This window comes from Kitasatospora sp. NPDC001660, assembly GCF_053596725.1.
Genome location: NZ_JBSFGU010000043.1, coordinates 1 through 57,044, shown reverse-complemented (window position 1 = coordinate 57,044; position 57,044 = coordinate 1). Strand labels below are relative to the sequence as shown.

Here is a 57,044-nt window from a genome sequence, read left to right as displayed (position 1 = left end):
GCGCCGGATCATCAAGGTCCGCGTCCTGCGACGCTGGGGGCCCGCCCGCATCGCCTACCTGCTGAAGCTCAACCCCGCCACCGTGCACCGCGTGCCGACCCGCTACCGACTCGCCCGCCTGACCCACCTCGACCGCGCGACCGGCCGTGTCGTGCGCCGCTACGAGCAAGACTGCAAGCCAGTTCGAGCAGGCCCTGGTGTGCGCCCTCCGCCCCGTCCAATGCTGACGTTTTGCTGACGGCAGATGGTCCACCACGCCCCTGATCTGGGAAGATCGCCGAGGCCCGCGAGGAGTGGCAGCGCGCGTCCGACCGCTTCGGCAGCGTCACGGGCTGCCCCGACGAGCGCCTCCCCACCCCCGTCCTGCCCGGGACGACCCTCACCCCGCGCGGGAATCCGCCCGTGCCGCAGTCCGACTGACGGCAGTCACCCCCGAAACGATCCGCCACATCCCCCAGGAGGAACCCATGGCACAGCTCGTCACCGACAACCCCGGAAAGTCCCGCTTCGAGATCCACGACGACGGCGAACTCGCGGGCTTCGCCGAGTACCACCGCTCCGGCGACGAGATCGCCTTCATCCACACCGAGATCGACCCCCGGTTCGAGGGCCGCGGACTGGGCAGCCGACTGGCGCGCGCCGCGCTGGACGCGGCACGCGAGCAGGCGCTCTCCGTCCTGCCCTACTGCCCGTTCATCCGCGGCTGGATCACCAAGCACCCCGAGTACGCCGACCTGGTCCCGGCCTCCCACCGCGCCCGCTTCGGCCTCTGAACCGCGCCGTCCGGCACAACGGGCTCCCGGACGGCGGGCGTTGCCGTCGCCCGGGAGCCCGTCGCAGCACCCGGTACGGTAGGCGGATGACCGCCGAGTTCGAGACCTTCTTCCGGACCGCGACCGGCCACACCCCCTACCCCTACCAGACGAGGCTGGCCGCCGAGGGACTGCCCGCCCTCCTCCAGGCCCCCACCGGCGCCGGCAAGACCACCGCCGCCGTCCTGCCCTGGCTGCACCGGCGCCTGGTCGGCGCGCCCGGAGACACCCCGCGCCGGCTGGTCCTCGTCCTGCCCCGGCACAGCCTGGCCGACCAGACCCTCGTCCGTGTCCGGGGCTGGCTCGACCGGCTCGGGCTGCTCGGCGAGGTCGGGCTGCACCTGCTCGCGGGCGGTGCGGCGCAGGACGGCGGGTGGCGGCGGAACCCGGAGCGGACCGCTGTCCTGATCGGCACCCACGACCTGGTCCTCAGCCGGGCACTGATGCGCGGCCACGCGGACTGGCGGCCGATGGCGCCGGTCTCGTACGGGCTGCTGCACAACGACGCGCAGTGGGTCTTCGACGAGCTGCTCCTGCTCGGGCCCGCTCTCCGCACGAGCGTCCGACTCCAAATGCTGCGCGACCAGTTGGGGACGACAGCCGCAACCCGGACGATGTGGATGTCGTCGGCCGGGGCCCCGGCCGGACTCGGTGAACCGCTGCTCGGGTCGGGCGCGCCCGCCACGTTGCGACGGATCTCCCGCCTCCACGTGGACGCCGCGCCCGGACGCCACCTCGCCGCCCTCACCGAGGCCGTCACCGCGGCCCACCTTCCCGGCACCCGGACCCTGGTGGTGCTCAACACCCTGGAACGGGCCCGGGCCGTGCACACCGCGGTGGCCGCCACGGGCCGCGAAGTGCTGTTCCTGCACCCGTACTTCCGCGCCGCCGACCGCAGCCGGCTGCTCGCCGCCGCCGAGGACGCCCGCGACGCCGTCATCGTCGCCACCCCCGCCGTGGAGGCCGGACTCGACCTCTCCGCTCGCACCGTGCTCACCGAACTCGCGCCCTGGGCCTCGCTCGTGCAGCGCGCCGGCCGCTGCAACCGGTACGGCGAGCACCCCGAGGGCGGCGACCTGCTCTGGTGGACGCCCCCGGAGGGCGGCGACCCCGCCACCGAGCGCCGGCTCACCGCCCACGAGGGCCGGGCCGTCACCCCCGCCCACCTGCAGGCGGCCGGACCCGACGAGCCGCTCCCGCCCCCCGGTCTGCCACGCGAGGACCTCCTGGCCCTCTTCGACTCCGCCCCGGACGTCGGCAGCCCGGCTGCCACCGCCGACCGCTGGATCTGCGAACCGACCGAACGGGCCACGCTGACCGCCCTGGTCGCCTGGCGCGACTGGGAGTCCGCCGGGCCCGCCGCGCCCGCCGAGGACGAGCCCGATCCGGCGAGCGCGGAGCTGTGCCCGGTGCCGCTCGGCGAACTGGAACAGCTGCCCGCCGGCCGGGCCTGGCTCCGTGACCCGCTGGACGGCCAGTGGCGCCCCGCCCTGCCCGCGGACCTGCACCCCGGCGCCCGCCTGCTGCTGGACGCCCGCTCCGGCGGCTACCTCCCGGACCGGGGCTGGACCCCGCGGAGCACGTCGCCCGTACCGGCCGAGCCGTCTCCCCCCGTGCGACCGGCGTACGGCTGCACAGCCTGGATCGGCCTCGACCAGCACCTCCAGGAGACCGAGGACGAGGCCCGTCTGCTGCTGGCGGCGCTGCCCGAACTCCCGGCCGAGCTGAGCGAAGCCGTCACCCGGGCGGCCCGCTACCACGACCTCGGCAAGTGCCACGACGCCTTCCAGGAGAAACTGCGCGCAGGCCGCGCCAACCCGCCGGACGGCCTGCTCGCCAAGTCGAAGAACGGCGCCGAACCACTGCCGTCCTTCCGCCCGACCCGCCCCTACTTCCGGCACGAGCTGGTCAGCGCGCTGCTCCTCTGGCACGGCGGCCACCACCCGCTCGTGACCTACCTGGCCGCCGCCCACCACGGCCACGTCCGCATCACCGTGCGCCCACGCGGCGACGAGGCACCACTGCTGCTCGGCGTGGCCGACGGCGACCGCACCCCGCCCATCGACCTGTCCAGCGGCGAGCGCTTCCCCGCCCGGACCCTGAGCACCGCGATCTTCACGCACACCTGGACCGAACAGGCCCTGTCCCTGCGCGACCGCCCCGACCTCGGCCCGTTCCGGCTCGCCTTCCTGGAAACCCTGGTCCGCGTCGCCGACTGGCGCGCCAGCGCCCGCCACGACGGCCCCCTCGCCCCACCGCCCCCGGCGGGTGCACAAGCGAATTGATCCTCCACCGGATGGTCCGACTGCCGGCTAGTGGGGGAAGCGGCTGCGGATGGCCCTGGCGGCGTCCGTGCCGTCGAGGAGGGTGTGCAGCAGGGCGGTGAGGGTCTCGACGTCCTCCGCCGTGAGGCGTGCGCCCATCTCGCCGGTGAGCCGGGACGTCGCCTCGCCCAGCCGGGCGGCCAGGGCGCGGCCGGCGTCGGTGAGGTGGATCAGGACGGCGCGCTTGTCCTGCTCGTGCGGGACCCGGCTGACCAGGTCGCGCTGGACCAGGGAGTCGACGAGCCGGCTCGGGCTGCCCTGTTCGCAGACCAGCAGGCGGCCGAGGGCGGCCAGGGTGACCGGCTGGTGGGCGGCCAGAACGTCGAGCACCTCGGCCTGGGCGGGCGTGAGGCCCAGGTGGCGCAGGGCGCCGCCGAGCCTGCGGCTGCCCTCGCGCTGGGCGGCCAGGAGCAGGTAGCGCAGTTCGTCGTGGGTGGCCACGGCCGTCCCTCGTTTCGCTCGTCGGTGGATCGGGGGAGTACGGGCGACAGCATATCAATGACACGACATGGATGACATGACATCGATGTTGTGTCATTGTTGTTCCGTCACCGACGGAAGCCCACCCGGGCGGAAGGAGCATGGTCATGCGCACTGACTTCGTCGTCCTCGGCGCCACCGGCGTCACCGGCGGCCTGATCGCCGAACACCTCGTCCGGCGGGGCGGGACGGTCACCCTGGCCGGCCGGGACGCGGCCCGGCTGGCCGGGACCGCGGCGCGCCTCGACGGCGGGGCGGCCTCCGTCCTGGCCGTCGACCTCGCGGACCCGGACTCCGTCGCCGAGGCGGCGCGGGCGGGAAAGGTGCTGGTCAACACCATCGGACCGTTCACCCGGCTCGCCCCGCCCGTCGTGGCGGCCTGCCTCGACGCGGGCACGGCGTACGTCGACCTCGCCAACGAGCGGGCCGCCGTGCGCGCCCTCCTCGACCGGGACACCGAGGCGCGCGACCGGGGCGTCGCGCTGGTCACCGGGGCCGGCTTCGGGCCCGCCGCCACCGAGGCACTGGTGCTGGCCCTGCTGGGCCGCGTGCCGCGCCCGGCGAGCGTGACCGTCGCCTCCGCCGCCACCAGCGCGTACGACACGGAGGGCGTGCGCAACACCGTCGCCGAGGCCGTCGCCGACGGCGCCACCACCTACCGGGCCGGGGAGCTGGTCCGCTCGCCGCTCGGCGAGGGCGCCACCGCGCTCGCCTTCGGCGGCGCCACCCGGACGGTGATCCCCGTGCCGGTCGGCGATCTGGAGGCGGCCCGGGACGCCAGCGGCGCACCCGACGTCACCGCGTACGCCGTACCGCGCGGCGGTGCGGCGGACGGCCGCTCGTACGGCTACGCGGAGCTCACCGGTGCGGACGGGCGACGGCACGCGGCCGAGCTGAGCACGGGGGAAGGGTTCGCCTTCACCGCGGCCATCGCCGCCGAGGCCGCGGCCACGCTGCTCGACGGCCCGCACGCGGGCGCCTGGACGGCGGCCCGGCTGCTCGGCGCCGAGCGCGTCGCGGCCCTGCCCGGCACCGCCATCGCGCTGGGCCGGTGATCCCGATGAGCTCCGTCCCGTCCTCGACGCCCACCGTGCACCGACTGGGCGACCCCCTGGTCAACTTCTACCTCGTCGACACCGGCCCGGCGCTGGTTCTCGTCGACGCCGGCCTGCCCGCGCACTGGGACGGACTGCTCGACGCGCTCCGCCGCCTCGGCAGGCCGATCACCGACATCGCGGCGGTCCTGGTCACCCACGGCCATCCCGACCACGTGGGCATCGCCGAGCGGGTCCGGGTGGAGGCCTCGGCCGAGGTGTGGGTGCACGAGTCCGACGCACCGATCCTGGCCGAACCGCGGCGGCTCAACAAGGTCTGGCAGCCCGAGCGTTCGATCCTCGGCTACGCGGTCCGCCGTCCGAGCGGCCTGCGGGCACCGCTCCACCTGGCCCGCGGCGGCGCGCTCCGCACGCCGGCGGTCCGGGAGTTGCGCACGTTCACGGAGGACACCCGACTCGACCTCCCCGGCGCCCCGTTGGCGGTGCACACCCCGGGCCACACGCACGGCAGCACCAGCTACCTCTTCCCGGAGGCCTCCCTCGCCTTCACCGGCGACGCCCTGGTCACCAAGGACACCGTCGCCGGCCACGTCGGGCCGTGCGTCATCTGCCGGGCCTTCACCCAGGACAGCGGAGCGGCGCTGGCCTCCCTGGAGAAGCTGGAGAAGCTCGCCGAGCGCGAGATCGCCACCGTCCTGCCGGGCCACGGCGAGCCGTGGCGCGACGGCCTGCCGGAGGCGGCGCGGCAGGCAGCGGCGAGCGGTATCCGGTAGCGCCGCTGCCGGCGGGACGAAGCGTTTCGGTGCCGGGGCCCGCGGCGGGGAGGGTCACCAGGCCCAGGGGCGGCGCCACAGGTGGGTGGCGGGGCGGGGGATGCGGCTGATCACCGAGCCGATCAGGGTGCCGACGGAGACGCCGAAGACGGCCGACACGGCGGCGAGGACGGCGTGTGCGCCGTTGCCGACCTCGATCTGCGCGGTGTTGAGGAGACCGAAGGAGCCGGGCACCACGATCCAGAACGCGGGGAGGTACAGCACCTGCCAGGACGGGCCCCGCGGTAGCCAGTGGGCGACGGTGGCGGCGGCCGCCGCGGTGACCGCGCCGGCCAGGCCGCCGACCGCCGCGCCGTTGGCGCAGGCCACCGTCACCTGGACGGCGACCGTCACCGCGATCACGGCGACGATCCACGGGATGGCCGCCGGCGGAGTGTGGACGTTGATCACGACCCCGGCCACGGCGAGCGCCAGCCCCAGCCAGATCACCCACCAACTCGGAGCCGCCACCTGCGTGTTGGCCAGCGCGGAGGCGGGCACCCCGGTGGCGGTGGCCGCGGCCACCACGCCCGTGAGGAAGAGCGCGAGCTGCACCGTCCCGGACACCAGCCGGGCCGTCCCCGCACTCGCCGCGCCCGCCGCGATCTCCGACAGCCCGGTCACCAGGAGACCACCCGGCAGCAGGATCGCCAGGGTCGCGACGATCGTGCGCAGCGGCCCGTCCAGCAATCCGGCCCGGGTGGCCGCCAGCACGAGCAGGGCGACGAGGAATCCGGCCGTGACCGGCAGCAGCGGCCGCAGCAGCGGCAGCCGGCGGGCCAGCACCGTGAGCCCCACCACGAGCAGCGAGCCGATCCCGGCGGCGAGGACGTTCGCCGCCACCGGCTGCAGGTAGAGGCAGATCCCCACGCCGACCGGCAGCGCCCCGAGGTCCGCGGCCCAGGCGGGCCAGCGGGCCGGCGCGCGGCGGATCGCGTCGAGGTCGCGCAGCGCCTGGTGGCCGTCGAGGGAGCCCGCGCGCAGCCGGTGCACCACGTCGAGGACGTCGGCCGTCTGCTCGAACCGCAGCGCGGGGCCGACGGGCTCGAAGACGGCTCCGTCGTCCGCGCCCAGCGCGACGAACAGCCCGGTGGTCAGGGCGGCCACCCGGACGCCGGGTGCGCCCAGCGCCCGCCCGAGCGCGCGGAGTTCCTCCTCCACGTCGTGGACGGGCAGGCCACCGCTCAACAGGCCCGCGCCCAGTTCGAGAAGGAGGCGGCGGCGCGGGTCGACCGGGGCGTCGGGTGCCCGGTCCGGCGGAAACGTGCTGGTCATGGCACGTATCGTCGCATCCCGCCCGGTTCCGCCCGATTCGCGGTCGGGTCGGGGTCGGGTCGGGGTCGAGTCGCGCGCTGTGGGCGGGTGCCCGCGGCGCTGGTCAGACTCCCCCGACCCCGCCGTGGTCGTGGATCTCCGCGACTGCGCGGCCCGGGCCGCGCAGGTGGGTCACCAGGGCCGACAGGAGGGTGCCCGCGGACAGCCGACACCAGGGCGCAGACCAGGCGCGCGGCCCGTGTGGGCAGGCGGGATCTTCGGGACCGCAAGGCTTGTCCACCACCTCGTGATTCCAAGGGAGTTGACACCACTCTGAGGCCGGGGGCCACCGAAGGGAAGCCACCCGCACGCGGGAGACCGTACGCGCCCGGGGTTCGACCACCACACGTCGGACCCCGGGCCGGGGCCGGCGCGCGGTGACGGCTCCGGGCCCGGGGCGGGAGTGGTGAAACCATGCCGTGAAGCCGTCGGGTGACGCCGAGTCACCTCGTTCCCGTTCAGGCCACGAGGCGGCGGACGGCGAGTTCGGCGTAGAGTGCGGCGCCGTCGGGGAGCACCGCGTCGTCGAACTCCGCGTACGGGGAGTGGTTCGGGGCCAGGTCCTCGGGATCGCTCCCCTTCGGGGCGGCGCCGAGCATCACGAACGAGCCGGGAACGGCGTTCAGCACCCGGGAGAAGTCCTCCGACGCGGTCAGCGGGTTCGCCAGCGGCCGGTAGCGCTCCTCGCCGAACACCTCCCGGACGGTGTCCGCGAGGAAGTCGGTCTCGGCCGCGTCGGTCTCGGTCACCGGGTACTCGGCGCGGTACTCGACCTCCGCCCTCAGTCCGTGGGCGGCCGCGACGGATCGGACCAGTTCCACCGCCGCATCGGCGACCCGGGACTGCACCGCGGCCGAGAACGTCCGCACGGTCGCCTCGAAGCAGGCGGTCTCGGGGATCACGTTGCGCCGGGTGCCGGCCCGGAAGAGCCCGACGGTGATCACCACCGGATCGAACACGTCGAAGCGGCGGGTCACCATGGTCTGCAGGGCGGTGACCATCTCGCAGGCCGCCGGGACGGGGTCCTTGGCCCGGTGCGGTGCCGAGCCGTGGCCGCCCGCACCGTGGACGGTGACGTGCAGCGCGCCCGAGGCGGCCATCATCGGGCCGCGCCGGGCGCCGAACTCCCCGTGCGGCATCGTCGACACCACGTGCACGCCGTAGGCGGAGACCGGGCGCCGGCCGGTCGCGTCCAGCACGCCCTCGGCGAGCATGGCGCCGGCGCCGTCCCAACCCTCCTCTCCGGGCTGGAACATGAAGACCACGTCGCCCCGGAGCCGCTCGCGCCGCGCGGCCAGCAGGTGCGCGGCCCCGGCGAGCATGGCGGTGTGCAGGTCGTGCCCGCACGCGTGCATGGCACCGTTGCCGGCGGCGAACGGCACGGACGCCTTCTCGGCGACCGGCAGAGCGTCCATGTCACCGCGCAGCAGTACCGTCGGCCCCGGTCGGCCGCCGCGCAGCACCGCGGTGACCGAGCTCAGCGCGGAGCCCCGGCCCACCTCCAGCGGCAGCCCGTCGAGCGCCGCCAGGACACGCTCCTGGGTGCGCGGCAGGTCGAGGCCCACCTCGGGGAAGCGGTGCAGGTCGTGGCGGAGCCGGACCAGGTCCGGGGCCAGCGCCAACGCGTCTTCGTGCAGGGACACGGTTACCTCCGATCGAATCCAAGGCCGGTCGTGCGGCGAGGAGCATACCCACCGCACGACCGGCGTACGGGCCCCGCAGCGATCCACGATCCGCGCGCCCGCTCCGGCACCGTCCTGTCCGATCACCCCGGCGTCCCGGCTCGGGCTGGTGCGCATCACCAGTCGTCCACACACGTGCGCACCCGCTTGACTTCCCCGTGGCGGGGGAACCGCACGCCCGATCCGAACCTCCTCAAGCGGCCCGGTCGTGCGGCCTCCCGCCCCGCTGCTGAACGCCGTGCGGGCGATGAACGCCGTGCGGGCGACCGACCCGGCGGAACGACCGGCGGAGCGGGGCCGCCGTAGCGAGGACGAGGAGCCCGAAGAACGTCATCGGCAGCAGCCCGACCGGCTGGAGGTAGTCGAGCGGGTGGCGCATGAGGCCGTCCCAGTTCTCCCACCAGTTCGCGGTCAGGTCGGCCGCCATGACGGCCGCGCCCAGAACGGGACCCGCCGGGCGCGCCCGGGCGACCCACACGGCGGCGAGCGGATCGAGCACGAGCAGGGCGTGGAACAGGAGTTGACTCGGCAGGGGCCAGTCGCGGTACGCGTGGAGCCCGCCGACGATCACGTCGTAGGCGTGCACGGCCGATCCTTCGACGAACCCGATCACGTACACCGCTGCCACCCACCGCACCCACCGCGGCCGCGTCCCCCATCGCATGCCGCCCACTCTATGCGCACGCCCCTCCGCGCCTCGGCACCACTACGCGCAGCGCCGCCGCGCGAGGTGGAGGGTGATGTCGGCGGTCAGCTCGACCTGCTCGGGCAGGGCCCGCAGGATCCGGCCGAACACCAGGTCCCGGTCCGGGACCGGCAGCACGAGATAGGCCGAGACGGTCGAGAGATGACCGACGTAGTCGTGCGCACTGACCGTCAACGTCCGCTCGATCACGGTCTGTTGGACGTCGGTGAACCACTCGGACCGCTGGAGCTCCGTGCCCGGCCACTGCATCTCGTGCCCCGGCGGCGTCCCGTCCGGGGACGGGATCTCGTCGCTCTCCAGGAACGGCGCCCGGGCCGCGCGAACGGCCTCCTCCACGGCCGGGTCGGCCGGCCGGACCGGACCGCCGAACGAGGCGAACACGCCGCCCGGTTCCAGCAGGGCGGCCACGCGCGACCACCGCCCGTCCGGGTCCGTCCAGTGCAGCGCCGCGGCCGCGTAGACCAGACCGAACGTCCCGCCCGGGCGCACGTCCTCGAACGCGGCCCGCACCGTCGTGACGTTCGCCGGCACGTGCCTGCGCAGCTCGGCGAGCATGGCCGCGTCCGGCTCGCTCGCGGTGACCGCGATCCCCCGCCGGGCGAACAGGCGCGTCGCCTTCCCCGTCCCCGCGCCGATTTCGAGGGCGGTCCGCACCGGCCGGCCCGCGTACGCCAGCACCATGGCGAGGAGCTCCGCGGGGTACCCGGGGCGGCACCGCTCGTACGCTTCGGCGACCGCCCCGAAGCTCAGTGCACGGTCGGACATGCCGAGCATCCTGGCACGAACCGGCCGCCGGCTCCCGGTATTTGCGGGCACGAGCGGCGGAGGCGAGAGCTCCTCGGCGACGAGGCCGGTGTCCTTGCGCTCGACCGCCCACAGCCCGAAGCGCGGGTCGCCGGTGCAGGTGCGGAAGCGCTCGATCCGGGCGTCCGCCCGAGGCGCATGAGTATCCGCACTCAGACGGCGGCTCTCTGCTGCTTCACGAGGGTCTCAAGGGTGCGGAGGTGCGGCGTCTCGCGGAGCGGTGCGGTCGCGCAGCCGCGTCCGGTGAGGTTCCACCCCGAAAAGAGCAGGACCCTGGCGTCGTCCTCGGTCGCGGAGAGCCACCGGCCTCCCGCCACGGATGCGCCTCACCGTCGACGGTCAGTGCCGCGCTGACGGAAAATCCTCGCCGCGCAGCGATGAGTTTCGGCGGCGCACTCGGTCCAACCCCATGAGACACCCGACACCGAGCTCGCAGGGAGCACCTCATGAGGAAGATCACCGCCGGACTGTTCATCGCCGCCGACGGCGTGGTGGAGGCGCCGGACCAGTGGCACTTCCCGTACTACAACGACGAGATGGGAGCGGCCGTCAACGCCCAGCTCGGCTCGGCGGACACCCTCCTGTTCGGCCGCGTCACCTACGAGAACTTCGCGGCCGCGTGGCCGGCCCGGGAGACCGGCCCCGTCGGCGAGGGCGACTGCGCGGCGGCGGTCGCCGAGACGGCCCAGCTGTCCAGGATGGCCAAGGCGCTCGGCGACGCCCGCAAGCTCGTGGTGTCGCACTCGCCGCTGACGTTCGCCTGGCGCAACTCCGAGCAGCTCCACGGCGATCCGGTCGAGGCCGTCACCAAGCTGAAGGAGGAGCCCGGCGGCACCATCGGGATGTCCGGCTCGGTCTCCGTGGTCCGCCAGCTCCTGGCCGCCGGGCTCATCGACGAGCTGCACCTGTTCGTCCACCCGATCGCGGTCGGCCACGGGCAGCGCCTGTTCGCCGACTCCGCCGGCCCGCTCCCGCTGAGGCTGATCAGCTGCGAGGCCTTCCGGACCGGCGTCCTGCACGTCGTCTACGGCCCCGGCGACGAGGCGTAGCCCCACCGCGTCAAGGACCCGTCAGCGGCACGTCAGTGCTTCGTCAGGGAGGGTGAACGGGCTTGCCCCGGGCGGTCCCCGGGGCTTTGATGGTGGGCATGCACCGCTCGACACGCCACCACGACCGCCCGCCGCATAGTCGGCCGCGGATCGTCGCTGTCGCGGTCGCCACCACCGTCCGGTAACGCCGAGCCTTTCCGTTCGGCACCGGCCGCGTGCGCACGGGCCTGTGCCGCTTCGTCCTGCCCGTGCGCCGATCCCCGCCGTCCGTCCCCCGTCCCGCCGGCTCCGAGGCCGGGGGACGGACGCGCGACCTCATCGCACATCACCGTTCGTTTCTCCGCGCCGACGGCACCGGGGAGGGGCGGCGCCGCGCCGCGCCTCCTTCGCACCCCGTCGGCGCCCTCCACCCTGGATGGGTCATGTCCGACTCTGTTCTGTCCGCCCGCACCGCCCTCGTCACCGGCGCGTCCTCCGGCATCGGCTGGGAGACCGCCCGGCTGCTCGCCGGGCTCGGCGCCACCGTGCTGGTGCACGCCCGGACCACCGCCGAGGCGGAGGCGGCCGTCGCCCGGCTGGTCGGCGCCGGCGCCCGCCGCGACCAACTCGTCGAGCTCGCAGCCGACTTCACCCGCCTGTCCGAGGTCGCGGTGCTCGCCGGCACGGTCGTCAAGCACTACCCGGCGCTCGACCTGCTGGTCAACAACGCGGCCGTGATGGCCCCCGAGCGCTGCACCCTCACCGACGACGGCAACGAGGTCTCACTCCAGGTGAACTTCCTGGCCGGCCACCTGCTCGCCAAGCTCCTGCGCGCCCCGCTCTCCGCGGCCGGCGACGCCCGGATCGTCAACGTCTCCTCCGCCCTGCACCGCACCGCCTCGATGAACTGGTCGGACCCGCACCGCGTGAAGAAGTACTCGCGCGTCGCCGCGTACGCGCAGTCGCAGCTCGCGCTCACCATGGACACCGCCGAGATGGCCCCGGCCGGCTCCGGCATCACCGCCGTCAGCGTCAACCCGGGCCAGTGCGACACCGCCCTGCTCCCGCTGTACGGGCGGGTCGGTGCCCCGGCGGCCGAGGGCGCGGCAGCCGTCGTCCGCATCTGCCTGCCCGACTTCGAGGTCGTCAACGGCGCCTACTACGAAGGCGGTTCGCTCGCTCCCACGGCCCAGGCGGCACAGGAGGAGCGCTCGAAGAAGCGGCTCGCCAAGCTCGCCGACCAGCTGGTCGGCCAGGCCTCCTGAAACCCACCCACCCCAGGAACGGAAGAACGGACCCGATGTCCAAGCGCGCCCGCAAGAAGAAGGCCCGACGGAAGAAGAAGGCGAACCACGGCCGCAAGGCCAGCCAGGGCTGAACTCCCGCCATCATCCGGCGCCGCGTGCCACCGGCGCCGGGCAAGGCCTCCGGCCCCGGGCCTGACGTCCGCCACAGAGGACGTCGGGCCCGGGGCCCAGGTGTGCCCAGGCTGCGCCTCGGCCCTGCTGGGGCGGCCCCGACAGGCCCGCGATTCCAGCGTTCGAAATATCTGACGATCAGTCTGTTTCTTTTTCCTGCAAGCCTGTTGATTTCATTCGCTGTGCCGTTCTTCCACGGAGGATCTGGCATGATTGATCCACTTCAGCGGAAGGCGAGGAAGACCGTGACAGCTACCGGCAGCCCATCGACCGAGGCTCCCGCCTATCCGATCGCGCGCACCTGTCCGTACCGCATGCCCGACGGCTACGACCGGCTGCGCGCGGACGGGCCGCTGTCGCGGGTGACCCTCTACGACGGCCGGACGGCCTGGCTGGTCTCGGGGAACGAGGAGGGCAGGGCGCTGCTGCTCGACCCGCGGCTGTCCGTCAGCGTCCGGCGCCCGGGCTTCCCCGCGCTGTCCCCGCAGCTCGCGGCGCAGTCGGAGGGGGAAGGGTTCGAGCCGCCGCTGAGCGGCGTCGACGACCCCGAACACGCCCGCCAGCGGCGGATGGTGATCCCCGGCTTCGGCATCCGGCGGATCGCCGCGCTGCGCCCGGAGATCGAGCGGATCGCCGAGGACCTCGTCGACGCGATGCTCGCCCGGGGCGAGCGGGCCGACCTGGTCACCGCCTATTCGCTGCCGCTGGCCTGCGCCGCCAACTTCGCGCTGCTGGGCGTGCCGCCGCAGGACGGCCGGTACATCGGGGAGCGCACCCGGCGGGTGTTCGCCGCCGGCGGGGAGGAGGGGCCGGCCGGGGCCCAGCGGGCCTTCGCCGAGATCCTCGACCGCCTTCACGACGTGGTCGCGCGCAAGGAGCGGGAGCCCGACCCCGGGGCCGGGCTGATCGACGAGCTCATCGCGGCCCGACCGGCCGAGGGTGGCCTGGACCGCGGCCAACTGGTCGCCCTCTGCGCGGTGTTGATGACCGGGGGTGACGACACCACGTCCAGCACGATCGCCTCCTCCGTGCTCGCGCTGCTGGCCCACCCGGACCAGCTCGAACGGCTGCGCTCGGACCCGGGGCTGATCGTCGGCGCGGTCGACGAACTGACCCGCTACACCTCGGTCGCCGACGTGCTGCCCCGGGTGGCCACGGCGGACATCGAGATCGCCGGGCACACCATCCGCGGGGGCGACGGCGTGCTCGTCTCGACCATGCTGATGAACCGGGACGTCGACGTCTGGCAGGACCCCGACGCCCTGGACATCGACCGCCGGGCCGGCCGGCACGTCGCCTTCGGCTACGGCGTCCACCAGTGCGTCGGCCAGAACCTGGCCCGCGCCGTCATGGAGACCGGCCTGACCGTCCTCCTCCGCCGGATCCCGACACTCCGCCCGGCCGTCCCCGCCGACCAGGTGCGGGTCAATCCCCCGCACGTGCTCCAGGGCAGCGTGCCCGAGCTGCCGGTCACCTGGTAGGCCGGGAGAACGCCGTGGACATCGACCTCGACACCGACCGGTGCATCGGCGCGGCCGTGTGCACCCGCCACGCGCCCGCCGTCTTCACCCAGGACGAGGACGGCATCGTCGGCCTCCTCCCGGGCGACGCGGCCCGCACGGACGACCCCCTGGTCCGCGAGGCGGCCCTGGCCTGCCCCGCCCAGGCCATCACCCTGCGCGGCCTGCCCGCGCCCTGACCGCCACGGTGTGCGGGCCGCGGCGCCACCGGCCGGGTGGCCGGTTGCCACGCGGGTACCGGCGGCGCAGGCTGGAAGTACCCCAGGGGCCCGGTGGCCGGGCCAGGAGGTGTTCACGATGAGCAGGCTTGAGGAGCAGATCAACATCGACGCCCCCGCGCAGCAGGTCTGGGAACGGCTGCACGACGTGGCGTCCTATTCGGCGTTCATGGACGGCGTCCAAGGCGCTCATGCGCCCAGCAGCAACCGCGCCCATCTCGACGTCCGGACGGGCGGGGTTCAGCGGGAGTTCGAGGCCGTTCTCTCCGACCGCACGGCCGACCAGGTCCTCGCCTGGGAGACGCAGGGCAGCCCCGAGCTGAAGGGCACCCTCTCGGTGCGGTCGCTGGACAAGGGCCACAGCCAGGTGCAGGTCCGGATGGAATACGAGCCGGAGGCCATCCAGGACGCCTTCGGCGGCCCGCGGGGCATGGCCCAGATCCACCGGATCGAGAACACCGTCCGGGGCGACCTGGAGCAGCTCAAGAGCCTGGTGGAGGGAGGACGCTGAAGCCGCTCCGAACGCCCTTGTCGACCAGGCGAGTTGACGGCGAGTCGGCAAGCGGGCGCGGGCGCCGGAAGCCGGCGCCCGACACCGGCGGCCCCCCGGCCCGGCACACGGCGGGCCGGGGGCAGCACGTCCGGCCGGACTACAGCGTGGCGTAGAGCTTGAAGACGTCGCGGTCGAAGAGCGAGGCGTAGGAGTAGAAGACCTCGCGGCCGCCCTCCGCGTAACCCCCGAGGGTGCCGATCACCTCCTTCGTCCCCTCCGGGATCCACGGACTGCCGCTGGTGCCGCCGAAGAAGCCGTCGCAGGCGAAGCCGAGCTGGTACTTCATCGGGTGGCCGGGGGCGTTGCGGCAGGTGATCGGGTGGCCCACGTTCGGCCCCTTGGCCGGATAGCCGGTGACCGTGACGCCCGCGGACAGCGGGAGGGAGGCGTGCAGGGTGAGGGCGCCGGTACGGCTCTCGACGTCGCCGTCGACCAGCAGGAGGGCGAAGTCCAGGTCGGGGTCGTGCGACGTGACCCAGCCGGCCGGGACGGCGACCTTCGTACCGGTGTAGGTGCCGAAGGGCAGCTTGCCGCCGTCGTACTGCGGGGCGAAAACGATCTTGGCGTACGTCGTGGCGCCGTACACGCAGTGCGCGGCCGTCAGGATCGCGTTGCCGCCCCCGGGGCGGTGCACGACACTCGCGGTGCAGTAGTGGTGCTCGTCGGTGCCGGGGGTGACGGAGAACAGCCGGCCCACCATCGGCAGTCCGGCGGACCGGGCGGCCTGCGGGGTGCCCGGCGGCGGGGTGGGCGCGGCGGCGCCGGGCGTGCTGCCGGGAGCGGCGCCCTCCGGAGCCGGGCCGGTGGGGCGGTCGTCGGCCTCGCCCGCCTCGGCCATCCGCTGCGCGGTCCAGTAGGCGGCGGCACCGTCGGTGTCGGCCGGGGCGAGGTCGGTCGCGACGGCCGTCGCGCCGTCCGCGGGGGCGGCGGAGCCGGACGAGTCCGTGGCGAGCGCCGTGCCCGTCACGGTGGCGGCGAGCGCGGTGGCGACCGCGGCGGAGACGAGCACCCGGCGCAGCCGGCGGCCTTGGGTGGGTATGCGGTGCCTGCGGCGCTGCATCGGTTCTGACGCTCCATCGACTCGACGAATCGCACGGTTGTGCGAATCGCCGCAGCATACTGGAGGGCCGGCACTGAATGATCATCAGGTCCCATCGGATCGCCGGGCCGGCCGGCTCCTCGCGCAAGCGGCACTCCTGACGAGGAGAGACGAGGAGAGCCGATTCAGCCGTGGCGTCCAGCTGCGTGCTTGACCAGTTCGAGGAGTGTTTCGAGGTCGTGTGCGGCTTCCGTCGCACAGAGGATGGTCGCTGCGACGAGGCCGGCGAGTCCGACGGCAGACCAGGCGTGGCCGCGCGGGGCGGGGGCGAGCAGGGCGGTCACCCGACGAGGAACGGGCCCGAGGCCGCTCGGCCGCAGCCGGCCGAGCAGGCCGAGGGCGGTGGCGGGGATGCGGCTGCGGGCACGGGTGCGGCGGGCGGCGAGGGCGGCCTTGCCGACGGTGCGGGCGACCTGCTCGCGGTCGCCGATGGTGGCTGCGGCGCTTTCGTCGGCCCAGCGTTCGACGGTGAAGGTGACGGTGTCGGCCAGCGGGCGCAGGAGTGGGTTCGCGGCGGCGGCGAGTTGGGCGAGGGCCACGAACAGGTAGTGGTGGTGGGTGAGGTGGGCGCGCTCGTGGGCGAGCAGGATCTGGTGCTCGGCCGGGTCGAGCGCGTCCAGCATGCCGGTGGAGACGACGATGCGGCCGGGGCGTCCGGGGATCGCGTAGGCCTCGGCGGCCGGGTCGTCGACGACGACGAGCTGGTCGGGCCCGGGCAGGCAGGCCGCCTCGCGCGCGGCCTGGGCGAGGGTGCGGGCCCGACGCCAGAGCATGCGGCCGGCCATCGCGGCGATGACGGCCAGCAGTGCGCCGGCGAGGACGGCCACGGAGAAGGACGCGGGGTCGTAGTGCTGGGCCGCGGACGGCGACCAGTGGTCCTGGGCGAGGTGGGCGATGAAGGGGAGGCGGATCAGGCCGGTGGTCGCGAGCATGCCGAGCGCCGCAGCGCTCCCGACGGCCAGCACCAGGGCGCCGACGGTCAGCAGCCAGGTCGCCTGGCGGGGCGGCAGCTTCTCTCCGGCCGGCCGCGAGACCAGGGCGGCCAGGAGCGGGAAGAGCAGCGGCAGGTAGACGGCGACACGCACCCGGGCGAACCTACCTTCCGCCGTCCAGGAGCCGCCGGAGGAAGTCCTCGTCGGCGTCGGAGAGCTCGTCGACGAAGCGGGTCAGGACGGCTTCGCGATCGCTGCCGCCGTCCAGGACCCGGCGCATCTTGCGTGCGGCCAGGCCGGAGTCGTCGGCGACGGCGGTGTAGGCGAACGCCCGGCCGCGCTTGGCCCGGTTCAGCTGGCCCTTGTCGTACATACGGGTCAGGGCGGTGACGACGGTCGTGTAGGCGAGCCGGGCGTCGACGCGTTCGAGGACCTCGCCCGGGGTCAGCGCGTCGGGGGCCGCCTGCCACAGTGCCGCGAGGATCTCGGCCTCCAGCTCGCCCCGGCCCCGACCCGTGGTTGCGGTGGGTTCGTGTACGCCCACGGACTTGGTCGCCTCCCGCGCCGTCTTCTACATTCCACGTCGAAGTTCTACGTTCTCGTAGAAGCTACTGCCTGCCCAGAGTCTGCCATGCCCGCCGCCCTCGGCGCGTGGCGGGGCAGCGAACCCAGGAGGACGTGCGCATGAGCGAGCGCAGCGAGCGAGTCATCAGAAGGTGCGCACGGGTGAATGCCCCTGCCGAGCGCAGCGAGGCGGGCGCATGACCACCGCGACAGCGGCCGGCGCCCCGCCCCGGACCGTCGCGGCCCGTGCCGAGGCCCTGACCAAGGCCTACGGTTCCGGCGAGACCCGCGTCGTGGCGTTGGACTCCGTCCACGTCAGCGTGTCGCGCGGGGAGTTCGTCGCGATCATGGGCCCGTCCGGCTCCGGCAAGTCCACCCTGATGCACTGCCTGGCCGGCCTCGACACCGCCACCGGCGGGCAGATGTTCATCGGCGACACCGAGATCACCGGGCTCAAGGACAAGAAGCTCACCCAGCTGCGCCGGGACAAGATCGGCTTCATCTTCCAGGCGTTCAACCTGCTCCCCACGCTGACCGCGCTGGAGAACATCACGCTGCCGATGGACATCGCGGGCCGCAAGCCCGAGCAGGCCTGGGTGGACCGGGTCATCGACACCCTCGGCCTGTCCGGGCGGCTCGGGCACCGGCCCTCCGAGCTGTCCGGCGGCCAGCAGCAGCGCGTCGCGTGCGCCCGTGCGCTGGCGAGCAGGCCGGAGATCGTCTTCGCCGACGAGCCCACCGGCAACCTCGACTCCCGCGCCGGCGCCGAGGTGCTCGGGTTCCTGCGCGGCTCGGTGGACGACCTCGGGCAGACCATCGTCATGGTCACCCACGACCCGGTCGCCGCCTCCCACGCCGACCGCGTCCTGTTCCTCGCCGACGGCCGGATCGTCGACGAGCTGCTCGACCCGACGGCGGACTCGGTGCTCGACCGGATGCGCAGGTTCGACGGCGCCGGACGGACCAGCTGACGATGATCAAGGCAAGCATCCGCAACTTCCTCGCCCACAAGGGCCGCACGGCGCTGTCCACCCTCGCCGTCCTGCTCGGCGTGGCGTTCGTCTCCGGCACCCTGGTGTTCTCCGACACCATCAACGTCGCCTTCACGAACATCTCCAGTTCGACCGCCGCCGACGTGACGATCAAGCCCAGGCAGGCCTTCACCCCCGAGGTCGAGGACCGCGGGCTGTCCGGCGAGACCCCGACCCTGCCCGCCTCCGCCGTGGCCAAGGTCGCCGCCGTCCAGGGCGTGCGGGCCGCGCACGGCCAGGTGGGTCTGCAGAACCTCACCGTCGTCGACAAGGACGACAAGCCCGTCGGCCCGACCACCGGCGCCCCGACGCTCGGCCAGAACTGGTACGACGACCCCCAGGTGCACCTCGTCCAGGGCCACGCCCCGGCCAGGGCCGGCGAGATCGTCCTCGACCAGGCCAGCGCCCGGCACAAGAACATCCACCTCGGCGACCCGCTGCACATCCTCACCCCGACCGGCTCGGCCCCGGGCACGCTGGTCGGCATCGTCACCTTCTCCGGCGGCAACCCCGGCGTGACCATGGCCTACGTCGACACCGCCACCGCCCAGAAGCAACTGCTCGGCAAGCCCGACCAGTTCACCGGCATCACCGTCGACACCGCCCCCGGCACCAGCCACACCGCCGCCCAGACGGCGATCAAGGCCGCCCTCGGCGACGGCTACTCGGTGGCCACCAAGGAACAGCAGGCCGCCACCGCCGCCCAGCAGATCAGCTCGTTCCTCGGCGTCGTCACCACGGCCCTGCTCGGCTTCGCCGGACTCGCCGTCCTGGTCGGCGTCTTCCTGATCCTCAACACCTTCTCCATGCTCGTCGCCCAGCGCACCCGCGAACTCGGCCTCCTGCGCGCCCTCGGCGCCGGACGCGGACAGGTGATGCGCTCGGTCCTCACCGAGGCGCTGCTGCTCGGCGTCATCGGCTCCACCCTCGGTCTCGGCGCCGGCATCGGCCTGGCCACCGGGCTCAAGTCGCTGATCTCCGGCTTCGGCGTGGACCTCTCCGGCACCGCCCTGGTCGTCAGCCCGGTGACCCCGGTGGCGGCGTACGCCGTGGGCGTACTGGTGACGCTCGTCGCCGCGTACCTCCCGGCCCGCCGAGCGGCCCGGGTATCCCCGATGGCCGCGCTGCGCGAGGCCGCGACCCCGTCCGCGCCGAAGCTCGGCCGGCGCACCGCGCTCGGTGCCGGGCTGCTCGTGGCGGGCCTGGGGCTGCTGTACGGCGCCGCGACCCACCACGCCACAATCGTCACGGCCGGCGCCCTGCTCGGCAGCGGCATCGTCACCTCCCTCCTCGCCCTGGTCGTCCTCGGCCCGGCGCTCTCCCGCGTGATCGTCCACGGGCTCGGCGCGCCGTACCCGGCACTCTTCGGTGCGGTCGGGCGGATGAGCCGACTGAACGCGGTGCGCAACCCGCGGCGCACCGGGGCCACGGCGGGCGCGCTGATGATCAGCCTCTCCCTGGTCGGGGCGGTCGCCGTCCTCGCCGCCTCGCTCACCACCTCGGTGGACAAGGACGTCGACAACACCTTCGGCGCCGACTACGTGCTCTCCGGCAACGGCGCCACCCCGATCGGCCACGAGGTCACCGACCGCGTCAAGGCCGTCCCCGGCATCCGGGCCGTCACCCGCCAGCGGTACGCGGTCGCCCACCTGAACGGATTCCAGCTCGCGGTCTCCGGTGTGGACGTCGCCGGCGTCGACCAGGCCGTCAAGCCGCAGTACGTCGCCGGCTCCACCGCCGACGTCGCGGCCGGAAAGCTCATGGTGGACCAGACCACCGCCAACGCCGACCACCTTTCGGTCGGCTCGCAGGTCGAACTCCACTTCCTCAACGGCAACGTGGGCACCCTGACCGTCGGCGCGATCTCCAAGCCCCCGGCCGGCGCGGGCAAGGACGGCGGCAGCTGGGAGGTCTCCCTCGACACCCTGAACACGTACGCCCCCGAGGCCCAGGACTTCACCCTCTACCTCAACACCGCGCCCGGCACCGACCGTTCGAAGGTCCAGGCCGCACTGGACGGCGCGCTCGCGGGCTACCCCCAGGTGACGGTGCAGAGCCAGGCCGACTACAAGAAGTCGATCACCGGCCAGGTCGACACCGTCCTCTACCTGGTCTACGCCCTGCTCGCCCTCGCGATCGTCATCGCCGTCCTCGGCGTCATCAACACCCTCGCCCTGTCCGTGATCGAACGCACCCGCGAGATCGGCCTCCTGCGCGCGGTCGGCGCCTCCCGGAGCCAGGTCGGCCGGATGGTCCGCCTGGAGTCGGTCCTCATCGCGGTGCACGGCGCCCTGCTCGGGCTCGGCATGGGCCTGGCCTGGGGCGTCGCCGGGCAGAAGGTCCTGACCCTGTACGGGATCACCGCGCTCAGCATCCCCTGGGCCACCATCCTGGCAGTCCTCACCGGAGCGGCCCTGGCCGGACTCGCCGCCGCCGTCCTGCCCGCGGCAAAGGCCGCCCGCACCCGGGTCCTGACCGCCATCGCCGCCCCCTGACACCGCCGGTCGGCTCCCCACCTCCCCTGGAGAGGCCGGCCGGCACAGCCACCGCCCGTCGCCGGGCACGCCCCCGGGCGTCCCGGCGCGGCCGTCGGGCTTCGACCTGCGGCGCGACGAGCCCTACCTCGCGTACGGCTCCGACGAGCCCGTGACGTTGAAGGCGGCAGGCGGCTGTGCGTGACTGGGAGGAGCAACATCGGCCCGGTCGGACGGCGAGGTGCTCCGGATGGGATTCATCGGCACGGTGGGGCTGGTGCTCCACCCCGAGCGCACGTGCGCGCCCACGGTGGACGCCGTCGTCCGGTGGAGCCGGAGGCGGGGCGCGAAGGTCCTGGGGCTGGCGGCGGAGGTGGCCCGGATCGGCTGCGAGGCCGTCCCGGTCGAGGCCGAGGAGATGGCCACCGGCGCCGATCTGCTGATCAGCCTGGGCGGGGACGGCACCATGCTGCGCGCCATGCGGATGGTGGCCGGCGGCCACGCGCCCGTGCTCGGCGTCAACGTCGGACGCCTCGGCTTCCTCGCCGAGGTCGACGTGCCGGATCTCCCGGCCGCGCTCGACGCCATCGACGAGCACCGCTTCACCGTGGAGGCGCGCTCCGGACTCCTCGCCCGCTGCGGGGCCACCCGGCACACGGCGCTCAACGACATCGTGCTCCTGCGCAGCCCCGGGCACCGGACCGCCGCCGTCGCCGTGCACGTCCAGGGCCAGCCGTTCGTGTCCTACACCGCCGACGCGGTCGTCGTCGCCACGCCGACCGGGTCGACCGCCTACAGCTTCTCCGCCGGCGGCCCGATCGTCTCGCCCAACGCCGAGGGACTGCTGATCACCCCGGTGGCGCCGCACGCCGCGTTCAACCGGTCCGTGTTCCTCTCCAGCGGCGAACAGCTGGAACTGGAGGTGCTGCCGCACAGCGGCGGCCTCGCCATCGAGGCCGACGGCCTCCTGGTCGGCCACGTCTCCCCCGGCGACATCATCGAGGTGGCCATGGTGCCCGGCGCGGCCCGCGTCGTCCGGCTCGGCCGCACCACCTTCTACCAGCGCGCCCAGCGCAAACTCCGCCTCACCGGTTCGGCGGAACCCGCCTGACCCGCGTCACGGATTCGAGGGCGGGGTCCTTGTCCGGTCGGCCGGCAGGTGCCGCTCGGCGAAGAGCCCCCGCGGACCGTTCGCGGGCCGCTCACAGGCCGGTCACGATCCGCCACGCGACCCGCTTGCGGGCGGCGCTCCCGGACTCCAGGTGGAGGGCGTCCTCGACCAGCTTGACCTGCTCGCGCACGGCCCTGGCCCAGGCCTGCTCCCGGACGTAGGCGTCGATGGTCTCGGCGGCGTCGTCGGCGGCGCGCTGCGGCGCGCCGAGCAGGGCGGTCCGCAGGGCCTTCAGGCCCGCCTGCATGGCGAGGACCTCGGCGTCGAGGTGGAGGCGGAGCATGGACGCGAGTTCCAGCGGCTTGCGGTGGAACACCTGCTCGCCGCGCCAGCGCGCGGGTGCCAGGTCGAACAGCCAGTCCTTGGCCGACTGCTCGAACCCCGGGGAGCCGGGCCGGCGGACGGCACCGGGCCAGCGCACGGAGGACGGGCGAGGGAGCCTCGGCTGCGGACATCCGTCGGTCGTCGTGATGAGGGTCACGGTTCACCAACCTGGTTCGATGGACACGACCCCGCGATTCCCGTCCACCCGGCGCCTGTCGGCCGGACGGCGGGCCCGTGGGCGGCCGACGACCGCACGACGTGCGGGTCCCCGCGGAGGAATCGGCCGGGCCACAGGAGGATGATTCGGGTGCGATGAGTGTCGGGCTCGCGATTGCGCCTGTCAAGCGGGTACCGCGGCCCTCTCGCCGACGGCAGCGCCGCCGCCCGCCTGCACCGCGCGGTGGCCGGGCACACGGGCGGCAGGCACTCAGGTCTCCTGGGCGCCGGCACCCGCACGGCCGCCGCGGGCGGCCGGGCCGTGGAACCGGACGGACTAGCCGGGCTCGCGCAGCCCCGCGGTGCTGCGAAAACTGGCCAGCGTGTCCTCCACCACGCTCTCCCGCCACGAGCGGGACCTCATCGTCGCGCTGCGGGCCCGGGCGTCGCGCCACCGGCTGACGGCCGAGGCCGTGGTCCTGGCCCAGGGGCGCCTCCAGGACCCGTTCGGCTGGCCGCCGGGCATGCCCCGGCGCAGTGACGGCGGCGACTGCTTCCGCAACGCGTGGCGGATCGCGCTGAAGCCGGTCGGGCTGGCGTACGTCGAGGGGTTCGTCCTCGGCGAGGACGGGGCGGTGACGCACCGCGCCTGGTGCGCGGACGAGGGCGGGCGTGCGCTGGATCCGACCTGGCGGGACGGGCGGGCGCTCGCCTACCTGGGCGTCGGGATGGCCGCGGCCTGGGTCGCGGCCGTCCAGCAGCGCACCTGCACGCGGACCCGGTTCCCGGGTGTGCTGGACGCGGCCGTCCAGCACACCCGGGACGCCGACCGCGTGCTGACGTACGGGGTCCCCGCCTCGGCGCTCATACCGCTCGGGCGGGAACTTCCGCCGAGCCCCGCCGGCGCTTGACGGCCCGGTCGGCGGTCGCGGGCTCCCGGGAGGGTTCGGGGTGCGGAAGGTCGAGAAGCCCGGTCACGGCCGGCAGTCGACCGGCATCGGTCCGTCCGGGACCTACTCCGCCGGCTCCACCGCGATGTCGCTGAACACCACCCGGGCGTCCTCCGTGTAGGCGCCGATGCTGCCGCCCAGGTACGGGTGCTCCTGGTCCTCGTAGGCCACCAAGTCCTTGCCGTCGACGCTCACTTCCAGGTGCGCGCCGCGCTGGGCCACCTTCACCCCGGACCACCGGCCGACGGGGAACCGCTCGGAATCCGTCGCCAGGAAGCGCTGGCCGCCGGGGTAGGCGGGATCGCGCTTGCCCAGCTCCCAGCCGTTGGGCTTGAGGATGATGTAGTAGAAGTGCTCCGGGTCGGAGTACGCCCACACCAGCCACGGCACCTCCCACGGGTTGGGCGTGGGCGTGCGCAGCTGGGCGACCGTGCGCATGCGGGCCTGGAGGTCCATGTCCTGGTACTGCTGCGTGGAGACGATCAGTCCGGCATGGGTCTCCTCCGCCGTCCGCGAGGGCTTCGGGAAGAGGGACAGGCCGTTGTGGAGACCGGCGTTCTCGCCGTGGCCGTTGAAGACCGACCGCCACGGGCCGTGGACCGAACCGTCGGCCCACGGCCCCACCGGCTCTCCGTCCCCGCCTCCCCGGACGGTGCTCACCGCGAAGGCGAGCCCCGCCACCGCGGCGGTGGCGAGGAGTACGAGGGCGAGGAGCCGGTGAACTCTCGTCATGCCGTCGAGTATGACGCCGGTCCGTCGGGCTGGGGGATGACGGGCGGGTTCAGCGCGGGCGCCGCAGGGGCGTCCACGCCGAAGTCCTCGGCCAGTTGCGCCACGATCCGTTCCGTGGCGTGCCCGTCGCCGAAGGGGTTTCCGGCCTTCGCCATGCTCTGGTACGCCTCGTCGTCGTCCAGCAGCCGCATGGCGGCGTCGAGGATGATCTGCGGTTCCGTGCCCACCAGTTGGGCCGCGCCGGCTTCCACGGCCTCCGGCCGCTCGGTGGTGGTGCGCAGCACCAGCGCCGGTTTGCCGAGCGTGGGGGCCTCCTCCTGGATGCCGCCGGAGTCGGTCAGGACGAGGTCGCAGCCGGCCAGGGTGGCGGAGAAGTCCACGTAGTCCAGCGGCTCGACGATCCGGACGGCCGGGTGGTCGGACAGCTCGGGCAGCAGGGCCTCGCGCACGGCGGGGCTCTTGTGGAGCGGCAGCACGATCTCCACGTCGCCGCGGTCGGCCAGCCGGCGCAGGGCCTTGCCCATGGCGCGCATCTTGTCGCCCTGGTTCTCGCGGCGGTGCAGGGTGACCAGGACGCGCCGCAGGTCGCTCTGGAAGTGGTCGCGGCCGGCGCCCTGTCCGAGCACCCACAGCAGGTTGTCGATGACGGTGTTGCCGGTGACGAACACCTCGGCCGCCGGTACGCCTTCGGCGGTGAGGTGTCCGGCGGCGCGCGGTGTGGGCGCGAAGTGCCAGCGCGCGATGCGGCCGATGAGACGGCGGTTGAGCTCCTCGGGGAAGGGGTTGTCCAGCACTCCGGTCCGCAGCCCGGCCTCCACGTGCGCGACGGGGACGTGCTCGTAGAACGCGGCGAGGGCGCCGGTCAGCGCGGAGGTGGTGTCGCCCTGGACGACGACGAGGTCGGGGCGCTCGGCGTGGACGACCTCGCCGAGCCCGTCCACCAGCCGGGCCGTCAGCTTGGACAGTTCCTGCCGCTCTCTCATCACGTCGAGCTCGAACTTGGCCTCGACCTGAAGGAGTTCGAGCATCTGCTGCAGCATCTCGCGGTGCTGGCCGGTGCTGACGACGAGGGGCTCGAAGTGCGGGGAGGCGGCCATGGCGCGGACCACCGGCGCGAGCTTGATCGCTTCCGGACGGGTGCCCAGGACGAGCATGGCACGAACGGGCGTGGTGCTGACGTTCGGGGACATGGGTCTCCATTGAGGGTGCTTGCGTCAGGTACAGGGAGAAATGGGCGCGCGTCAGGTGCGCGCGGTCTTGAGCCAGGTCCGCTTGCCGGTGAGCATGCGCCACAGGCCCCACCATCCGGCGGCGAACCAGATGTAGCCGTAGACGACGAAGACGTGGGAGAGCAGGACCGCGCGGACGAGACCGAGTCCGCGCTCGCGCCGGGAGTAGACCCAGCCGTAGGCGTACGCCGCGGTGAAGGACAGGACGTACGGGCCGATGAGCCACCAGGGCGACATCAGCGGGTGGCCGGCCTCGACGGAGCCGATCACGACGCCGCCCGTGGCGACGGCGAAGGAGAGCGGCAGCAGCGAGGTGAGCAGGATCAGCACGGGGCTGGAGAGGTGGTACAGCAGGTCGATCGCGGCCTTCGTGGGCACTTCGCGCAGGATCAGCGGGACCAGCCCGGCCGACTGCAGGTGGCCCTGGAACCAGCGGGAGCGCTGGCGCACCAGCCGGCGCACGTCGAGCACGGCCTGCTGGGAGACGGCCGCGGTGGTGCAGTGCTGGTTCGTCCAGCCCCGGGCGATGAGGCGCACCCCGAGGTCGAGGTCCTCGGTCAAGGAGTCGCTCCACGGCCCCTTCCCGCTCCCGTCGCTGAGGGTGTCCAGCGCGGAGAGCCGCATGAACTGGCCGTTGCCGCCCATGCCGACGCTGCCGAAGTAGTGGCGGGCGGACTGGAAGATGTCGCCGTAGATGACGAACTCCATGTCCTGGAGGCGGGCGAGCAGCCCCTGGTGCCGGTTGTACATGCGCACGCCGACCTGGGTGGCGCCGGTGCGCGGGTCGTTGAAGTAGGGGTCGACGGCCTGGACGACGTGCGGGTCGAGGCGGCCGTCGGCGTCCACCACGCACACGATGACGTCGCCCGGGTCGCGGCCGTCGAGGAGACCGGATTCCCGCAGGTGGCGGATGCCGGCGTTGAGGGCGGCGCCCTTGCCCTTGCGGGCGTCGGGCAGCTGCCGCTGGAGGAGCTTGACCCGGTCGGGGTCGGCGGCCCGGGCGATGTCGGCGGTGCGGTCCTCGGACGCGTCGTCGATGACCAGGGCCAGGAAATCGCCGGCCGGGAGTGAGGTGATCCGGGCCAGGCTCTCGGAAAGGACCTTCTCCTCGTTCAGACAAGCGAGGAGGAAGACGTAGAGACGCTCGGCGCGTGGGCCGCGGTCGCGGCGGACCTCGCGTCTGGAGAGGACGAAGAGAGTGGCGTTGTAGCAGCCCGCCATCACGATGATGGCGACGCTCGACCAGAGAAGGACCTCCGTGATCACCGTCGATCACCAGAGCTTCGGAGAACGAACCAGAATTTGGCCAGAAGAAGAACGGTGGCCGTCGCGCAGTAGAACAGGAATCCAGCGCCGGCCGCTTCCTGCAGTCCCCTGGCGAAGGGTAGGCCCGGCAGGACTTTCGGAGCCGCCATCAGTCCGGCCAAGGGCAGGACTATCCCCAGAACAGGTTTACCGTACATGAGATCCCCCCAGATCCCCCGAATTTCGCCTCGCCTGTCATCCCGAGGCTGCGCACGGACAATATCAGATGACAAGCATGCTTAAACGTTCATCGTGAGAGATGTCGCGAGATGGCGGGAGATGTCGAATCGGAATGTTAAATTCCATGAACGGCAATCCAGCCACCGCGCGACTTGCCCGATACTTCCCGGTTCGCCCGAGAGATCCTATTGACACTCCCCCGACCTGGCGCAAGAATCGGCGAAATGTCGGGGCTCCATCGCCACGCCTTCACCATTTCCACCGGGGGGTGCCACGGGTGAAGAACCGACAGAAGATCTTGAATCAGGGGGGACCGCAATGAACAATGTGCGAGGGAGAATTCCGCTTTCCCGGGTCTCGCTCATCCTGGCCGTGACCACCGCCCTGCTGGGCGGGGTCGCGCTCTCCACGGGCGCCGAGGCGGCGACGGCCAGGGGCGGGAGGCCGCCGCGCCCGTCCCACGGGCTCAAGGACGTCGACCCCGCCCCGCCCTCCGCAGCCGGCTCCGAGGACCTGAGGGCCTGGGGCGCCGCGCGGCTGGAGAACGACCGGAAGCGCCATGCGCACCAGCTCACCATCACCCCGGCCTCGGCTCCGGCTCCGGCTCCGGCCACCAAGGCCGGCGCGGCCACCGCCACGGACCCGTCCATACGGCCCCTGGACACCACGGCCGGCACCTCGGCCCTCGTCCTCTACGACACGGCCGGCCCCTACGGCTTCCTCGGCGAGCTCTACGCGATGGCAACCGCCAACCTCGCCGGCCACTTCGGCACCGTCACCGCCAAGCCGGTCTCCGCATACACCGCGGGCATGGTGGAGCAGTACTCCGCCACCATCTACATCGGCTCGACCTACTACGGCGGTTCGATCCCGGACGCCGTGCCGACGGCCTTCTACCAGGACGCGATGACCACCGCCAAGCCGGTCGACTGGATCGGCGACAACGTCTGGAACATGGCCAACGCCGTCGGCATCGAGAACTTCAAGAAGAAGTACGGCTGGGACCCCACCAACTCCTACTTCCAGGCCAACGGCAGCGTGGGCAACATCAACCAGGTCACGTACAAGAACCGGGCGCTGACCCGGAAGATCCCCGCGGGCGCCGACAGCGGGGTGCTGCACCCCGCCCTCGCCGGCGCCGGCTACCCGCAGGTCACCCAGCTCGCGCAGGCCACGGACGCCACCACCGGCACCACCACCCCGTGGGCGATCCGCTCGGCCAACCTCACCTACGTGGGGGAGATCCCCTTCGCCTACGTCTCCGAGTCGGACCGCGTGATCGCCTTCGAGGACCTCCTCTTCGACGCGCTCGCCCCGGCGACCACCGAGCGCCACCGGGCGTTCGTGCGGCTGGAGGACATCAGCCCCGGTTCGGACCCGACGGAACTGCGCACCATGGCCGACTACCTGGCCTCGCAGAACATCCCGTACGGGATCAACGTCATCCCCGTCTACACCGACCCCAAGGGCGTCTACAACAACGGGACGCCCCAGACCGTCACCCTGGCCCAGGCCCCGCAGGTCGTCGCCGCACTCCAGTACATGCTCCAGCACGGCGCCGTCCTCATGAACCACGGCTACACGCACCAGTACAGCAACGTCAACAACCCCTACACCGGCGTCACGGGCGACGACTTCGAGTTCTTCCGCTCCCACATCGACGCCGCCAACAACGTCGTCTACGACGGGCCGCCCGCGGAGGACTCCACGGCCTGGGCCCAGTCCCGGGTGACCTCGTCCCTCGCCACCTTCGCCGCGGCCGGCCTGCCCAGGCCCACGCTCTGGACGACCCCGCACTACGCCGCCTCGGCCGCCGACTACCAGGTCTTCGGGCAGAACTACACGGCGCGGCTGGAGCGTCCGCTGTACTTCGCCGGAACGCTGAGCGGCGGGCCCGTCAATCCCGCCCGCTACATCGGCCAGTTCTTCCCGTACTCGGTCAGGGACGTCTACGGAACGACCGTGCTCCCCGAGAACATCGGCAACTACGAGCCGCTGCCCTCCAACAACCACCCGGCGAGGCTCCCGGCCGACCTGATCGCCTCGGCGAAGGCCAACCTCGCCGTCCGGGACGGTGTGGCGAGCTTCTTCTACCACCCGTACTACGACGTGGCCCCGCTCCAGCAGACGATCGACGGCATCAAGGCCCTCGGCTACACCTTCGTCGGCCCGATGGACCTCGCCAAGTGAACGCCCTGACCAGGTGAGGAGCTTTCAGCAGTGAACCCGATGAGGAGGATGGCCGCCGCCTGGTCGGCGCTGGCCGTCCTCTTCGTCGCCGCCGGATGCTCCTCGTCGTCCGGCGGCGACGATGACACGCCCAGTCCCACTACCACTCCCAGTCCCTCGGTCGGCGCTCCGACCGGCCGTCCCGACGACGGGAAGGTCGGCGAGTTGCGGGGCATGACGCTCCCCTCGTGGAACACCGACGACTACGACAGCCCGCAGGCCGGGACGTACCTGCGGCAGATCGCCGCCACCGGCGCCCGGTGGGTGACCTTCACCCCCACGTGGTACCAGGACCGCGTCACCGACTCGGCCATGCGCACCACCAAGGAGACCGCCGCCGACGAGAGCCTGCGCACCATCATCCGCCTCGCCCACGACGCGGGGCTCAAGACCATGGTCAAGCCCCATGTCGACCTGGTCAAAGGCGGCGACCGGGCCGAGATCAGGCCCACGGACCCGGACGCCTGGTTCGCGGCCTACGAAGGCTTCATCACCCACTACGCCCAACTCGCCGCCGACGCCGGCGTCGAGCAGCTCTCGGTCGGCACCGAACTCGCGGGCACCTCGCAGGACGGCGAGCACTGGAGCAAGGTCATCGCCGCGGTCCGGGACCGGTACAAGGGGCCGCTGACGTACGCCGCCAACTACGACGAGTACCAGAAGATCCCCTTCTGGAAGGACCTCGACGTCATCGGCATCGACGCGTACTGGCCGCTGACCGACGAGGCGACGACCGACCCGGCACGGCTGCGCCAGGCGTGGCAGCCCATCGCCGACGAGCTCGCCGCCTTCTCCGAGCACCAGCACCGGAAGATCCTCTTCACCGAGGCCGGCTACGTCAGCCAGCGCGGCACCACCACCGCCCCGTACTCCTGGACCATCAGCAAGAAGGACGGAGACGCCGAACAGGCCGCCGCCTACGAGGCGTTGCTCGCCTCCTTCGACGGCAAGCCCTGGTGGGCCGGCGTCTGCTGGTGGATGTGGGACGACTGGCCCGACAGCGGCGAGACGAAGAAGGACCTCGCGTACACGCCCCACGGGAAGCCCGCAGAGGACGTCCTGAAGAAGTGGTGGACGCACGGGACGTGAGGTGTCCGGCGTGAGAACGGGGCCCGGCCGCACCGCGGTCGGGCCCCGCTCGTCCACCAGGAGGGTCGCTCCGGCGTCACGCCGCCGGCGAGTCCGTTCCCGACCACCTCGCCCGCCTCATGCCGCAGCCGGGAAGCCGGCCCCATCACCCAACTCGCCTCCCGCCTCGTCCAAGCCACCACCGAAGCCCTGCGCCGCTCCACCGACGACGAAGGCGTCGCCTTCGGGGTTCTCGGCCAACTGGGCGCCCGAGCGGGTGACATCGAGGTGTCGATCGCCGAGGCCGACGTGTCGGCAGGCCAAGTTTGGCTTGGTCCGGTGACTCCATGAGGCGGTTCACGACAGTGTTGGAGGTGTGGTGGCGCTGAAGATGTTGGTGCCGCGGCTCGGTGGCGGGGCAAGGAGACGGGGGCGTGCCGCGGCGCTCGGTGTGCTGGCGGTGTTGTCGAGCATCGCCGTGGTCGCCCCGGCGCTGGGAGCACCGCGCGTGGGCGGTTCCCTGGTCCCGCAGACACCCCTGCCGGGGGAATGCATTCCCCAGTTCGCAACTCCCCTGCCGGTCTTCGGTCCGGCGGGGTCGACGCCTCGGGTCGATGCGGCGACCCACAGGGATCTGACCGTCGCCATGACGGAGACCGATCAGGAGGTACTTCCGCAGGGCCGGCAGGACACCTGCGGCCTCGGGGTGACGTTCGGCAGGACCCGGGTGTGGGCCTATGAGACCTCCGACACGACCAGCAAGCAGGTCCTGGGTTCCGCACACTGGCCGGCGGTGACGATCGAAACCGAGAGGCGCACTCCCACGCGGGTCACCTACGAGAACAGGCTGCCGAGTTTCAATCCCTCGAATCCGTACGGTCCCGGGTTGGTGCAGGGCCTGATGAAGGTCGATCAGACCGTCCACTGGGCCAATCCGTTGAAGACGCCGGGCGCCGGAATGCCCATGAACTGCGACGAACCGCAGAACGCGGACAATCCGCTGTGTCAGCCCTACACCGGGCCTCAGCCCGCCACCGTACACCTGCACGGCGCCGAGATCAGTGCCTGCTACGACGGCGGTCCGGACACGTGGTTCACACCGAACGGCCTGCAGGGGTCGCAGTACTGTTCGGACGACCAACCTGCTCCGGGCAAGGCCGTCTACACCTACCAGAACTCCCAGGAACCCGGGACGCTGTGGTTCCACGACCACGTCCTCGGGGCGACCCGCAACAACGTCTACGGCGGACTGGCGGGCTTCTACTTCCTCAGGGATCCGAAGGAGGAGCCCGAGGGCCTCCCGAGCGGTCCCTACGAGATCGAGATGGCTCTGCAGGACCGTGTCTTCGACACCAGAAGTCAACTGCTCGTCATCCCGCCGTCCAATCCGGACTACCACCCCTTCTGGGGTGTGCGCGAGTTCGGAGATGTCGCGACCGTGAACGGAGCGGCCTGGCCGTACCTCCAGGTGGAGCCGAGGCGCTACCGCTTCCGCCTCCTCAACGGCGCCAACGGGCGGCGCTTCGCCCTGCACTTCGGGGGCGCTCCCGTGTACCAGATCGGCGCCGACGACGCCTACCTGGACCGTCCCGTGCCGGTCAACGGCACGGCGTGCGCAGGCGGCGACTCCACGACCGAGTGCAGCGACCTGGACTTCATGCCCGGTGAACGCGCCGACATCATCGTGGACTTCACGAAACTGGCCGGGAAGACGATCACCGTGACCAACACGGGAACGCTCGACACTCCCCTGCCGCACATCATGCAGATCCAGGTGACCAAGCCCCTGACGGGCCGCGACGAGAGCTGCGACCCCGCTCGTTCCGCCCCGGAGGAGTGCACCTGCACTCGCCCGGTACCCATGGTCCACCTGATCGGGCCGGACGGCAGGCCGCGCGTCAAGGTCGACAAGGTCAGGCAGTTCGTGCTCAACGAGCTCAGCACCGCGAGCACGCAGCCGAGAGGGGGGAACATCGAGGAGTATCTCAACAACACCCTCTACGACGGGCGCGAGTCTCCCAGCATCAAGCGGGAGTTCCCGAAGGACGGCATCAGTGAGCTGCCGGAGGTGGGATCGACCGAGCTGTGGCAGTTCATCAACGCCGAAGACGTGCCGACGGCCTACCACCCGATCCACACGCACCTGGTGCAGTTCCAGATCGTCAGCCGCCAGAACATCGACTACGAGAAGTACATGAAGACCTGGGACGGGTCCTTCCCGAGTTCCTGCAAGCCCTCCGATGTCGACTTCTGCCCGGGCTACGGTCCGCCGCTGTCGTACCGGAGGCCGAACGCCGACGGGGCGGTCGGCGGGAACCCGGCGATCAGCCCGTTCCTCACGGGGGATCCGACGCCACCGGACCCGGGTGAATCGGGGTGGAAGGACACGGTCAAGGCGTTCCCCCGCCAGGTGACCACGGTCATCGTGCGTTTCGCTCCGACCAGCGTCCCCGTCCACCGCTCCAGGCCCGGGCTCAACCTGTTCCCGTTCGATCCGACCGAGGGCCAGTACGTGTGGCACTGCCACGTCCTCGGTCATGAGGACAACGAGATGATGCGGCCGTATCGAGTGGTCAGCGGCCGGAAACACGGTTGGGAAGATGAGAGGGCCGACGGGAGGAAGAAGGGGTAACAGGGAGCACGGCGAGGGGCCGTCCGAAGTGCGGCCCGCGGCAAGGGGCAGGCGGCGAGGGACACGTGGTGCGCTCGCCGGGATCCAGGTGGGGCATGCCTGCTCGCAAGGAATCGGCCGCCGTCGAAGTCCTCGACGGCGGCCGGTGCCGGGCTCCGGCGGGTGGGTGCGGCGGTGGGTGGGTGCGGCGGTGGGTCAGCCAGCCCGGTGGAGGGCGACGGTGGGATCCGTGCGGTAGCCGAGCCGGCTGGTGACGTCGACGACGCCGTCCACGCCGCGGCACAGCCTCTCGACCACCGGCGCCTGACCGGGGTGGTCGAGCGTGCCGCCGAGGGTGACGCGGCCGTCGTGGACCCGGACGTCGAGGGTGTCCGGATCGATGCCCAGGGTGCGGCGCAGGACCTCGGCCCGGATCTCCTCGCGGATGGCCCCGTCGTGCCGGAGGAACACGCGGAGCAGGTCGCTGCGGCTGACGATGCCCACCAGGCGGCCGGCCTCGTCGACGACGGGCAGGCGCTTGACGCGCTCGCTCTGCATCAGGCGGGCCGCCTCGACGACCGTCCACTCCGGGCGCGCGCACACGACCGGGGCGGTCATCAGGCCCACGGCGGTGGTCGCCCGGCTGCGGGCGCGCTCGCGGGGCGGGAGGTCCGGGGTGAGCAGCAGCCCGGCGGGGTCCTCCTGGGCCGCTTCGTTGAGCAGCAGGTCGGCTTCGGAGACCACTCCGAGCGGGCGGTCCTCGTGGTCCAGGACGGGCACGGCGGTGATGTCGTGCTCGGCGAGCAGCCGGGCGATCTCCTTGAATCCGGTGTCGGGCCGTACGTGCACGACCGCCGGGGTCATCAGTTCTCCCACGATCCGGTGTCGCATGGTCGGTTCGCTCCTTTCCGATCGGCGGCGCGGCCGCGCGTCGGGTACTGGGTGTGCGGGTCAGTCGTTCCGGTGGCGGACCACGACGACGGGGCAGGGCGCGTGCTGGACGCAGTGCTGGCCGACCGAGCCGAGCAGCGCTCCGGTGAAGCCCCCGTGGCCCCTGCTGCCGACGACCAGGAGTTCGGCGCCGCGGGCCGCGTCCAGCAGGCACGGCACCGCGCCGCCCTCCTGCACCCGGGTCCTGATCCCGGCCGGAGCGCCGGAACCGGTCGCTTCCGTGACGCTGTCGTCGAGGATCTTCCGCGCGATGCCCGGAAGGTCCTCGTAGGCCTCGATCGGCACCGTCCACCCGGTGGCCACCGGGTGCTGCCACGCGATCAGGGCCTCCACCACGGCGCCCTGCATGCGGGCCTGGCCGACGGCCCACCGGAGTGCGTCGACCGATGCCGGCGATCCGTCGACACCGACCACGATCCGCTGCTCCGGTCCGGTCTTCTCGCTCACGTGCCTTCTCCTTCGCGTTCTCGTTACTCTCAACCATCGGCGCTGCCGGGGAAGTTGCGAAGGACCGAACGGGTCCCGAAGGCCGGGACCTTCAGCCCGGCCCTTGCCCGGCACAGGGGTGCGAGTCCCGTGCCGAAGGGAATGCCGTGCGGCACGGTCCCGGGCCGTCCGGTCAGGGCCGTCAGACGGTGTGCAGGCCGTGGGCCTCGAACACGGCACGTGCCTCCACCGTCCGGTCGCTGGTGGGCACCGGGGTGTCCGCCAGCGTGCATTCCAGGCCCAGCGCACGCCACTTCGCCATGCCGAGCCTGTGGAACGGGAGGACATCGACCCTGGTGACGTTGCCCAGCGAGGCGGCGAAGGCGGCGATCCCCTCGATGTTCTCGACGGGGTCCGTCAGGCCGGGGACGAGGACGAAGCGGACCCAGACCTCCTTGCCGAGATCCGCCAGACGGCGGGCGAAGTCCAGGGTGGGGGCGAGCTCCCGCCCGGTCACGTGCCGGTAGAGCGCGCGGTCCCACGACTTGACGTCGAGCAGGACGAGGTCGGTGTCGGCGAGCAGCGCATCGGTCGCCCGGGCGCCGAGGAAGCCGGAGGTGTCCAGCGCCGTGTGCAGCCCGAGGTCGTGCTTGAAGCGGTGCAGCAACTCTCCGGTGAGAACCGGCTGGAGCAGCGGCTCGCCACCGCTGACGGTGGCGCCGCCGCCGGACACCCGGATGAACTCGACGCACTTGGCCGCCTCACTGACGATCTCGTCCGCGCGGATGCGCCGCCCGTCACGCAGGTGCCAGGTGTCGGGGTTGTGGCAGTACAGGCAGCGCAGCGGGCACCCGGCCAGGAAGGCGACGAAGCGGGTGCCGGGGCCGTCGACGCCGGTGGACAGGTCCCAGGAGTGGAACATTCCGCCGGGCGGGCGCCTGCCGGCGACGGCGGCCGGTGTCGCGGCCGGCTCGGGTCGACTCGACAGATGGACGGGCAGGATGGGATCGGGCATGGGAAATCTCCCGGTGAGGCGCGGTGCCGGCGCCCTTGGTCGGGGATGCGCCGGCACCGCGAGCGGGGGGTGCGGGCTACAGCGCGTCGTGGAAGGTGCGGCCGATCACGTCGAGCTGCTGTTCGCGGGTGAGGCGGACGAAGTTGACCGCGTAGCCGCTGACCCGGATGGTCAGCTGCGGGTACTTCTCCGGGTGGGCCATGGCGTCGAGGAGGGTGTCCCGGTTGAGGACGTTGACGTTCATGTGGAAGCCGCGGCAGGTGGTGTAGCCGTCCAGGACGCCGACCAGGTTGCGCACCCGGTCCTCGGGGCTGCGGCCGAGCGCGTCGGGGGTGACGGTGTTGGTGAGCGAGATGCCGTCCTCGGCGTGCTCGTAGGGCAGCTTGGCGACGGACAGCGCGCTGGCCACGTAGCCGTGGGCGTCGCGGCCGTTCATCGGGTTGGCGCCGGGGGAGAAGGGCTCGCCGGCCCGGCGGCCGTCCGGGGTGTTGCCGGTCTTCTTACCGTAGACCACGTTGGAGGTGATGGTGAGCACGGACTGGGTGTGCTCGGCGCCCCGGTAGGCGGGGTGCTTGCGCACCTTGTGCATGAACTCCTCGACGAGCCGCACCGCGATCGCGTCCGCCCGGTCGTCGTTGTTGCCGTACGCCGGGTACTCGCCCTCGACCAGGTAGTCGGTGACCAGCCCGGTCTCGTCCCGCACGGGCCTGACCCTCGCGTACTTGACGGCCGACAGCGAGTCGGCGGCCACCGCAAGGCCGGCGATGCCGCAGGCCATGGTGCGCCGGACGGCCCGGTCGTGGAGGGCCATTTCGAGGCGCTCGTAGGCGTACTTGTCGTGCATGTAGTGGATGACGTTCAGGGCGTGGACGTACGTCCCGGCGAGCCACTCCATCTGCTCGTCGAAGCGGGCGAGCACCTCCTCGTAGTCGAGCACGTCCCCGCGGACGGGCGCGGTGGCCGGGCCGACCTGGGCGCCGGAGAGTTCGTCCCGGCCGCCGTTGATCGCGTAGAGCAGGGTCTTGGCGAGGTTGACGCGGGCGCCGAAGAACTGCATCTGCTTGCCGACCTCCATCGCGGAGACGCAGCAGGCTATCGCGGTGTCGTCGCCGAAGCGCGGGCGCATCAGCTCGTCCGACTCGTACTGGACGGAGGAGGTGTCGATGGACACCTTCGCGCAGAACTCCTTGAATCCCCGGGGAAGTCGCGGCGACCAGAAGACGGTCATGTTCGGTTCGGGGGCCGGTCCCAGGTTGTAGAGGGTCTGCAGGTAGCGGAAGGAGGTCCGGGTGACGAGGGTGCGGCCGTCCGCGCCCATGCCGCCGATCGACTCGGTGACCCAGGTCGGGTCTCCGGAGAACAGCTCGTCGTACTCGGGGGTGCGCAGGAAGCGGACGATCCGCAGCTTGATGATGAAGTCGTCGATGAGCTCCTGTGCCTGGCGCTCCGTCAGCACGCCAGCGTTCAGGTCGCGCTGGAGGTAGACGTCGAGGAAGGTCGAGGTGCGGCCGAGCGACATCGCCGCGCCGTTCTGCTCCTTCACCGCCGCCAGGTAGGCGAAGTAGAGCCACTGGACCGCCTCCCGGCCGGTGCGCGCCGGGCCGGAGAGGTCGTAACCGTAGGCGGCGGCCATCTCCTTGAGCTCGCCCAGCGCCCGGATCTGCTCGGCGAGTTCCTCGCGCTCGCGGATCGTCTCCTCCAGTCGGGCGGGGTCGGTGGGCGCGGCGTCCAGTTCGGCCTTCTCGGCGAGCTTGGCCTCGACCAGCCGGTCCACGCCGTACAGGGCGACCCGGCGGTAGTCGCCGATGATCCGCCCGCGCCCGTAGGCGTCCGGCAGGCCGGTGATGACGCCGGCCTTGCGGGCGGCGAGGATCTCGGGGGTGTAGGCGTCGAAGACGCCGTCGTTGTGGGTCTTGCGGTACCGGGTGAAGATCTTCTCCAGCCGCGGGTCGACCGGGTAGCCGTAGGTCCGCAGCGCGCCGGCGACCAGCCGCCAGCCGCCGTTCGGCATGATCGCGCGCTTCAGCGGGGCGTCGGTCTGCAGGCCGACGATCAGCTCCCGCTCCCGGTCGATGTATCCGGGCGCGTGCGCGGTGATGGTGGACGGAACGTCGTACGCGACGTCGTACACGCCCTTGGCGCGTTCCTCGGGGAAGCGGTCGGTGATCTGCCGCCACACCTCGGTGGTGCGTTCGGTCGGCCCGGCCAGGAAGGCGTCGTCGCCGTTGTACGGGGTGTAGTTGTGCTGGACGAAGTCACGGACGTCGATGGCGTCCCGCCAGAGTCCGCCCTTGAAGCCGTCCCAGGCGCTCATGGTCTGTTCCTGCTGCGAGGTGGTCATCTCCGTGTCCTCTCTCAGGCCTGGTCGCCGTAGTAGGCCTGGCGCATCAGCCGCTGCATGTCGGCGAGCAGCGGCATCCGGGGGTTGGCGGGCGCGCACTGGTCCTCGTAGGCGTTCATCGCCTGCTGGGGCAGGGCCGCCAGGAAGGCGGTCTCGTCCACGCCGGCCGCCTTGAAGGAGCGCGGGATGCCGACCCGCTCCCGGAGGTCCTCGACCGCCGCCGCGAGGGACTCGACGCCCTGCTCCGGGGTGGCGGCCGGCAGGCCGAGCATCCGGGCGATGGCCTGGTAGCGCTCGGGGGCGACGTAGCTCTGGTACTTGGGCCAGCCGGTCACCTTGGCCGGGGCGGAGCCGTTCCAGCGGATCGCGTGCGGCAGCAGGAGCGCGTTGGTGCGGCCGTGGGCGACGTGGAAGGTCGCGCCGAGCGTGTGCGCCATGGCGTGCACCACGCCCAGGAAGGCCGAGCCGAAGGCCATGCCGGCGATCGTCCCCGCGTTGTGCATCTTCTCCCGCGCCACCGGGTCGTCCGGGCCGTTCACCACGGCCTGCTCCAGGTTCTCGAAGATCAGCCGGATCCCCTGCAGGGCCAGTCCGTCGGTGAAGTCGTTGGCGTAGACGGAGACGTAGGTCTCGATGCAGTGGGTGAGGGCGTCGAAGCCGGTGTCCGCGGTGACGTCCTTCGGCAGGCGGGTGGTGAGTGCCGGGTCCACGATCGCCACGCTCGGGGTGAGCGCGTAGTCGGCGAGCGGGTACTTCTGGCCGGTGGCGGTGTCGGTGATCACCGCGAAGGGGGTGACCTCGCTGCCGGTGCCCGAGGTGGTCGGGATGCACACCAGTCCGGCCTTCGCGCCGAGGTCGGGGAAGGTGAAGGCGCGCTTGCGGATGTCGAAGAACTTCTCCTTCAGGTCCGCGAACTCGACCTCCGGGTGCTCGTACATCAGCCACATCACCTTGGCCGCGTCCATCGGCGAGCCGCCGCCCAGCGCGATGATCGTGTCCGGTTCGAACTCCCGCATCAGGGCGGCGCCCTTGCGGACGGTGTCGATGCTCGGGTTCGGCTCGACGGAGTCGATGACCCGCACCTCGACCGGCTCGCGGCGGCGGCCGAGGACGCCCCGGATCCGCTCCAGGTGGCCGATCTCCACCATGGTCCGGTCCGTCACGACGACGATCCGGTGCGCGTTGGGCATGCTCGCCAGGTACTTGACCGAGTTGCGCTCGAAGTAGATCTTCGGCGGGACCTTGAACCACTGCATGTTGGTGTTGCGCCGCCCGATCCGCTTGATGTTGACGAGGTTCAGCGCCGAGACGTTCCCGGACACCGAGTTGTGCCCGTAGCTGCCGCAGCCGAGGGTCAGCGACGGCGTGAAGGCGTTGTAGACGTCGCCGATGCCGCCCTGCGAGCTGGGCGCGTTCCAGATGATCCGGCAGGCCTTGACCGCGTGCCCGAACTCCTCGGCGAACGCCGCGTCCTCGGTGTGCACGGCCGCCGAGTGCCCGAGTCCGTCGAACTCCACCATGGCGGCGGCCAGTTCGACGCCCTCCCGACGGGAGTGCGCGGTGAGCACGGCGAGCACCGGGCAGAGCTTCTCCCGGGTCAGCGGCTCGGCCGGGCCGACCCGCTCGCAGTCGGCCAGGATCACCGAGGTGTCGGCCGGCACCTCGAAGCCCGCCGCCTCGGCCACCTGCGCCGCCGAGCGGCCCACCACCGTCGGGTTCAGCCGGCCGCCCGAGCAGGCCGTCCCGTCGCCGGCGCCGAACAGGTACCGCTCCAGCAGCGCCTTCTCCTCGGCGCTCGCGTGGTGCGCCTTGAGCTTGCGGAACTCGGCGAGCGCGGCGTCGCGGATCTCCGCATCCAGCACGACGGCCTGCTCGGAGGCGCAGATCATGCCGTTGTCGAAGGACTTCGACAGGACGACGTCGTTGACCGCCCGCTTCAGGTCCGCACTCCGCTCGATGTACGCCGGGACGTTGCCCGCGCCGACGCCCAGGGCCGGCTTGCCGCAGGAGTACGCGGCCCGGACCATCGCGTTGCCGCCGGTGGCCAGGATCGTCGCGACGTCCGGATGGTTCATCAGCGCGCCGGTGGCCGCCATCGACGGCTCCTCGATCCACTGGATGCAGTGCTCCGGGGCCCCGGCCGCCACCGCCGCGTCCCGCACGGTCCGGGCCGCCTCGGCGGAGCAGCGCTGGGCCGAGGGGTGGAAGGCGAAGACGATCGGGTTGCGGGTCTTGAGCGCCAGCAGGCACTTGAAGATCGTGGTCGACGTCGGGTTGGTCACCGGGGTGATGCCCGCGACGACCCCGACCGGCTCGGCGATCTCCACGATGCCGTCGATCTCGTCCCGGTGCACCACCCCGACCGTCTTCGTCCGGGCCATGACGTGGGTCACGTTCTCGCAGGCGAAGACGTTCTTCACCGCCTTGTCCTCGAAGACCCCGCGCCCGGTCTCCTCGACGGCCAGCACCGCGAGGCCGGTGTGCCGTTCCAGGGCGGCGAGCGAGGCCTTCTTGACGATGTGGTCGACCTGCTCCTGGGTGAAGTCGGCGTACTCCCGAAGGGAGATCAGCGCGTTGGCGACCAGTGTGCCGACGGCGTCGCCAGGGCGTGCCGCCCTGTCCGGGAGCGGTGCCGGGGCGGGAGAGGTCTGTTCCTCGGTCTGTGGGCGACGCGGCATGGCTGGAACACCTTTCGGTTCGTCATCAGGGATGCGCGCTCGCGGGTTCCGCTCGCGCCTCCACCGTCAGCCTGCCTCGGCATCCTCCTCCGGGGGCCCGGCCAATGGGGCACACCCGAAGGCCGAAGGTCCCTCACCCGCGGACCACCGGTCCCGGAACGCGCGCCGGAACGCCGGTGGCCGTGGTACCGACCTCGTCGGTACCACGGCCACCTCGGTGCGAACGGCTCAGTCGTGCGGGACCACCGCGACCGGGCTGTGCGCGTGGTGCAGGACGGTGTGGGCCACGCCGCCCTGCCAGGGTGCGACCGCGGGCAGCCCGGGCTTCCTGCGGCCCACCACCGTCAGCGAGGCCCCCCGCGACGCCTCCACCAGCGCCCGCCCGGCCGGCCAGGCCGTCACCTCGGCATCGACGCGGACCTCGGGGAACTTCTCGCGCCAAGGCGCCAGGCCGTCCTGGAGATGCGTCAGCTCCGCCGTTGCCAGGGACTCCCTGATCTCGCCCTGATCCACCGGGGCCTCCGTCACGTACGGCCCGGTGGGCACAGCCCGGCTCTCCAGGACCCGCAGGGTCGCGGCACGCGCGGCGGCCTGGCCGAAGGCGAAGTCGAGCACCTCGCCACTGGGCAGGCCGCTGTCCAGCCCGACCACCACGTCGCCGGAAGCGGTGCCCCGGCCGTCCGCTCCGGCCCGGACCAGGACGACCGGGCAGCGGGCGTGCGCCGCCGCACGCAGCGCGACCGAGCCGACCAGCAGCTCGGTGAACCCGCCCAGTCCGCGCGAGCCCAGGACCAGCAGGCCGTCCCGCCCGCCGGCCGCGGCCAGCGCGTGAGCCGGGCTGCCGGGCACGTGCTCGCACGCGATCTCCAGGCCGGGCAGCACGCGGGCGATGTGTTCCCGGGCGGCGAGCACCGACTGCGGAAGGCGCTCGCCGCCGTCGCCGGGCCCCGTGGGCGTGCAGGTCTCCACTCCCCCGGCGTGGATCATCCGCAGCGGCCGGCCACTGCGGTAGGCCTGGTAGGCCGCCCACTCGGCCGCGGCCGTGCTCGCTTCCGATCCGTCGACTCCGACCACTACGGCCTGCGACATGATGACGGTCCTCTCTCGTTCGACGGGGTCGCGGCGTGGCTGCACGCCACCCTCGGTGTCCGGTACAGACTCGCGGCCGCCCTGGGCCGGCCACAGGGGCCGAGCAGCCCTCCGACACGGCCCGAAGGTCCCCCTCACGCCTCCGGCACCAAGGCCACCGGGCAGGCCGCGTGGTGCGGGACGCCAGGGGTGACCGGGCCGACTCCGGGCGATGTGGCGCACCACCTTCGCCGTCCTCGCCTTCCAGAACCGGCCGCCCATGATGCGCCCCTACCGGTGGGGGCCTCGCCGGAACGCCGGTTTCACGGCGAACCGGGCCGGACGACGGACGGCGCCGGAAGCGGTCGAACCCGCTTCCGGCGCTCCGCCCCGACACGGGTCAGGTCCCCACGACCGGACCCGCTTTCACCCGCACTACTGGTCCGCGGGCGTGATCAGGCCGTAGTGGCCGTCGTACCGGTGGTACAGGATGTTGCCGCGACCGGTCGAGGCGTCCGTGAAGAAGACGAACGGCAGGCCGCCCAGGTCGAGGCGCGCGACCGCCTCGGCGACGGTGATCTCGGGGACGCCGGCGGTGCTCACCGGGATGCCCGGTTCCGCCTCGGGCTCCGGGCCGGCCGAGGAGATCCGGTACTCCCCCGTCGTCCCGTCCCGGTAGACGATGCTGTCGCGGCCCGTCGCCGTGTCGGTGTACAGGTGGAAGTCGTAGTCCATCGCCTCCAGCTCGAACACCGCCGCCCACGCGGTCTGCCGCGCGAGGCTGTAGGTCTTGTGCCGCTCGATGCGGCGCTCCTCCGTGCCCAGCGCACGGGGCCGCGGACGGTGTTCGTGCCCGGCGGCCGCGTGTGCCTCGCTGTGGTGGCGGTGGTGGCGGTGGGTCCGCAGGCGGGTGATCCGGGCGTTCAGGCGGTCCTGGAGCAGGTCCACGGCCTCCTGCATGGTGGTGGCCGCGACGTGCGCGCGCACGGGCCGTCCGTTGAGGTCGACCGTGGCCTGGGCGATCGACGGCTTGGCGACCGCGTGGTTGGCCTCCTGGGTGAGCTTCACCCGGGCCGCGAGGACCGGTTCGTCGAGGCGTTCGAGCACCGCGAGCAGCTTGGTCCGGGCGTATTCGGGCGCGGCCAGGGAGACTTCGCCGCGGGTCGCCACCAGGACCTCGGTGGCGGGTCGGCTCTGCAGACGGGTCATCGCAGTTTCCTTTCCGGGTGGTTTTCAGACTGCCGCGCGCTGATCGGCCGGGCCGGGGGCCGAAGGTCCCGCCGGCAACGCCTCGGGTCCCTCCCCTGCGGCCCCCGGCAGTGCGCGGACCGTGGTGCCCGTGGTGCCGAGGATCGTGCCGAGGGCGTTGTCGAGCGGGCCGATGGCCGCGAGACCGCCGGTCCGCTCCGCGAACGCGGCGGCGGCCTCGGCCTTGGGCCGCATCGACCCTTCCGGCAGGTCCAGTTCGCGCAGCCGGTCGGGTGTGACGCTCACCAGCGGGCCGGGGTGGGCGGCACCGAAGCGGGTGAACACGTGGGTGACGTCGGTGAGTATCAGCAGCGCGTCGGCATCGAGCTGTTCGGCGAGCAGCGCCGCGGCCAGGTCCTTGTCGACGACGGCCTCGACGCCGCGCACGCGGCCGGTGTACGGGTCCCGCGTGACCGGGACACCGCCGCCACCGGCGGCGATCACCACCGCTCCCGTGGCCAGGAGGGCGCGGACGGCCGGGAGTTCGACGATCCCCGTGGGGCGGGGCGAGGGGACGACCCGGCGGAGGTGTTCACCGTCGCGCGCCGTGGTCCAGCCGCGTTCGGTCTCCATCGTCCTGGCCTCGTGCTCGGTGAGCCGCCCGCCGATGAACTTCCCGGGCCGCCCGAACGCGGGGTCGTGCGGGTCCACCTCGGTGTGGGTGGTCAGCGCGGTGACGGTGCGCCCGGGCAGCCGGCCCAGGAGCTCGCGGACGAGCAGGGTGCCGATCATGCCCTGGGTCTGGGCGCCGAGGACGTCCAGCGGGTACGGCGCGGCGAGCGCCGGGTCGGCCTCGCTCTCCCGGGCGAGCAGGCCGATCTGCGGGCCGTTGCCGTGGGCGATCACCAGCTCGTGGCCGGCGGTGACGAGTTCGGCCAGCGAGCGGGCGGCATCGTGGACGTGGCGCTGCTGGATGTCGGCGTCGGGGTGTTCGCCCCGCTGGAGCAGGGCGTTCCCGCCGAGGGCGGCGACGATGCGCATGGTCACTTCCTCCCGAGGGTGGCGACCAGGATCGCCTTGATGGTGTGCATGCGGTTCTCGGCCTGGTCGAAGACCAGCGAGGCCGGCGACTCGAAGACCTCGTCTGTGACTTCGAGGCCGTCGAGCCGGTGCTCGGCGGCGAGTTCGGCGCCGAGGTCGGTGCGGCGGTCGTGCAGGGCGGGCAGGCAGTGCAGGAAGGCGGTGTCCGGGTTCCCGGTGGCCGCCAGCGTCCTGGCATTGACCTGGTACGGCAGCAACCGGGCGATGCGCTCGGGCCACCGGGCGTGGTCCTCGCCCATGGAGACCCATACGTCGGTGTAGAGGTAGTCCGCTCCGCGCACGGCCTCCTCGACCTCGTCGGTGAGCGTGAACCGGGCGCCGCTGTCCCGGCCGAGCCGGATGCACTCCGAGACGAGCTCCGGATCGGGCCACAGGTCGCGCGGGGCCGCGACGCGTACGTCCATGCCGAGCAGACTGCCCATGACCATCAGGGAGTTGGCGGTGTTGTTGCGGGCGTCGCCGAGGTAGCAGAAGGAGATCTCCTCCAGCGGCTTTCCGCTGTGCTCACGCATCGTGAACACGTCGCACAGGCTCTGGGTGGGGTGGCACTGGTCGGTGAGGCCGTTGTACACGGGGACGCCGGCGCGGGCCGCGAGTTCGGTGACGGTGTCCTGGTCGAAGCCGCGGTACTCGACGGCGTCGTACATCCGGCCGAGGACGCGGGCGGTGTCGGCGATGCTCTCCTTGTGGCCGATGTGGGAGCCGTCCGGGCCGAGGTAGGTGGTCATGGCGCCCTGGTCGGCCGCGGCGACCTCGAAGGCGCAGCGGGTCCGGGTGGAGCTCTTCTCGAAGATCAGGGCGATCCGGCGGCCGGTCAGCCGGGGCGTCTCGGTTCCCGCCCGCCGGGCCGCCTTCAGTTCGGCGGCGAGGTCGAGCAGGTGGTGGATCTCGGCGGCGGTGAAGTCGAGTTCGCGCAGGTAGTGGCGGCCGGTGAGGTCGATGCTCATGGCGGTTGCTCCTCGGTGGTCAGTTGGCGGGGTCGCGCTGGATCGGGCAGCTCATGCAGCGCGGGCCGCCCCGGCCGCGGCCGAGCTCGGAGCCGGCGATGGTGACGATCTCGACGCCCTGCTTGCGCAGGTAGGTGTTGGTGGTGGTGTTGCGCTCGTAGCCGACGACGACACCGGGGGCGAGGGCGAGGAAGTTGCTGCCGTCGTCCCACTGTTCGCGCTCGGCAGCCCGCTCGTCCTGCTCGGCGGACAGGAAGCGGACCTTGTCCAGGTCGAGGGCCTCCGCGAGAGAGGCGGCGAGGTCGGCGTCGGTCCGCACGTCGAAGCCGGCCGGGAGCTCGGGGGCGGGGGTGAGGGTCCACGACCGCAGGCCCTCGGCCAGGCCCGGGTAGACGGTGAAGGTGTCCCGGTCGATCATCGTCAGGACGGTGTCCAGGTGCATGAACGCCCGGCTCTCCGGCAGGCGGACGGCGATCAGCCGGTGCGCGGCGGCGGTCAGGAACAGCTGCTGGGCGAGGGTTTCGACGGCCTGCGCGGTGGTGCGCTCGCCCATCCCGACCATGACCACACCCGGGGCGACGACGTGGACGTCCCCGCCCTCCAGGCTCAGCCCGGGTGCCGTGGTGGTGCCGTCGAACAGCGGAGGCGCCGTCTCGGCGAACAGCGGGTGGAAACGGTAGATCGCGGCGGTGTGCAGGGTCTCCCGCCGACGGGCCGGCTTCGCCATCGGGTTCAGGCTGTAACGGCCGCCGATCCAGCAGGAGTTGTCCCGCGGGAAGAGGTGGTTGGGCAGCGGCGGGAGGGCGAAGTCCTGCTCGCCGAGGGTGTTCCAGTGCAGGCTGTGGGGGCTGCGCAGCGGCAGGTCGGCCTTGAGCACGCCGCCGATCAGGTACTCGGCGAGGGTGGTGCCGTCGAGCTGCCCGCACAGCTCCCGGACCGGCTCGACGAGCGCGGGGCCGACGGTGGCCCCGGTGACCACCTGGCCGAGCAGCCAGGCCCGGGCGGGCGGCAGTTCGAGGGTCTCGGCGAGCAGGTCGGCGTAGTGGTGGACGCGCACACCGTGGTCGCGCAGGACCTGGGCGAAGGCGTCGTGCTCCTCGCGGGCGCGCTTGGCCCACAGGATGTCGTCGAAGAGCAGCTCGTCGACGTTGCGCGGGGTCAGCCGGGCGAGCTCCAGGCCCGGGCGGTGCAGGATCACCTGCCGCAGCCGGCCGGCTTCCGAGTCGACACGCAGAGTGGACATCTCGGTGTACTCCCTTGTTCTCAGTGCTGGTGACGTGGCGTCAGCGCACGCAGGACGATGGCGGTGAAGCCGACCGGACGGACGGTGCGGGCCGCCTTCGTGGGCGGTGCGTCGCGGCGGACCGGACGGATGTCGGTCGGCCGGGTGTCGGTGCCGGTGAGGGCGCCGGCCGCGGGTCGGGCGTGCGGTCGCTTCAGCCAGATGTAGACCGGGATGCCGAGCAGGATGGTGAACAGGCCGTAGTAGACGGTCTGGTAGCCGCTGCCCTGGATCGACCAGTAGGAGAAGGCCAGCGCGAGGACCGTGACGGCCGTGTCGCGGGCGAGGCGGCGCCGGTCCAGCTCCTCCCTGCCGTGCAGCGCCAGCCAGTACAACTGCGCGGCCGCCGAGACCAGGTAGGGGATGACGGCGGTCAGCACGCTCAGCAGCACGATCTCGGTGAAGACCTTCGTGAACCGGGTGTAGCTGATCACGGTGAGCACCGACGCGAGGACGGTCGCCGAGACGATGCCGAAGGCCGGTACCTCGCCCCGGCCGCGCGTGCCGGCGAACGCGGACGGGAACAGTCCGTCGCGGGCGGCGGCCATCGGCATCTCCGCGCAGATCAGCGTCCAGCCGTTCAGTGCCCCGAGCCCGGAGACGATCGCGGCGGCGGCGACCAGGTTCCCGGCCCAGTGCCCGCCCGCGATGCTGTTCATCGCATCGGTGAACGGCGCGCTGGAGGAACCGAGTTGTGCGTGCGGCACGGTGCCGAACACGGCCAGGGTGCCGAGCAGGTAGATCGCCGCGCAGGCCAGGGTGCCGTAGACGGTCGCCCGCGGCACGTTGCGCTTCGGTTCCCGCACCCGTCCGGCCGCCACCGAGGCGGTCTCCAGGCCGATGTAGCTGAACAGCGCGATCGCCCCGGCCGCCGAGACGGCGCCCGCCGCCGAGCCGCCGCTCGCGTTGAAGGTCCCGAAGTTTCCGGACTTCACGAACAGCAGGCCGACCGTCGCCATGAACGCCAGCGGCAGGAACTTGAGCACCGTGGTGACCACCTGGAACGCCCCGATGCTGCGCACGCCGGTCAGGTTCACGATCGCGGGCAGCCACAGGCCCACCAGGGCTATCGCAACCGAAGTCCAGGTGTGGTGGCCCTTGTTGACGAACACCTCGACATAGCCGACCCAGGCCACCGCGATGGCCGCGTTCCCGGCCCAGGCCGTGATCCAGTACGACCAGGCGGTCAGGAACCCGGCGAACTCGCCGAACGCCTCGCGGGCGTAGACGTATGGCCCGCCGCTGCCCGGCACCCGCTCCGACAGGCGCCCGAACGTCACGGCGAGCGCCAGCGCCCCGACGGTCACCAGGACGAACGCCACCAGCGCGATCGGCCCGTACGGCGCGAGCGCCGACGGCAGCGCGAACACGCCGGTACCGATGATGCTGCCGACCACCAACGCGGTGGCGGCCGGCAGCCCGAAGGCACCGCTGCGCCGCCGTGGTCCGTCATCCGCCGTGTTCACCGGTGGTCTTCCGCGGTCGTGTACGGACATCTGGAGCTCCTTTGCCAGGTGCTGAAATCGTGCGGACGGGACCGGCCTTCGCCGCGGCCCGTCGGAAAAGATCCTCGGATCGGCGGGCGGCGCATCCCATGGGCCGACAGTCCCGTTCCCCCGCCCCAGCGGTCCCTGCTTCCCCACCCGATGGTCCCGAGGAGCCGCGGCGCGCACCGGCGCGTGACACACCGCCTGCCGCGCCCCGCAGGGACCATCGGCCCATCACTGAATTCCGTCAGTCCCTTGGCTCCTGCTCGGCCCGACGGGAGATTTGTGCAGAGCCGGACGGCACCTGTACCCGGCCCCGAGCGACCGGCAAGGAGCGGTTGTGACGACACGGCCGCTATGGGGGGTCTCGACGGCTCGCCACAGAGCAAAGCCGCCGCCTTGTGGGCGGCGATGGAGGCGCACAGGAGCGGCGGAGGGTCGTTCCGGACGCCGCCGCCGATGCATGACTGGTCGTCATCGGCCGGCGCGAGCACCGACATCACGTCGGCGTGCTGCTCGGACCGGTCGCGCACACCGCGCTGTACCGATCCACCACCCCGGTGGCGGTCGTCGCCCGCCCCCGAGAACGAGCGCCCGATGGTCCCCACCATTCACCAGATCGTCAACGAAGGAGTACCGGAAATGACCACGCCGCCCGAACAAACCGACCTGGTGCCGCCCTTCCGCCGCCACCTGCGGCAGGCGCTCGGGAAGGACCGGAATCCGTTGGGCCGCCCGATCGACCGCTCACACAGCCGGGCCCTGGTACTGGCCGTCCTCGGCATCGGACTCGCCGTGCTCGGCAGCGCGGGCGCGGCGGCGGCCGACTTCGCCGTTGTCCGGCACCAGGCCTCGGTGACGGCCGCCCGCCTGCACCAGGTCCAGGCGGTCGTACTCGCCCCGGCCCAGCGACGGTCCGGCGCCGACACCGGCGGGCGACGGTACGAGGCCGACGCCGTCTGGGTCTACCCCGCCGGAAAGCGCACCACGGGCAACGTCCCGGTGCCGGGCGGCACCGCCCCCGGTTCGACCGTCGGCCTATGGGTCGACGACACCGGCCGCTCCGTCGCTCCCCCGCTCGGATCGGCCGCCGCCGCCGCCAAGGCGGCCTGCCTCGGGCTGTTCGTCCTCGGAGGCCTCGGAGCCCTCATCGTCACCGGTCTCGGCATCCGCCTGGACCTCCTGGACCGCCGGGCGGACCTGGCATGGCAACACTCCTGGGCGCTGCTGGAGCCCGTTTGGAGCGGCCGGGCCTCGCGCGACAACCGGACGGGCTGACCGTACCGGCCACGCCCGGCCACTTCGGGCCCTCTGAAGGAGACGCCCCCGTGACCGCGCCCATGACCGCACCGTCGACGGATCGGCTGGTACCGGAGCCCCCTTCGCGCCGGCCGCCGGAGCCTGACGGAGCCCGGCGCGCGAGCGGCCCACCCGTGCACACGGCGGCCCGGCACCCCTCACGGTTAGGGCCCTCCGGCCCTATCGACCCCGTCCGGCATCCGGCAGACTGCGATGAGATCTGTATGACCTGCCACTGGGGGCAGGCATCGAGCATGGAGCGGTGATGGCGGACAACGCGGCGGCGGGCGCAGGCAACCCGGTGAAGGTGTTCCTCCTGGACGACCACGAGGTCGTCCGAAGAGGCGTGCACGACCTGCTGGACGCGGAGCCCGGCTTCACGGTCGTCGGCGAGGCCTCCACCGTGGCGCAGGCGCTCACCCGCGTTCCGGCGCTCAGGCCGGACGTCGCGGTCCTGGACATGCGGCTGCCCGACGGCGACGGCGTGACGGTCTGCCGCGAGCTGCGTTCCCGGATGCCGGAGTTGGCCTGTCTGATCCTCACGTCCTTCGACGACGAGGAGGCGCTGCTCGACTCGATCATGGCCGGCGCCGCCGGCTACGTCCTCAAGCAGATCAGCGGCACCGACCTCGTCTCGGCGGTCCGCACGGTGGCCTCCGGCCAGTCCATGCTCGACTCCGGCGCCGCCACCCGGCTGATGGCCAGACTGCGCGGCGAGGCCGCTCAGCAGACGTCCGACTTCCCGCACCTCACCGACCGCGAGCGGGAGATCCTCGCCCTGGTGGGCGAGGGCCTGACCAACCGGCAGATCGGCCAGCGGCTCTACCTCGCCGAGAAGACCGTCAAGAACCACATCTCCCGTCTGCTCGCCAAGCTCGGCGTGGAACGCCGGGTCCAGGCGGCCGTCATCGCCACCCAGGTACTGTCGGGCCGCGACCGGACGGGAGCCCGGACGGCCGTCTGAGCCCGGGATGCGCCTGGGCCGACCGGCCCCCGCACAGCAGGACCGCCGGCCTGGTGACCATCCGGATCCGTCCGGACCTGGTGTCCGGGCGTTCCCTGCCCGGTTCACCCGCGTGCGAGGTCCGACCGGCCCGCGACCTGGCCGGCCCGTCCTCACCGCAACGGGGCGGACCAGGTCAGTCGAGTACCGCCCTCCGCCGGACTGATCAGCTCGAACACGCCCCCGAGCCCTTCCGCACGCTCGGCGAGGTTCCGCAGGCCGCTGCGCCGCCCCTGCTCGGGAACGCCGACACCGTTGTCCTGCACCGTCAGCACGACCTGCTGCCCCGTGGCGCCCAGCACGACCTCCACCCGGTCCGCCTTCGCGTGCCGGGCGGCATTGCTCAGCGCCTCCCCCAGGACGGCCACGACGTGTTCCGCGACCTCCGCCGGGACATCGGTGTCCAGCAGCCCCTCCATGCTCAGCCGGGGCGGGAAGCCCAGGACCGCCTGCGCCTGCTCGACGGCCCGCATGGCCCTGGCCCGCAAGCCCTGCCCGGCGCGCTCCTCGCGAGCGCGGAGCCCGAAGATCGTCGACCTGATGATCTTGATCGTCTCGTCCAGGTCCCCCACCGCACGCAGCACCCGGTCCGAGGCGCCGGCGTGGTCGATGAACCGCGCGGCGCTCTGCAGCGTCATCCCGGTCGCGAAGAGGCGCTGGATGGCCAGGTCGTGCAGGTCCCGGGCGATCCGGTCCCGGTCCTCCAGCAGCACCAGCTGCTCCGCGTCCCGGCGCCGCTCCGCCAGCTCCAGTGCCAGTGCCGCCTGATCCGCGAAACCCAGCAGCGGACCGATCTCCCGATCGGTGAACACCGGCTCACCGGCGCACCGGGCCAACAGCAGGACGCCCTCGACAGGTCCGCCGTTGCGGCCCAGGGGGACCGCCACCGCCGCCCCGAGCCCCTCGAACCTCCGTGGGCCCGCGGACAGCCGCGGGTCACCCGCCAGGTCGACCGTGGTCGCCAGGGCGCCCTGTGCACACGCCTCCCCTGACAGCGTCCCGTCCAGCGGCACCACCAAGCCCTGCCTGGCAGCCGCGTCACCACCGACGGCCAGCTCCACCCTGACGGTGTCGGCACCCTCGACGGGCACGGACACGTCCGCCAGCTCGGCGCCGGTGATCTCCCGCGCCCGCCGCGCGATCAGCTCCATGACGTCCGAGCGGGAACTGCCGGACAGCAGGCTCCGGGTGATCTCCGCGCTCGCGCTCAGCCAGCGCTGCTGGCGCTGGGCCTCCTCGTACAGCCGGGCGTTGTCGATCGCCACGCCGGCCGCGACCGCCAGGGTGGCGATCACGGACTCGTCGTCGGCGTCGAACTCCTCGCCGCCCCGCTTGTCCGTCAGGTAGAGGTTGCCGAACACCTCGTCACGCACCCGTACCGGTACGCCCAGGAAGGTCCGCATCACCGGGTGGTGCGCGGGGCAGCCGTACGACGCAGGATGCTCGGAGAGGTTCTCCAGCCGCAGTGACTCGGGGTTGCGGATCAGCTCGCCGAGGATGCCCCTGCCCGTCGGGTACGGGCCGATCTTCGCGATCTCCTCGTCCGACAGCCCCACGGTCAGGAAGGCGGAGAGCGTCTCGCCGTCCGGCCCGATCACCCCGAGCGCCGCGTACTTCGCGTCCACCAGCACGGCCGCGGCTTCCACGATCCGCCGCAGCACCTGCGTCAGGTCCAGCTCCCGGCCGACCGACAGCACGGCTTCCAGCAGGCTGTGCACCCGGTCCCGGGTGCCCCGGGCCGCGTCGATCCGCGCCTGGAGCTCCTCCAGCAACTCGTCCAGCCGCAGCTGCGGAATCCGCGACCGCACCCCGTCCCCGCCCACGCGGGCCTCCTTAAGTCCTGGCTACCGGCCGGTCGATTGTTGCAGAAGGCGACTGCCGCCGGTCAGGGCCCGCCCCTCTCGGGCCCTGCAGAACCCCAGGCCGGGGCGATCAGGCCGGGCGAGCGGCCACCCACCGCGCCTCCGGGTCCGGCATGACTGTTGCCCGCCAGGGCCGTACCGACGCGCCGTCCGAGTAGGCCCGGTGATCTATCGGCACCCACACCGTCCGCCGCGCGCCGCGGAGACGCCGGGATACGGGGACTGCCAGAAGTACGTATGGGAGGACAATCCGACCTGCCGCGCGCATGACGCCGAACAACCCGCCACCGGCAGCTCCGCGTCCGTGCCCGCGGGCGAGGCGGCCGAGGTCGCCGCGGGGCGGAGGGCCGACGGCTTGAGGTGGTTGAAGAGCAGGTTGAGGGTGAACGCGAGGATCGCCGTCAGGGTGATCGGGCTGCCGAGGACGGTCTGCGCCCACACGGGGAAGTCCCTGAAGAACACCTCGTTGCCGTACGGGTCGGTGGCAACCGCCGGCAGTAGGCCGACACCGAGCGAGACCGCGACGATCAGGAGGTTGTGATTGCCGTGGAACTCGACCTTCCTCAGCGTCTGCACGCCGACCGCGGTGACCATCGCGAACATCACCAGGGCCGCACCGCCGACCACCGGCTCAGGGACGGCCGCGACCAGCGCACCGACCTTGGGCACCAGGCCCATCACCAGCAGGAAGCAGCCCGCCACCGCAACCACCCACCGGCTGCGCACCCCGGTCATCTGCACCAGGCCGACGTTCTCCGCGTACGCGGTGTCGGGGAAGGAGTTCATGCAGCCGCCGAGCACGGCGGAAAGGCCGTCGGTGGCGAGGCCGCGCGCGATGTCGGAATCGGTCAGCTCCTTGCCGGTCATCTCGGCCACCGCGAGCATGTCCGCGGTGGACTCGGCATAGGTCACCAGCATCACGATGCACATCGAGACGATCGCCGCCGCGTCGAACCGGGGCGCACCGAAGTGGAACGGCGAGGCGATGCCGAACCAGCCTGCGGAGCGGACCCCGCTCAGGTCGAACAGGTGCAGCGGGATCGAGGCCAGCGTGCCGAGGGCCAGCGCCAGCAACGGCGCGAGCTGTCCCAGGAGGCCGCGCAGCAGCCGGCTGAACAGCACGATCAGCGCGATCACGCCGAAGCCGAGGGCGATGTGCGACGGCTTTCCGTAGGCGGCGGCCGAGGTGTCGTGTCCGGCGATCATGCCCGCTCCCGGGCCGATCAGCGAGAGCCCGATGATCATGATGACCGTACCCGCCACCAGCGGCGGGAAGAACTTGATCATCTTGGCGAACGGTTTCGCGACGAGCAGGCCGAACACGCCGGAGACGAGCATCGCACCGTACACCGTGGGCAGTCCGTGCCCGGCGGCGATGGTGATCATCGGACTGACCACAGTGAAGGTGGCGCCGGCCACCACCGGCAGCCGGACACCGAGGACGCGGGAGACGCCGACCGCCTGAATGACCGTCGCGATGCCGGCGACCAGCAGGTCCGCATTGACCAGCAGCGCGATCGTGCGCAGGTCGAGTTTGAGGGCGCTGCCCACGATGAACGGGACGGCGACAGCGCCTGCGTACATGATGACGACGTGCTGGAGACCGAGGATCGCCAGCCGGGGTACGGGCGGCACCTCGTCGACGGGATGGGCCCGCGCGGGGCTGGGGTTGGCGTTCTCGGACTCGCTCTGCGAGTGCATCGGAACCTCCGTTGTACGCGGACAGCGTCGCACCACGTCAGGCGCGACGACGGGAAGCTCCTGGCGGCAGCAGCGGCGCCAGGATGGGGAAGGGAGACGAACGTCCCCGGGGGGCGTTGATCCCGCCTGGTGCACGGGTGCCGACATCCGGATGTGGAGACTCTAGAGGCCGAGCCTGCGATCCGGGCCATTGTGCGATCCGCCAGCCGGTCAGGCCGCATGCCTGCAGCCGGTTGTAGGTTCCACCGAACCTCGCGGCCGATCCATCAATCGTGACAAACAGTCAAACTCTCCGAAACAAAACCCTGTTCCCATGAGCACACGACTCCGGCATGCCTAGACCCCGTCCGCCCGCCGAACACGAGAAGCAACACACGGGCGCTGGAGCGAACAGCCAACGTCCGAAGCACTCTCTTCCCCGCGAGCCCAGAGCTCCACGCCTGCAGGGAACGCAACCGCCCCGCCGTCGGTGCGCCGACGGCGGGGCGGGGGTCTGCCGCTCGTGCCACGTCCGGCACGGCTCGTGGCGGGTCCTGCGGTGCAGGGACTACGGCAGGTAGTACATCGGGTTGGGCAGCTTGAAGCCCTCGCCGGCGTGGCCGCCGGCCAGGTCGCTGTTCTGGTCCCCGAAGTTGCCCACGATGTCGTAGCCGAGGCTCTCGATGTGGGCCCGCGTTCCGGACTTGTACTCGGTCACGGTGCAGTTCGCCCCGCACGGCAGGTAGGGCGCGGGTGCGGTCTTGTTCTTCATGAACAGGTGCGCCTCGTCCGCGACGGGGTACCCGACGGCGGCGAGGTTGGCTGCCGTGGCGGCGCGCTGGGCCTCGGGGCGACCGGTGATGTAGAAGACCGTGTAGCCCTGCTGCTGGGCCCAGGTCGCCAGGTCGTTCATGCCGAACACGGCCGGCATGGTCTTGGTGGCGATGTACTGGGCGTTGCTCGCCGGGTTGTAGACGAAGGTCGTCTCCAGCTCGTAGTTGTACGTCGACAGCGTGGTGTCGTCGACGTCGAGGACGATGGCCTTCTTGCCGGAGTGGCCGTGCTTGATCTGCTGGGCCAGGTACTTGCGGGCCTTGGACTCGATGCCCTTGACCTGGGTGGCGTAGTTGCTGTCCGGGGAGGGCCAGTGCTCGCCGTTGGCGTCGACGGTGTCCCCGTAGTACGCCTTGATCTTGGCAACCTCGTCGGTCATGTTGGTGATCTGACGGTCCGTCCTGGGTGCGGCGGCATCCGCGGCGGCGAGCCCGCCGCCGGCCACCACCGCGCCGACGACGACGCCGACGGCGAGGGTGGGAATCCTCCGTGCACGGGACGTCAGGGTCTTTTCGAGCATAAGGGCTTGCTCCTTCTGCCGCAGGCCGGGAGGGCATGACTCGCCCGTCGAACCGGCGTGGGGACTGCGTGGTGCCCCGAACCGTAGGGGTGATCAACCGCACAGGTCAAGCGTGGTCTACGCGCATGGTCTACGCGCGATACCGCCGAGGCCCGCGAACTCCGCCCCGACCACGCCGTCCGACCCGGGGCCGTGCAGCATCTCGCCACGTGAGATCTTCGGGCGATCCACTTCTACAGACTGTTGCAGCACGTTCAGACTATGGCAACCTTCCGTTCACCGATCGGGCCCCTCTCCGCTCGATCGACGCGCGCCCCCCACATGCGCTCACCCATGCGCTCATTCGCTCAGTCATGCGCTCACTCGAACTCACAAGGAGCAAGGATGGGCCCCCGACGCCCCACCGTCATCGCCCTGGCCGCAGCTCTCGGCGCGGCCCTGCTCGCGGCCCCGCAGGCCCTCGCCGCGGGCGAGGGCCCCGACCTGCGCCACCACGGCGGCAGTTGCGTGATGCAGGCCGGCAACCACCGGGTCGACCACGTCATCTACCTCACCTTCGACAACGTCCACTTCACCCGGGACAACCCGAACGTGCCCTCCGATCTCGAGCAGATGCCCCACCTGCTCGACTTCCTGGAGCACAACGGCACCCTGGACACCGCGCACCACACGCCGCTGATCGCCCACACCGGCAACGACATCCTCACCCAGCTGACCGGCCTGTACGGCGGCGACCACGGGCAACCGGTGTCCAACTCCTACCGGTACTACAAGCCGGACGGGACGAGCGCCTCCGCCCGCACCTTCGCGTACTGGACCGACGGCGTCGCCGACCCCTCCAGTGCGGCCCCCACCGACACCGCGCCGACGATGGTCACCCCGGAGGGCCGGAACACCCCGGCCCCGTGGACCGCGTACACCCGGGCGGGCTGCGACTTCGGCTCCGTCTCGGTGGCCAACACCGTGCTGGAGAACACCGGTTCCGACATCGACAAGGTCTTCGGCAAGGGATCGCCGGAGGCCGCCGAGGCCCAGGCGGACCCCGTCCGGGCGCAGGCCGACTTCGTCGGCATCGGCGTGCACTGCGCCCGGGGCTCCGCGCACTGCGCCGGCCCCGCCGCCCGCCCGGACCTGCTGCCCGACGAGCCCGGCGGCTACCTCGGCTACCGCGGGCTGTTCGGCGCCCACAGCGTCGACCAGGTGATCTCCGGAAGCGGCCCGGTCCGGGCGATCGGCGGAGCCCCGGTCACCGACAAGGCCGGCAACCCCGGCTTCCCCGGCTTCGACTCGACGTCCGCCGCCAACACCCTCGGCTACCTCGCCACCATGCAGGAAGCCGGCGTGCCCGTCACCTACGGCTACATCTCCGACGCCCACGACCGCTACCCCGGCGGCAGCGCCTTCGGCCCCGGCGAGGCCGGATACGTCGCCCAGCTCAAGGCCTACGACCAAGCCTTCGACGGGTTCTTCCAGCGCCTGGCCAAGGACGGCATCACCCCCGCCAACAGCCTGTTCGTCGTCACCTCCGACGAGAACGACCACTTCGTGGGCGGCAAGCCCAGCCCTGCCGGCTGCGACGGCGTCACCACCCCGTGCAGCTACCAGCAGATCGGCGAGATCAACGCCAACGTCCGCGGACTGCTCGCCACCCAGCAGCACCTCACCACCCCCTTCCAGCTGAAGTCCGAGTCCGCCCCGAGCTTCTACCTCGACGGCGACCCGGGCCCCGACGCCGCCACCACCCGCGACTTCGAACGCGCCGTCTCCAAGCTCACCGCGGTCAACCCGCTCACCGGCGCCACCGAACCGATCAGCCACCAGCTCGCCGACCGCACCGAGATGAAGATCCTCCACATGGTCACCGGCGACCCCCTGCGCACCGCCACCTTCACCGACTTCCTCGACCCGAACTACCTCGCCGTCGCCGGCGCCGCGAACTGCGCGACGGCCTGCGTGGGCCTGAACCCGGCGGAGGCGTGGAACCACGGCGACTTCGCGCCCGACATCAACACCACCTGGCTCGGCCTGGCCGGCCCGGGCGTCAAGCGCCTCGGCGCCACCGGCGCCGTCTGGTCCGACCACACCGACATCCGCCCCACCATGCTCGCCCTGCTCGGCCTGCACGACGTCTACGCCCACGACGGCCGCGCCCTGACCGAGTTCCTCACGCCCGCCGCACTGCCGAAGAGCCTGCGCACCGGCGACCAGGCCGACTACCGGCGCCTGGCCACCGGCTACAAGCAACTCAACGGCGGAGTAGGAGAGTTCGCCTCGGCCACGCTGTCCGCCGCCACCCGCGCCGCCGCCTCCGACGCCCCGGGCGACGCCGCCTACCGCGACACCGGCGCCCGGCTCGCCGCCCTCGGGGACCAGCGCGACCGGCTCGCCCGCCGGATCGGCGCCGTCCTGGACGACGCCGCCTCCGGCACCGGCCGCATTCCCCCGGCCACCGCCCGCGACCTCGCCCGGCAGGCCGAAGACCTCATCCACCAAGCCGACGGGATCGCCCGCGGCTGACCCCACCGGACGGCGGTGGGGCGGGGGGGAGGCCCCCCACGCGGAAGGGCGGGGGGAGGGGGAA

At 72.3% G+C, this 57,044-nt stretch carries 45 protein-coding genes and 1 pseudogene; 20 read left to right on the top strand and 26 right to left on the bottom strand.

Going from position 1 to position 57,044, the window contains the following annotated elements:
* From ACWCXH_RS31720 to cas3g, 3 genes and pseudogenes are all read left to right on the top strand, one after another.
* Positions 1-166 (top strand): annotated as a pseudogene (locus ACWCXH_RS31720) (terminase gpP N-terminus-related DNA-binding protein); the annotation flags it as partial.
* A 301-nt stretch (positions 167-467) separates the two neighbouring features.
* Complete coding sequence (locus ACWCXH_RS31715; protein ID WP_449804946.1) at positions 468-773, top strand: GNAT family N-acetyltransferase; 306 nt, start codon at positions 468-470, stop codon at positions 771-773.
* An 86-nt stretch (positions 774-859) separates the two neighbouring features.
* Positions 860-3,097: a type I-G CRISPR-associated helicase/endonuclease Cas3g gene (cas3g, locus tag ACWCXH_RS31710; RefSeq protein ID WP_449804945.1), complete on the top strand. Its 2,238-nt coding sequence runs from the start codon at positions 860-862 to the stop codon at positions 3,095-3,097.
* Between the two features lie 27 nt (positions 3,098-3,124).
* Here the strand turns inward: cas3g and ACWCXH_RS31705 are convergent, their stop codons facing one another.
* Positions 3,125-3,577 (bottom strand): MarR family winged helix-turn-helix transcriptional regulator, encoded by a 453-nt coding sequence (locus ACWCXH_RS31705; RefSeq protein ID WP_449804944.1) that lies wholly within the window; start codon positions 3,575-3,577, stop codon positions 3,125-3,127.
* 146 nt (positions 3,578-3,723) lie between these two features.
* Between ACWCXH_RS31705 and ACWCXH_RS31700 the strand changes: the two genes are divergently transcribed.
* A complete protein-coding gene (locus tag ACWCXH_RS31700) occupies positions 3,724-4,671 on the top strand; it encodes a saccharopine dehydrogenase NADP-binding domain-containing protein (protein WP_449804943.1) in 948 nt (315 codons plus the stop codon).
* 5 nt (positions 4,672-4,676) lie between these two features.
* On the top strand, positions 4,677-5,444 hold the full coding sequence (locus ACWCXH_RS31695; RefSeq protein WP_449804942.1) for an MBL fold metallo-hydrolase: 768 nt from the start codon (positions 4,677-4,679) through the stop codon (positions 5,442-5,444).
* Between the two features lie 54 nt (positions 5,445-5,498).
* Here ACWCXH_RS31695 and ACWCXH_RS31690 read toward each other — a convergent pair whose 3' ends face one another.
* The 4 genes from ACWCXH_RS31690 to ACWCXH_RS31675 all read right to left on the bottom strand — a co-directional run bounded on the left by ACWCXH_RS31690 (position 5,499) and on the right by ACWCXH_RS31675 (position 9,950).
* Positions 5,499-6,758 (bottom strand): threonine/serine exporter family protein, encoded by a 1,260-nt coding sequence (locus tag ACWCXH_RS31690; protein ID WP_449804941.1) that lies wholly within the window; start codon positions 6,756-6,758, stop codon positions 5,499-5,501.
* A gap of 497 nt (positions 6,759-7,255) precedes the next feature.
* Positions 7,256-8,440, bottom strand: coding sequence for a M20 metallopeptidase family protein (locus tag ACWCXH_RS31685; protein WP_449804940.1), 1,185 nt, complete (start codon positions 8,438-8,440; stop codon positions 7,256-7,258).
* Positions 8,441-8,672: 232 nt separating this feature from the next.
* Positions 8,673-9,143, bottom strand: coding sequence for a hypothetical protein (locus tag ACWCXH_RS31680; protein WP_449804939.1), 471 nt, complete (start codon positions 9,141-9,143; stop codon positions 8,673-8,675).
* A 42-nt stretch (positions 9,144-9,185) separates the two neighbouring features.
* Positions 9,186-9,950 carry a class I SAM-dependent methyltransferase gene (locus tag ACWCXH_RS31675; protein ID WP_449804938.1) on the bottom strand — a complete coding sequence of 255 codons (765 nt, stop codon included), beginning with the start codon at positions 9,948-9,950 and terminating at the stop codon, positions 9,186-9,188.
* Between the two features lie 485 nt (positions 9,951-10,435).
* Here ACWCXH_RS31675 and ACWCXH_RS31670 point away from each other — a divergent pair, with 485 nt between their 5' ends.
* The 5 genes from ACWCXH_RS31670 (at position 10,436) to ACWCXH_RS31650 (ending at position 14,684) form a co-directional block, all read left to right on the top strand.
* A complete protein-coding gene (locus ACWCXH_RS31670) occupies positions 10,436-11,038 on the top strand; it encodes a dihydrofolate reductase family protein (protein ID WP_449804937.1) in 603 nt (200 codons plus the stop codon).
* Positions 11,039-11,460: 422 nt separating this feature from the next.
* Entirely contained in the window at positions 11,461-12,282 is an 822-nt protein-coding gene (locus ACWCXH_RS31665) for an SDR family NAD(P)-dependent oxidoreductase (RefSeq protein ID WP_449804936.1), read from the top strand.
* Positions 12,283-12,644: 362 nt separating this feature from the next.
* A complete protein-coding gene (locus tag ACWCXH_RS31660; RefSeq protein WP_449804935.1) occupies positions 12,645-13,916 on the top strand; it encodes a cytochrome P450 in 1,272 nt (423 codons plus the stop codon).
* A gap of 14 nt (positions 13,917-13,930) precedes the next feature.
* A complete protein-coding gene (locus ACWCXH_RS31655) occupies positions 13,931-14,134 on the top strand; it encodes a ferredoxin (RefSeq protein WP_449804934.1) in 204 nt (67 codons plus the stop codon).
* A 118-nt stretch (positions 14,135-14,252) separates the two neighbouring features.
* Positions 14,253-14,684, top strand: coding sequence for an SRPBCC family protein (locus tag ACWCXH_RS31650; protein ID WP_449804933.1), 432 nt, complete (start codon positions 14,253-14,255; stop codon positions 14,682-14,684).
* A 139-nt stretch (positions 14,685-14,823) separates the two neighbouring features.
* On the opposite strand, the gene ACWCXH_RS31645 is transcribed toward ACWCXH_RS31650, so the two are convergent.
* The 3 genes from ACWCXH_RS31645 to ACWCXH_RS31635 all read right to left on the bottom strand — a co-directional run bounded on the left by ACWCXH_RS31645 (position 14,824) and on the right by ACWCXH_RS31635 (position 17,301).
* Positions 14,824-15,786: a trypsin-like serine peptidase gene (locus ACWCXH_RS31645; RefSeq protein ID WP_449804932.1), complete on the bottom strand. Its 963-nt coding sequence runs from the start codon at positions 15,784-15,786 to the stop codon at positions 14,824-14,826.
* A 164-nt stretch (positions 15,787-15,950) separates the two neighbouring features.
* A complete protein-coding gene (locus tag ACWCXH_RS31640) occupies positions 15,951-16,910 on the bottom strand; it encodes a M56 family metallopeptidase (protein WP_449804931.1) in 960 nt (319 codons plus the stop codon).
* Positions 16,911-16,920: 10 nt separating this feature from the next.
* Positions 16,921-17,301: a BlaI/MecI/CopY family transcriptional regulator gene (locus ACWCXH_RS31635; RefSeq protein WP_449804930.1), complete on the bottom strand. Its 381-nt coding sequence runs from the start codon at positions 17,299-17,301 to the stop codon at positions 16,921-16,923.
* Positions 17,302-17,518: 217 nt separating this feature from the next.
* Here ACWCXH_RS31635 and ACWCXH_RS31630 point away from each other — a divergent pair, with 217 nt between their 5' ends.
* The 3 genes from ACWCXH_RS31630 to ACWCXH_RS31620 all read left to right on the top strand — a co-directional run bounded on the left by ACWCXH_RS31630 (position 17,519) and on the right by ACWCXH_RS31620 (position 21,937).
* Entirely contained in the window at positions 17,519-18,292 is a 774-nt protein-coding gene (locus tag ACWCXH_RS31630) for an ABC transporter ATP-binding protein (protein WP_449804929.1), read from the top strand.
* 2 nt (positions 18,293-18,294) lie between these two features.
* Positions 18,295-20,847: an ABC transporter permease gene (locus tag ACWCXH_RS31625; RefSeq protein ID WP_449804928.1), complete on the top strand. Its 2,553-nt coding sequence runs from the start codon at positions 18,295-18,297 to the stop codon at positions 20,845-20,847.
* 229 nt (positions 20,848-21,076) lie between these two features.
* Positions 21,077-21,937 (top strand): NAD(+)/NADH kinase, encoded by an 861-nt coding sequence (locus ACWCXH_RS31620; protein WP_449804927.1) that lies wholly within the window; start codon positions 21,077-21,079, stop codon positions 21,935-21,937.
* Between the two features lie 91 nt (positions 21,938-22,028).
* Here the strand turns inward: ACWCXH_RS31620 and ACWCXH_RS31615 are convergent, their stop codons facing one another.
* Positions 22,029-22,478 (bottom strand): hypothetical protein, encoded by a 450-nt coding sequence (locus tag ACWCXH_RS31615; protein ID WP_449804926.1) that lies wholly within the window; start codon positions 22,476-22,478, stop codon positions 22,029-22,031.
* Positions 22,479-22,860: 382 nt separating this feature from the next.
* Here ACWCXH_RS31615 and ACWCXH_RS31610 point away from each other — a divergent pair, with 382 nt between their 5' ends.
* Complete coding sequence (locus tag ACWCXH_RS31610) at positions 22,861-23,388, top strand: hypothetical protein (protein ID WP_449804925.1); 528 nt, start codon at positions 22,861-22,863, stop codon at positions 23,386-23,388.
* A 102-nt stretch (positions 23,389-23,490) separates the two neighbouring features.
* Here ACWCXH_RS31610 and ACWCXH_RS31605 read toward each other — a convergent pair whose 3' ends face one another.
* From ACWCXH_RS31605 to ACWCXH_RS31595, 3 genes are read right to left on the bottom strand one after another with little or no spacing between them, the layout of a single operon-like run.
* Complete coding sequence (locus ACWCXH_RS31605) at positions 23,491-24,159, bottom strand: calcium-binding protein (protein WP_449804924.1); 669 nt, start codon at positions 24,157-24,159, stop codon at positions 23,491-23,493.
* Positions 24,156-25,349: a non-hydrolyzing UDP-N-acetylglucosamine 2-epimerase gene (gene wecB / locus ACWCXH_RS31600; protein ID WP_449804923.1), complete on the bottom strand. Its 1,194-nt coding sequence runs from the start codon at positions 25,347-25,349 to the stop codon at positions 24,156-24,158. The genes ACWCXH_RS31605 and wecB overlap by 4 nt, the downstream gene beginning before the upstream one ends.
* 51 nt (positions 25,350-25,400) lie before the next feature.
* A complete protein-coding gene (locus ACWCXH_RS31595; protein ID WP_449804922.1) occupies positions 25,401-26,654 on the bottom strand; it encodes a glycosyltransferase in 1,254 nt (417 codons plus the stop codon).
* Positions 26,655-27,191: 537 nt separating this feature from the next.
* On the opposite strand from ACWCXH_RS31595, the gene ACWCXH_RS31590 reads away from it, so the two are divergent.
* The 3 genes from ACWCXH_RS31590 to ACWCXH_RS31580 all read left to right on the top strand — a co-directional run bounded on the left by ACWCXH_RS31590 (position 27,192) and on the right by ACWCXH_RS31580 (position 32,802).
* Complete coding sequence (locus tag ACWCXH_RS31590) at positions 27,192-29,063, top strand: DUF2334 domain-containing protein (RefSeq protein WP_449804921.1); 1,872 nt, start codon at positions 27,192-27,194, stop codon at positions 29,061-29,063.
* A 39-nt stretch (positions 29,064-29,102) separates the two neighbouring features.
* Complete coding sequence (locus ACWCXH_RS31585) at positions 29,103-30,191, top strand: glycoside hydrolase family 113 (RefSeq protein WP_449804947.1); 1,089 nt, start codon at positions 29,103-29,105, stop codon at positions 30,189-30,191.
* Between the two features lie 880 nt (positions 30,192-31,071).
* On the top strand, positions 31,072-32,802 hold the full coding sequence (locus tag ACWCXH_RS31580; RefSeq protein WP_449804920.1) for a multicopper oxidase family protein: 1,731 nt from the start codon (positions 31,072-31,074) through the stop codon (positions 32,800-32,802).
* A gap of 195 nt (positions 32,803-32,997) precedes the next feature.
* Here ACWCXH_RS31580 and ACWCXH_RS31575 read toward each other — a convergent pair whose 3' ends face one another.
* The 11 genes from ACWCXH_RS31575 to ACWCXH_RS31525 all read right to left on the bottom strand — a co-directional run bounded on the left by ACWCXH_RS31575 (position 32,998) and on the right by ACWCXH_RS31525 (position 47,274).
* Positions 32,998-33,672 carry a CBS domain-containing protein gene (locus ACWCXH_RS31575; protein ID WP_449804919.1) on the bottom strand — a complete coding sequence of 225 codons (675 nt, stop codon included), beginning with the start codon at positions 33,670-33,672 and terminating at the stop codon, positions 32,998-33,000.
* Between the two features lie 60 nt (positions 33,673-33,732).
* Positions 33,733-34,179, bottom strand: a complete 447-nt coding sequence (locus ACWCXH_RS31570; protein ID WP_449804918.1) for a universal stress protein — start codon at positions 34,177-34,179, stop codon at positions 33,733-33,735.
* A 181-nt stretch (positions 34,180-34,360) separates the two neighbouring features.
* The gene (pflA, locus tag ACWCXH_RS31565; protein ID WP_449804917.1) at positions 34,361-35,173 is read right to left on the bottom strand and encodes a pyruvate formate-lyase-activating protein; all 813 of its coding nucleotides are present in this window, start codon (positions 35,171-35,173) and stop codon (positions 34,361-34,363) included.
* A 76-nt stretch (positions 35,174-35,249) separates the two neighbouring features.
* Positions 35,250-37,514, bottom strand: a complete 2,265-nt coding sequence (pflB, locus tag ACWCXH_RS31560) for a formate C-acetyltransferase (RefSeq protein ID WP_449804916.1) — start codon at positions 37,512-37,514, stop codon at positions 35,250-35,252.
* Between the two features lie 14 nt (positions 37,515-37,528).
* Positions 37,529-40,192: a bifunctional acetaldehyde-CoA/alcohol dehydrogenase gene (gene adhE / locus ACWCXH_RS31555; RefSeq protein WP_449804915.1), complete on the bottom strand. Its 2,664-nt coding sequence runs from the start codon at positions 40,190-40,192 to the stop codon at positions 37,529-37,531.
* A 228-nt stretch (positions 40,193-40,420) separates the two neighbouring features.
* On the bottom strand, positions 40,421-41,281 hold the full coding sequence (locus ACWCXH_RS31550; protein ID WP_449804914.1) for a universal stress protein: 861 nt from the start codon (positions 41,279-41,281) through the stop codon (positions 40,421-40,423).
* A 414-nt stretch (positions 41,282-41,695) separates the two neighbouring features.
* Positions 41,696-42,469 carry a ribosome hibernation promotion factor gene (locus tag ACWCXH_RS31545; protein WP_449804913.1) on the bottom strand — a complete coding sequence of 258 codons (774 nt, stop codon included), beginning with the start codon at positions 42,467-42,469 and terminating at the stop codon, positions 41,696-41,698.
* Between the two features lie 24 nt (positions 42,470-42,493).
* On the bottom strand, positions 42,494-43,489 hold the full coding sequence (locus tag ACWCXH_RS31540) for a carbamate kinase (RefSeq protein ID WP_449804912.1): 996 nt from the start codon (positions 43,487-43,489) through the stop codon (positions 42,494-42,496).
* Positions 43,490-43,491: 2 nt separating this feature from the next.
* Entirely contained in the window at positions 43,492-44,496 is a 1,005-nt protein-coding gene (argF, locus tag ACWCXH_RS31535) for an ornithine carbamoyltransferase (RefSeq protein WP_449804911.1), read from the bottom strand.
* Between the two features lie 19 nt (positions 44,497-44,515).
* Complete coding sequence (locus tag ACWCXH_RS31530; RefSeq protein WP_449804910.1) at positions 44,516-45,739, bottom strand: arginine deiminase; 1,224 nt, start codon at positions 45,737-45,739, stop codon at positions 44,516-44,518.
* A 20-nt stretch (positions 45,740-45,759) separates the two neighbouring features.
* A complete protein-coding gene (locus tag ACWCXH_RS31525) occupies positions 45,760-47,274 on the bottom strand; it encodes an amino acid permease (protein ID WP_449804909.1) in 1,515 nt (504 codons plus the stop codon).
* Positions 47,275-47,907: 633 nt separating this feature from the next.
* On the opposite strand from ACWCXH_RS31525, the gene ACWCXH_RS31520 reads away from it, so the two are divergent.
* Positions 47,908-48,543 carry an Rv1733c family protein gene (locus tag ACWCXH_RS31520; RefSeq protein ID WP_449804908.1) on the top strand — a complete coding sequence of 212 codons (636 nt, stop codon included), beginning with the start codon at positions 47,908-47,910 and terminating at the stop codon, positions 48,541-48,543.
* Between the two features lie 286 nt (positions 48,544-48,829).
* Entirely contained in the window at positions 48,830-49,528 is a 699-nt protein-coding gene (locus tag ACWCXH_RS31515; protein ID WP_449804907.1) for a response regulator, read from the top strand.
* 152 nt (positions 49,529-49,680) lie between these two features.
* On the opposite strand, the gene ACWCXH_RS31510 is transcribed toward ACWCXH_RS31515, so the two are convergent.
* The 3 genes from ACWCXH_RS31510 to ACWCXH_RS31500 all read right to left on the bottom strand — a co-directional run bounded on the left by ACWCXH_RS31510 (position 49,681) and on the right by ACWCXH_RS31500 (position 54,463).
* A complete protein-coding gene (locus tag ACWCXH_RS31510; protein WP_449804906.1) occupies positions 49,681-51,390 on the bottom strand; it encodes a GAF domain-containing protein in 1,710 nt (569 codons plus the stop codon).
* Between the two features lie 207 nt (positions 51,391-51,597).
* Positions 51,598-53,130 (bottom strand): nucleobase:cation symporter-2 family protein, encoded by a 1,533-nt coding sequence (locus tag ACWCXH_RS31505; protein WP_449804905.1) that lies wholly within the window; start codon positions 53,128-53,130, stop codon positions 51,598-51,600.
* Between the two features lie 547 nt (positions 53,131-53,677).
* Positions 53,678-54,463: an HAD family acid phosphatase gene (locus tag ACWCXH_RS31500; protein WP_449804904.1), complete on the bottom strand. Its 786-nt coding sequence runs from the start codon at positions 54,461-54,463 to the stop codon at positions 53,678-53,680.
* A 384-nt stretch (positions 54,464-54,847) separates the two neighbouring features.
* Here ACWCXH_RS31500 and ACWCXH_RS31495 point away from each other — a divergent pair, with 384 nt between their 5' ends.
* Positions 54,848-56,980 (top strand): hypothetical protein, encoded by a 2,133-nt coding sequence (locus ACWCXH_RS31495; protein ID WP_449804903.1) that lies wholly within the window; start codon positions 54,848-54,850, stop codon positions 56,978-56,980.
* Positions 56,981-57,044: the final 64 nt, after the last annotated feature.

Excerpts from the sequence above, each read along its gene's own strand:
- ACWCXH_RS31630 (WP_449804929.1), top strand. The coding sequence starts at position 17,519 with ATGACCACCGCGACAGCGGCCGGCGCCCCGCCCCGGACCGTCGCGGCC.
- cas3g (WP_449804945.1), top strand. The coding sequence starts at position 860 with ATGACCGCCGAGTTCGAGACCTTCTTCCGGACCGCGACCGGCCACACC.
- ACWCXH_RS31620 (WP_449804927.1), top strand. The coding sequence starts at position 21,077 with ATGGGATTCATCGGCACGGTGGGGCTGGTGCTCCACCCCGAGCGCACG.
- ACWCXH_RS31530 (WP_449804910.1), bottom strand. The coding sequence starts at position 45,739 with ATGTCCACTCTGCGTGTCGACTCGGAAGCCGGCCGGCTGCGGCAGGTG.
- ACWCXH_RS31650 (WP_449804933.1), top strand. The coding sequence starts at position 14,253 with ATGAGCAGGCTTGAGGAGCAGATCAACATCGACGCCCCCGCGCAGCAG.
- ACWCXH_RS31575 (WP_449804919.1), bottom strand. The coding sequence starts at position 33,672 with ATGCGACACCGGATCGTGGGAGAACTGATGACCCCGGCGGTCGTGCAC.
- ACWCXH_RS31670 (WP_449804937.1), top strand. The coding sequence starts at position 10,436 with ATGAGGAAGATCACCGCCGGACTGTTCATCGCCGCCGACGGCGTGGTG.
- ACWCXH_RS31715 (WP_449804946.1), top strand. The coding sequence starts at position 468 with ATGGCACAGCTCGTCACCGACAACCCCGGAAAGTCCCGCTTCGAGATC.
- ACWCXH_RS31675 (WP_449804938.1), bottom strand. The coding sequence starts at position 9,950 with ATGTCCGACCGTGCACTGAGCTTCGGGGCGGTCGCCGAAGCGTACGAG.
- ACWCXH_RS31495 (WP_449804903.1), top strand. The coding sequence starts at position 54,848 with ATGGGCCCCCGACGCCCCACCGTCATCGCCCTGGCCGCAGCTCTCGGC.
- wecB (WP_449804923.1), bottom strand. The coding sequence starts at position 25,349 with ATGTCCCCGAACGTCAGCACCACGCCCGTTCGTGCCATGCTCGTCCTG.
- ACWCXH_RS31550 (WP_449804914.1), bottom strand. The coding sequence starts at position 41,281 with ATGTCGCAGGCCGTAGTGGTCGGAGTCGACGGATCGGAAGCGAGCACG.
- pflA (WP_449804917.1), bottom strand. The coding sequence starts at position 35,173 with ATGCCCGATCCCATCCTGCCCGTCCATCTGTCGAGTCGACCCGAGCCG.
- ACWCXH_RS31520 (WP_449804908.1), top strand. The coding sequence starts at position 47,908 with ATGACCACGCCGCCCGAACAAACCGACCTGGTGCCGCCCTTCCGCCGC.
- ACWCXH_RS31505 (WP_449804905.1), bottom strand. The coding sequence starts at position 53,130 with ATGCACTCGCAGAGCGAGTCCGAGAACGCCAACCCCAGCCCCGCGCGG.
- ACWCXH_RS31695 (WP_449804942.1), top strand. The coding sequence starts at position 4,677 with ATGAGCTCCGTCCCGTCCTCGACGCCCACCGTGCACCGACTGGGCGAC.
- adhE (WP_449804915.1), bottom strand. The coding sequence starts at position 40,192 with ATGCCGCGTCGCCCACAGACCGAGGAACAGACCTCTCCCGCCCCGGCA.
- ACWCXH_RS31580 (WP_449804920.1), top strand. The coding sequence starts at position 31,072 with ATGAAGGTCGATCAGACCGTCCACTGGGCCAATCCGTTGAAGACGCCG.
- ACWCXH_RS31645 (WP_449804932.1), bottom strand. The coding sequence starts at position 15,786 with ATGCAGCGCCGCAGGCACCGCATACCCACCCAAGGCCGCCGGCTGCGC.
- ACWCXH_RS31625 (WP_449804928.1), top strand. The coding sequence starts at position 18,295 with ATGATCAAGGCAAGCATCCGCAACTTCCTCGCCCACAAGGGCCGCACG.
- ACWCXH_RS31585 (WP_449804947.1), top strand. The coding sequence starts at position 29,103 with ATGAGGAGGATGGCCGCCGCCTGGTCGGCGCTGGCCGTCCTCTTCGTC.
- ACWCXH_RS31665 (WP_449804936.1), top strand. The coding sequence starts at position 11,461 with ATGTCCGACTCTGTTCTGTCCGCCCGCACCGCCCTCGTCACCGGCGCG.
- ACWCXH_RS31500 (WP_449804904.1), bottom strand. The coding sequence starts at position 54,463 with ATGCTCGAAAAGACCCTGACGTCCCGTGCACGGAGGATTCCCACCCTC.
- ACWCXH_RS31545 (WP_449804913.1), bottom strand. The coding sequence starts at position 42,469 with ATGACCCGTCTGCAGAGCCGACCCGCCACCGAGGTCCTGGTGGCGACC.
- ACWCXH_RS31515 (WP_449804907.1), top strand. The coding sequence starts at position 48,830 with ATGGCGGACAACGCGGCGGCGGGCGCAGGCAACCCGGTGAAGGTGTTC.
- argF (WP_449804911.1), bottom strand. The coding sequence starts at position 44,496 with ATGAGCATCGACCTCACCGGCCGCCACTACCTGCGCGAACTCGACTTC.
- ACWCXH_RS31605 (WP_449804924.1), bottom strand. The coding sequence starts at position 24,159 with ATGACGAGAGTTCACCGGCTCCTCGCCCTCGTACTCCTCGCCACCGCC.
- ACWCXH_RS31660 (WP_449804935.1), top strand. The coding sequence starts at position 12,645 with ATGATTGATCCACTTCAGCGGAAGGCGAGGAAGACCGTGACAGCTACC.
- pflB (WP_449804916.1), bottom strand. The coding sequence starts at position 37,514 with ATGACCACCTCGCAGCAGGAACAGACCATGAGCGCCTGGGACGGCTTC.
- ACWCXH_RS31690 (WP_449804941.1), bottom strand. The coding sequence starts at position 6,758 with ATGACCAGCACGTTTCCGCCGGACCGGGCACCCGACGCCCCGGTCGAC.
- ACWCXH_RS31540 (WP_449804912.1), bottom strand. The coding sequence starts at position 43,489 with ATGCGCATCGTCGCCGCCCTCGGCGGGAACGCCCTGCTCCAGCGGGGC.
- ACWCXH_RS31590 (WP_449804921.1), top strand. The coding sequence starts at position 27,192 with ATGAACAATGTGCGAGGGAGAATTCCGCTTTCCCGGGTCTCGCTCATC.
- ACWCXH_RS31700 (WP_449804943.1), top strand. The coding sequence starts at position 3,724 with ATGCGCACTGACTTCGTCGTCCTCGGCGCCACCGGCGTCACCGGCGGC.
- ACWCXH_RS31525 (WP_449804909.1), bottom strand. The coding sequence starts at position 47,274 with ATGTCCGTACACGACCGCGGAAGACCACCGGTGAACACGGCGGATGAC.
- ACWCXH_RS31680 (WP_449804939.1), bottom strand. The coding sequence starts at position 9,143 with ATGCGATGGGGGACGCGGCCGCGGTGGGTGCGGTGGGTGGCAGCGGTG.